This is a genomic window from Prosthecobacter sp. (assembly GCF_044222345.1).
Taxonomy (GTDB): Bacteria; Verrucomicrobiota; Verrucomicrobiia; order Verrucomicrobiales; family Verrucomicrobiaceae; genus Prosthecobacter.
The window spans coordinates 1-43484 of sequence record NZ_JBGANL010000046.1 but is presented as its reverse complement, the minus strand read 5'-3'; the positions used below and the strand labels follow the sequence as shown (position 1 = coordinate 43484).

Annotated in this window: 35 protein-coding genes; 15 read left to right on the top strand and 20 right to left on the bottom strand. The window is 59.3% G+C overall.

The window, feature by feature from the left end; translation table 11 throughout:
- Positions 1-272: 272 nt before the first annotated feature.
- Both ACILSL_RS20575 and ACILSL_RS20570 read right to left on the bottom strand, forming a co-directional pair.
- Positions 273-644: a hypothetical protein gene (locus ACILSL_RS20575; RefSeq protein WP_395733943.1), complete on the bottom strand. Its 372-nt coding sequence runs from the start codon at positions 642-644 to the stop codon at positions 273-275.
- 179 nt (positions 645-823) lie between these two features.
- The gene (locus ACILSL_RS20570; protein ID WP_395733942.1) at positions 824-1942 is read right to left on the bottom strand and encodes a response regulator; all 1119 of its coding nucleotides are present in this window, start codon (positions 1940-1942) and stop codon (positions 824-826) included.
- 160 nt (positions 1943-2102) lie between these two features.
- Between ACILSL_RS20570 and ACILSL_RS20565 the strand changes: the two genes are divergently transcribed.
- Complete coding sequence (locus ACILSL_RS20565) at positions 2103-2561, top strand: response regulator transcription factor (RefSeq protein ID WP_395733941.1); 459 nt, start codon at positions 2103-2105, stop codon at positions 2559-2561.
- 20 nt (positions 2562-2581) lie between these two features.
- Positions 2582-6736 (top strand): PAS domain-containing protein, encoded by a 4155-nt coding sequence (locus ACILSL_RS20560; RefSeq protein WP_395733940.1) that lies wholly within the window; start codon positions 2582-2584, stop codon positions 6734-6736.
- A 10-nt stretch (positions 6737-6746) separates the two neighbouring features.
- On the opposite strand, the gene ACILSL_RS20555 is transcribed toward ACILSL_RS20560, so the two are convergent.
- The 3 genes from ACILSL_RS20555 to ACILSL_RS20545 form a co-directional block, all read right to left on the bottom strand.
- Complete coding sequence (locus ACILSL_RS20555; RefSeq protein WP_395733939.1) at positions 6747-9605, bottom strand: PAS domain S-box protein; 2859 nt, start codon at positions 9603-9605, stop codon at positions 6747-6749.
- A 661-nt stretch (positions 9606-10266) separates the two neighbouring features.
- A complete protein-coding gene (locus ACILSL_RS20550) occupies positions 10267-10599 on the bottom strand; it encodes a hypothetical protein (protein WP_395733938.1) in 333 nt (110 codons plus the stop codon).
- 150 nt (positions 10600-10749) lie between these two features.
- On the bottom strand, positions 10750-11013 hold the full coding sequence (locus tag ACILSL_RS20545) for a hypothetical protein (protein ID WP_395733937.1): 264 nt from the start codon (positions 11011-11013) through the stop codon (positions 10750-10752).
- A 14-nt stretch (positions 11014-11027) separates the two neighbouring features.
- Here ACILSL_RS20545 and ACILSL_RS20540 point away from each other — a divergent pair, with 14 nt between their 5' ends.
- On the top strand, positions 11028-11249 hold the full coding sequence (locus tag ACILSL_RS20540; protein ID WP_395733936.1) for a hypothetical protein: 222 nt from the start codon (positions 11028-11030) through the stop codon (positions 11247-11249).
- A 174-nt stretch (positions 11250-11423) separates the two neighbouring features.
- Here the strand turns inward: ACILSL_RS20540 and ACILSL_RS20535 are convergent, their stop codons facing one another.
- Both ACILSL_RS20535 and ACILSL_RS20530 read right to left on the bottom strand, forming a co-directional pair.
- A complete protein-coding gene (locus tag ACILSL_RS20535; protein WP_395733935.1) occupies positions 11424-11612 on the bottom strand; it encodes a hypothetical protein in 189 nt (62 codons plus the stop codon).
- A 372-nt stretch (positions 11613-11984) separates the two neighbouring features.
- On the bottom strand, positions 11985-12749 hold the full coding sequence (locus ACILSL_RS20530; protein WP_395733944.1) for a response regulator: 765 nt from the start codon (positions 12747-12749) through the stop codon (positions 11985-11987).
- A gap of 12 nt (positions 12750-12761) precedes the next feature.
- Between ACILSL_RS20530 and ACILSL_RS20525 the strand changes: the two genes are divergently transcribed.
- The 9 genes from ACILSL_RS20525 (at position 12762) to ACILSL_RS20485 (ending at position 24846) form a co-directional block, all read left to right on the top strand.
- Positions 12762-13307, top strand: coding sequence for a hypothetical protein (locus ACILSL_RS20525; protein ID WP_395733934.1), 546 nt, complete (start codon positions 12762-12764; stop codon positions 13305-13307).
- 722 nt (positions 13308-14029) lie between these two features.
- Positions 14030-14716, top strand: coding sequence for a hypothetical protein (locus ACILSL_RS20520; protein WP_395733933.1), 687 nt, complete (start codon positions 14030-14032; stop codon positions 14714-14716).
- 26 nt (positions 14717-14742) lie between these two features.
- On the top strand, positions 14743-15390 hold the full coding sequence (locus tag ACILSL_RS20515) for a response regulator (protein WP_395733932.1): 648 nt from the start codon (positions 14743-14745) through the stop codon (positions 15388-15390).
- Between the two features lie 12 nt (positions 15391-15402).
- Complete coding sequence (locus tag ACILSL_RS20510; RefSeq protein WP_395733931.1) at positions 15403-16665, top strand: OmpP1/FadL family transporter; 1263 nt, start codon at positions 15403-15405, stop codon at positions 16663-16665.
- 142 nt (positions 16666-16807) lie between these two features.
- Positions 16808-18256 (top strand): class I SAM-dependent methyltransferase, encoded by a 1449-nt coding sequence (locus tag ACILSL_RS20505; RefSeq protein ID WP_395733930.1) that lies wholly within the window; start codon positions 16808-16810, stop codon positions 18254-18256.
- Positions 18249-20933, top strand: a complete 2685-nt coding sequence (locus ACILSL_RS20500) for an ATP-binding protein (protein WP_395733929.1) — start codon at positions 18249-18251, stop codon at positions 20931-20933. Before ACILSL_RS20505 ends, ACILSL_RS20500 begins: the two co-directional genes overlap by 8 nt.
- Positions 20934-20946: 13 nt before the next feature.
- The gene (locus ACILSL_RS20495) at positions 20947-22197 is read left to right on the top strand and encodes a response regulator (RefSeq protein WP_395733928.1); all 1251 of its coding nucleotides are present in this window, start codon (positions 20947-20949) and stop codon (positions 22195-22197) included.
- A 60-nt stretch (positions 22198-22257) separates the two neighbouring features.
- Positions 22258-23601, top strand: a complete 1344-nt coding sequence (locus tag ACILSL_RS20490; protein ID WP_395733927.1) for a sulfatase — start codon at positions 22258-22260, stop codon at positions 23599-23601.
- A 54-nt stretch (positions 23602-23655) separates the two neighbouring features.
- Positions 23656-24846, top strand: a complete 1191-nt coding sequence (locus ACILSL_RS20485) for a DUF1080 domain-containing protein (RefSeq protein WP_395733926.1) — start codon at positions 23656-23658, stop codon at positions 24844-24846.
- A 69-nt stretch (positions 24847-24915) separates the two neighbouring features.
- On the opposite strand, the gene ACILSL_RS20480 is transcribed toward ACILSL_RS20485, so the two are convergent.
- The 8 genes from ACILSL_RS20480 to ACILSL_RS20445 form a co-directional block, all read right to left on the bottom strand.
- A complete protein-coding gene (locus ACILSL_RS20480) occupies positions 24916-25854 on the bottom strand; it encodes an ROK family protein (RefSeq protein ID WP_395733925.1) in 939 nt (312 codons plus the stop codon).
- A 14-nt stretch (positions 25855-25868) separates the two neighbouring features.
- Entirely contained in the window at positions 25869-26609 is a 741-nt protein-coding gene (locus ACILSL_RS20475) for a type III pantothenate kinase (protein ID WP_395733924.1), read from the bottom strand.
- Positions 26606-27325: a hypothetical protein gene (locus ACILSL_RS20470; protein ID WP_395733923.1), complete on the bottom strand. Its 720-nt coding sequence runs from the start codon at positions 27323-27325 to the stop codon at positions 26606-26608. Before ACILSL_RS20470 ends, ACILSL_RS20475 begins: the two co-directional genes overlap by 4 nt.
- 70 nt (positions 27326-27395) lie before the next feature.
- Positions 27396-28184 (bottom strand): phosphate ABC transporter ATP-binding protein PstB, encoded by a 789-nt coding sequence (pstB, locus tag ACILSL_RS20465; RefSeq protein ID WP_395733922.1) that lies wholly within the window; start codon positions 28182-28184, stop codon positions 27396-27398.
- Positions 28185-28187: 3 nt separating this feature from the next.
- Positions 28188-28976 carry a phosphate ABC transporter ATP-binding protein PstB gene (gene pstB / locus ACILSL_RS20460; protein ID WP_395733921.1) on the bottom strand — a complete coding sequence of 263 codons (789 nt, stop codon included), beginning with the start codon at positions 28974-28976 and terminating at the stop codon, positions 28188-28190.
- A 14-nt stretch (positions 28977-28990) separates the two neighbouring features.
- The gene (pstA, locus tag ACILSL_RS20455; protein ID WP_395733920.1) at positions 28991-30172 is read right to left on the bottom strand and encodes a phosphate ABC transporter permease PstA; all 1182 of its coding nucleotides are present in this window, start codon (positions 30170-30172) and stop codon (positions 28991-28993) included.
- The gene (gene pstC / locus ACILSL_RS20450) at positions 30169-32103 is read right to left on the bottom strand and encodes a phosphate ABC transporter permease subunit PstC (protein WP_395733919.1); all 1935 of its coding nucleotides are present in this window, start codon (positions 32101-32103) and stop codon (positions 30169-30171) included. Before pstC ends, pstA begins: the two co-directional genes overlap by 4 nt.
- Positions 32104-32197: 94 nt before the next feature.
- On the bottom strand, positions 32198-33097 hold the full coding sequence (locus ACILSL_RS20445) for a PstS family phosphate ABC transporter substrate-binding protein (RefSeq protein ID WP_395733918.1): 900 nt from the start codon (positions 33095-33097) through the stop codon (positions 32198-32200).
- 255 nt (positions 33098-33352) lie between these two features.
- Here ACILSL_RS20445 and ACILSL_RS20440 point away from each other — a divergent pair, with 255 nt between their 5' ends.
- Both ACILSL_RS20440 and ACILSL_RS20435 read left to right on the top strand, forming a co-directional pair.
- Entirely contained in the window at positions 33353-34948 is a 1596-nt protein-coding gene (locus tag ACILSL_RS20440) for a porin (RefSeq protein WP_395733917.1), read from the top strand.
- A 154-nt stretch (positions 34949-35102) separates the two neighbouring features.
- Positions 35103-35927: a hypothetical protein gene (locus tag ACILSL_RS20435; protein WP_395733916.1), complete on the top strand. Its 825-nt coding sequence runs from the start codon at positions 35103-35105 to the stop codon at positions 35925-35927.
- Between the two features lies 1 nt (position 35928).
- On the opposite strand, the gene ACILSL_RS20430 is transcribed toward ACILSL_RS20435, so the two are convergent.
- From ACILSL_RS20430 to pyrH, 5 genes are all read right to left on the bottom strand, one after another.
- Entirely contained in the window at positions 35929-36840 is a 912-nt protein-coding gene (locus tag ACILSL_RS20430; protein ID WP_395733915.1) for an alpha/beta hydrolase, read from the bottom strand.
- A gap of 75 nt (positions 36841-36915) precedes the next feature.
- Positions 36916-39780, bottom strand: coding sequence for a DUF6600 domain-containing protein (locus tag ACILSL_RS20425; protein WP_395733914.1), 2865 nt, complete (start codon positions 39778-39780; stop codon positions 36916-36918).
- 54 nt (positions 39781-39834) lie between these two features.
- Positions 39835-40512 (bottom strand): UDP-N-acetylglucosamine diphosphorylase, encoded by a 678-nt coding sequence (locus ACILSL_RS20420; protein ID WP_395733913.1) that lies wholly within the window; start codon positions 40510-40512, stop codon positions 39835-39837.
- Positions 40513-40607: 95 nt separating this feature from the next.
- Positions 40608-41174, bottom strand: a complete 567-nt coding sequence (gene frr / locus ACILSL_RS20415) for a ribosome recycling factor (protein WP_395733912.1) — start codon at positions 41172-41174, stop codon at positions 40608-40610.
- 21 nt (positions 41175-41195) lie between these two features.
- Positions 41196-41933: a UMP kinase gene (gene pyrH / locus ACILSL_RS20410; protein ID WP_395733911.1), complete on the bottom strand. Its 738-nt coding sequence runs from the start codon at positions 41931-41933 to the stop codon at positions 41196-41198.
- Positions 41934-42010: 77 nt separating this feature from the next.
- On the opposite strand from pyrH, the gene ACILSL_RS20405 reads away from it, so the two are divergent.
- Positions 42011-43174 carry a trans-sulfuration enzyme family protein gene (locus ACILSL_RS20405; protein WP_395733910.1) on the top strand — a complete coding sequence of 388 codons (1164 nt, stop codon included), beginning with the start codon at positions 42011-42013 and terminating at the stop codon, positions 43172-43174.
- Positions 43175-43484: the final 310 nt, after the last annotated feature.

The window sequence follows — 43484 nt, the reverse complement described above, 5'->3', positions numbered from 1 at the left end:
CTCAGGAAAGCAGCACAGCGCTGAGGGCAAAATCGCCTGGCAGAATGCCAGAATTTAACCGGCATTCCGGGCAGGCCTTTCTAAAAAGAGTGTTTTCACACAGCCTGTGTCCTCAGCCAGCCGCCGTCGGAGCCCATGATCTTCAAGCAAGAAACAGCCTGCTAAACGGAAAGGAGTTTTGCGAACCGCTATAAGCTCTGCGCGAGATTCTCTCACAAAAAAGGCCTGCCGGAGAGCTTTCGTTCTCCGGCAGGCCGTGAAATCACCCTGGATCAGCGGTGGCTGGAATGACCGCCAAAATTGAAATGAAAGCGTGGTGTGCGGGAGAAGCTGCCGCTGCTGCCATGGCCATGGTTATGGCTGCGGCCAACCGGGCGGCAGTTATGGCTGACGATGCGGTAGCCAAAAATGGGATGATGGTGGCGGTCATGGCCGATGACGACGCGTTCGCGATACACCGCCGTGCCGCAGGAGCCGCAGTTGTTTGCAAAGCTGCGGCTGGAGTGGTGGCCGTCAAAGGCCTGCGAACTGGCAGGAGCAAGGACAGCAAGGCTGGCGGTGACGGCGAGGAGGGTGATGATCTTTTTCATAATGAGAGCGAGGTTGGCTTGTGATTTGTTGCCGCATTCTTGCAGCGTGTTCATGAGACGGGAACAAGCTGTGCGTATTCGAGATGCATCCATCTTTTTTCATCGTGCACTTGAATCCAGCGCCGCAAATCACAGCAAAGCAGCTGCTGAAAACATCGCGCGGAAAGAGCCCCTCATACGATCCTCCGCATCGCGGTTATGGATTGCGTGAGCCCATGCTGACCCTGAGCCGGTTAATTGCGATCCGGGCGGATATGCTCAGTAATGATGCGATCCAGTTCGCGGACACCGAAAGGTTTGTTCAGGTAGGCGGTGGCTCCGGCGGCCAGGCACTTTTCTTTGTCTGCGGCACTCGAATGCCCTGACAGGCCGATGATGGCTATGGCACGCGTTTTAGGATCTGTGGAGGCACGAATCTGGCGTATGGCGCTCAAGCCATCCACGACCGGCATGCGCACATCCATGAGGATGAGATCGGGCAGCAGGGTGCAGGCCTGCTGGATGGCTTCACTGCCATCCCGGGCTGTGATGACTTTGAAGCCGACGCTTTCAAGGTAGTTGCGTGTAACGTCGATGAGGGCGGGCTGATCATCGGCGATCAAAATGGTGGGCTGGCGGGAGGAGGCCGGGAGCGGAGCTTCATGGCTGACCGGGGACTCAGGCAGGTGCTCTGCCTGCACTGGCACCGCAGCCGACGACCGGCGCAGTGGCAGACGAATGGTCAGGCAGACTTGCCGCCCGGCTGTTTCAAGCACCGTAAAAGAGCCGCCGTGAAGCTGCACCAGCTGTTGCAGCAAAGCCAGGCCGATGGGTTTGACTTTTCCCAGCCGATTGAGGATAAGCGCCGGTTCAGAGGGCAGCGGGCCGGCACCACCCAAGGTCTGGAGCTGCAGACCGCCCTCGTCATGGGTGATGTGGAGCCGCAGCTGACCTCCGGTGTGCATGGATAACACAGCGACGGATAGCATCTCGGTGATGATCTGCTGCAGCCGGAGTGCATCGGCGAAAACGCCGAGGTTTGGCGGCTGCACGTCGGTGATAATCTGAATGGACCGTGACTGCGCCAGCCCCGTCAAAGCGGACACGCTGCCAGCGCATTTCTCACTCACCATGCATGCTGTCTGTGTCAGTGATGAAGCGCCTGCCTCGATCCTGCCGAGATCGACCATGTCAGCGATGAGCTGGAGCAACTGCTGAGCGCTGTCCTGAATGGCTGCGACCGCCATCTTCTGCGCTTTCTCCATGGGCCCGTAAATACCCTCCTGCAATGTTTCCGCCTGCGCGATGATGTTCGCGAGCGGATTGCGCAGCTCATGTCCCATGTTGCCAAGGAATTCATTTTTTTCCGCCATGGAACCCTCCACAAGGGAGAAATTCGGTCGCATCGAGTCATGCGGCCGATGCTTAGGCGAATCTAAATCGTTATTCATTATCATGCTTCCCCGCTACACGTGTCAGATTTGCTGTATGTTACTGCTGATTCCAGTCATAGTCAGAAATTAAAGAGCATTTATGCAGCAGGCAAATTGGCATTCCAATCGTTCAGGAAAATCCGGAGTGATCCTGCTGGTGGAGGATCACGACCTCTATCGTGAAGTGGTGCGTGCCGCCTTGGCCAGGTATCTGCCCGAGTATGAACTGCTGGAAGCGGACTGTGTGGCCGCCGCGCTCCCAGTGCTGCATTCGCGCCCTATTGACGTGATGGTCGTTGACATGACGCTGCCTGACGGCTCAGCCATTGATCTGGTGGAGCAATGCGGGGGGTTCATCCAGCAGGGAACCAAGGTCATTGTGCTCAGCAGCCATTCCAGAGCCGACATGCTGCCGGTTTTGAGCCGCAGTGATGTGCATGGCTACGTCTCGAAGGAGCAGGGACTGAAGAAACTGGCAGAGACGATCACTTCCATCAGCACAACCGAAGTCACCGAATCCAATGCATCTAAGGAAATGACACTGGAAAAAGCCCTGTGAATGATTGAAATCACTGCTGCATGATCATTCCTACCATGACGACGGACATCGCCACCGAAGAACGGGACATTGAGGTGAGGGGCGACTGGTTTCGAAGTGTTTTTGACTGCCTCAATGATGCAGTTTTCATCCACGACGTCGTCACGGGGGCAATCCTGGAAGTCAACCAACGCGCCTGTGAAATGTATGGCTGCGATGCTGATGAGATGCGCGGCCTCTCCATAGCGGCGCTTAGCGTGAATACTCCGCCTTACACTCTGGAGGAGTCGCTGTATTGGATGCGAAAGGCGGTGGAGGAAGGCCCGCAGTTGTTTGAATGGCAGGCCCGCGCACGTTCCGGACGTGTGTTCTGGGTGGAGGTGAGCATGCGCCAGGCCGAGATCCTCGGGAAAGACAGGCTGGTCGTCAACGTGCGTGACATTTCCAAGCGGAAGCAGGCTGAGAGCGAGCTGCGGCGGAGCGAGGAACGTTTCCGGACCGTGCTCGGGAACTCCAAAGACCCGGTGTACTGCCTCAGCCTGCCCACGCTGACCTACGATTACATCAGCCCGGCAGTGGAGCAGGTGCTTGGTTTCAGCATTGAGGAATGCATCGCGGGAGGCCTTCGCTTCATGTTTTCGCGGATTCATCCCGAGGATTATCAGTCGAAGCACGAGCGGCTGGAAAAACTCATGGCACGAGATCTGAACGGAGATTTTCAGCCCGTTCTGGAATATCGGTTCAAGCACAAGAATGAAGCTTATCGCTGGATCAGCGACAACCGGTCCATCGTCAGGGACAATGAGGGCAAGCCGGTGGCGATCATCGGCAACCTGCGTGATTTCACCACGCGACGCGAACAGGAGGAGGCACTGCAGCAGCAGGCGCATGCGGCGCTGCTGTACCATCTGGAAAACACCTCGCTGGCTCTGGTGGAGTGTGACACAGACAGCCGCATCTGCCGGTGGTCGCCCCAGGCTGAGAAAATTTTTGGCTGGAGTGAGGCCGCCGTCATGGGGAACAGCCAAAGTGACTGGAACTTCGTTCATCCTGAAGATTTCCCGCGAGTGAAGGCGACGCTGGACCGCCTGCTGGACCGCTCTGAATCCCGCAACACCTGCATCAACCGCAATTTCACCAGTGATGGGCGGGTGATTGTCTGTGAATGGCACAATTCCGCCTTGTTGAACGAAGAGGGAGAGCTGCAGTCGATACTCTCGCTGGCCTCGGACATCACGGTGGAGAAAAAAATGGAGGAAGCACTGCGGGCGATGGCCGAAGGTGTGGATGCCCGCAGTGGCGAGACCTTCTTTCAATCACTCTGCCTTCAAATGGCCCGCACCGTGGAAGCCAAATACGCCACCGTGGCAATGCTCCTGCCGGAACGCGACCGGATGGTGCGGACGCTGGGTTTCTGCGGGGACGGCAAGGTGCTGCCAAACAAGACCTGCTCCCTGATCGGCACGCCGTGTTACAATGTGGCCAGTGGCGAGGTTTGTTATTATGACAGCAATGTGCGGCAGCACTTTCCGGACGACCCGATTCTGCAGGAACTGGGTGCGAACAGCTACATGGGCATGCCGCTGCTTGCCACCGACGGGCGTGTGATCGGAATGATTGCGGTGTTCAGCGAAAATGCGCTGGACCACCGGGAGCGCCTGCAGGCCATGTTCCAGCTCTTTGCAGTGCGTGCGGCAGCGGAGATGGAACGCCACCAGGCAGAGCTGGCTTTGCGACAGAGTGAAGAACGCTATGCACTGGCGGCCACGGGTTCCACCGGAGGAGTCTGGGACTGGGACATCCGCACCGGCGGCGTCTATTATTCCGCGCGTTTCCGTGAACTGCTCGGCTACAACCACGAGGAATTTCCCAGCCTGTTTTTTGCCTGGGAGCAGAAAATGCACCCAGCGGACCTGCCCTTTGTGCGTGCTGCGCTGGAGAGCCATCTGGAGCAGCACAGTGAATTTTGCATCGAATACCGCATTCAGGTGAAGTCGGGCGGGTATCGCTGGTTTGAGGCCCGCGGCCAGGCCTTGTGGGACAAGCACGGAGAGCCCTACCGCATGGCGGGGTCCGCACTGGACATTCATGAACGAAAGCTGGACGAGCAACGCCTGCTGCGCCTGAACCGGCTGCATGCGATGTCCAGCAGCATCAACGAGGCGATCGTTCGCATTCGTGAGCCGCAGCTGCTGTATGAATCGGCGGTAAGCATCGCGGTGGAAAAGGGCAGCATGAAGATGGCCTGGATTGCCTTCTATGATGAAGAATCACAAAGCTTGAAACCGGCGGCCTGCGCCGGCAGTTATCAGAACTATCTTGACGGACTGGTTCTGATCACCCGCGATGATCATCCCTCGGGTCGTGGCCCGGCGGGGCGCGCTTTTAAAAGCGGCACGCATGAAATTTCCAATGATATCGAGAACGATGAAACGTACTACTATCGGGAGCGGGCCTTGGAGGTTGGCTTTCGTTCCTGCGCCGCCTTCCCATTGAAACCAGGCAATGTTCCCGTGGGAGTGCTGCTGATCTACGCTGATGAGCGCGACTGCTTTCAGGAGGAGGAAATCCGCGTGCTCAGCGCCCTGGCCAATGACCTTTCATTCGCCATGGAAACCGTGGAGAGGGAGAAGGAGCGCCAGCAGGCGATTGAAGCGTTGCGCGAAAATGAGCGCATGATTTCGACGCTGATGGGCAACCTTCCCGGCGCCGCCTACCGCTCTTTCATTGATGAACAACGAACACTGGAGTTTATCAGTGAAGGCTGTCTGGAACTCACAGGTTACGAGGCGGAAATATTCGCCGGTACCGGCGAAGTCTTTTTCGGTGATCTGATTCATCCGGAGGACCGGGCGCATGTGCGTGAGACGGTGGCAGAGGCTGTCGCGGCCGGGAAGCGCTTTGAGATGAGCTACCGCATCCGCACGGCGGAAGGTGCGGTGAAGTGGATCTGGGAACGCGGCCAGGGGATTCTCTGCGAGGACGGCGTGATCCGGCACATCGAGGGCTTCATGACCGACGTGACTGAAAAACGCCGCATGGAATCCCAGTCCCTGCGCAATCAGCGCTTGGAAAGCATCGGGACTCTCGCTGGCGGTGTGGCGCATGACTTGAACAATGTGCTCACCCCCATTTTGATGTCGCTCACGATTCTGCGCATGAAACTGCAGCAACCGCGCGACATCGAACTGCTGAACGCCATGGAGAACAGCGCGAACCGCGGCGCAGAAATGGTGAAGCAGATTCTAAGTTTTGCGCGTGGTGTGGAGGGCCGCAGCATGCGCCTGCGGCCTCAGGATGTGCTCCAGGAAATCGAGCAGCTCATCCATGAGACCTTCCCCAAGTTCATCAAATGCCGCACCTCCTGCCCAGAAGAAACGTGGAACGTGGAAGGAGACCCCACCCAGCTGCACCAAGTGCTGCTCAATCTCTGCGTCAACGCCCGGGATGCCATGCCCGGGGGCGGCGAGCTGGACATCACCATAAGCAATATGGTCGTGGATGAACAGTTTGCCAGCATGCATCCCGACGCAGCCACGGGACCGTATGTGGTGTTTGAAGTGAAGGACACCGGCACCGGCATTCCGGTCGAAGTGCGGGACCGCATTTTTGATCCTTTCTTCACCACCAAGGAAATGGGCAAGGGCACCGGACTTGGACTTGCCACCACGCTGGGCATCGTCAAATCGCACCACGGATTCATCGATCTCACGAGCCGCATGGGCAAGGGGACGGTTTTCCGCATCTATATACCGGCCAAAACGGACGTGGAGCACAGGGAAATCCAAGTGGTCGAATCCAAACGCTGCCTTGGGCAGGGCGAACTGATCCTCGTCGTGGATGATGAATCAGCCATTCTCACCGCCACCCAGCACACCTTGGAAACCTTTGGTTACCGGGTGGTCGCCGCCTGCGATGGCACTGACGCCATCGCGACCTTCCTGAAAAGTTCCGAAAAGCCGGCCGCGCTCATCACTGACATGATGATGCCCAACATGGACGGACCGACGCTCATTCAGGCGCTGCTCAAAATTCATCCTGACCTGCCAATCATCGGTGCCAGCGGGCTCAGCCACCAAATGCAGGCGCAGGTCAACAGCCTGGGGGTGAAGCATTTCCTGCGCAAACCTTACAATGCCGACTCCTTGCTGGAAGCACTCCACGACGTGTTGCAGACGGGACGAAAGGCGGCCTGACCCAGGGTGCTCAATGCTCTTTCAAAACGTGGTGCAGAGCCCGTAAAATGGTTTCGGCAGTGTAGGGTTTTGGCAAAAACTGCCGCACCCCGGTGCCCGCGGCCTTTGCAATGGCGCTGTTGGTATTGATGCCGCTGGCGGCAATGATGCAAACCTCGGGGTTCATCTTCATCAAAACCTGAATCGTGGAGGAGCCGTCCATGACCGGCATCCGCATGTCGGTCAAAACCAGAGCGATGTCGTGCTGATGCTTGGAGTAGAGAGTCACCGCTTCCACTCCATCCGCAGCCAGCAGCACGCGGTAGCCGTACGCCTCCAGTGTCTGCCGCGTGATTTCCCTCACGGCCGCCTCGTCATCGACGAGGAGGACAAGCTCCTGATTCCCACGCGGCAGCACCTGATCTTCGACAACCGGCTGCTCCATGACCTGAGTCAGTTGTGCCGGAAGATACACATGGAAGCATGAGCCATGCCCCAGCTCGCTGTAAACACGGAGAAAACCGCCATGACTTTTCATGATGGCCAGCGAAGTGGACAGCCCGAGCCCGGTGCCCTTGCCCATTCCCTTGGTGGTGAAGAAAGGATCAAAAACCTTTGGAAGAATCTCCGGCGCAATGCCCGCTCCGTTGTCTTCGACGCTGATCATGATGTGCGGCCCTTCACGTGCCTCGATGTTCATGGCGGCATATGGCGCATCGATCAAAATGTGTGCCGCCTTGATCGTGAGCGTCCCCCCCGCAGGCATGGCATCCCGCGCATTGACGCAGAGATTGAGCAGCACCTGGTGGATCTGCGTCGCGTCACCTGACACGGCATCGGTTTCCAGCAACTCATCCTGCAGCCGGAGATGGATGTTTTTTGGAAAGGTGTCTCCGACAATGCGAGCCAGATCCTGCAGCAGACGGCGGATCTTCAAAGGGGCCTTCTGTCCTTCCATACCCCTGGCAAAAGACAGGACCTGGTTGAGCATGTCGGCTCCACGACGTGCACTGGAGGCGATGGTCTCCAGTGTTTCCCTGCAAATCTCATCCTTGATGCGCAGGTTCAGCAGATCCACCGACATCATGATTGGGGTGAGTACATTGTTGAGATCATGCGCGATGCCACCCGCCAGGGTGCCGATGCTTTCCATGCGCTGGGAACGCAGAATCTGATCCTCCAGCCTTTTTTGCTCGGTGATGTTCGTGTTGATGGCCAGCACGCATTTGGGCTGGCCTTCGGCATCGCGCACCAAGGTCCAGCGCCCCTCCACGGTCACCTCTCTGCCATCCTTGGTCACCTGCCGGATTTCACCTGCCCACTCTCCATCGGTCAGTACTTTGTTGTTTTTTTCCTCGAACTGCGAGTCATCGTTGTAGAGCAGTTCGGACACTTTGCGCCCTTTGGCCTCTTCAGCGGTCCATCCATAGAGCGTTTCGGCGCTTTTATTCCAGTAAGTGATGTTGTGGTCGAGATCACGCACCAGAATGGCATCGTTTGCCTTGTCAAGGAGCGACGCCTGCTGACGCAGCATGTCCTCAACCCGCCTGCGCTCCCATTGAGCGAGCACGAGGGAGATGAAGTTCGCCATCGAAGTCGCAAAGCTTTTCTCCTCTGGCAACCATGTCCGCAGCGGACCGACATGCTCCTGACAGAGCACTCCGGCCAGCACCCCGCCCACATGCAGCGGGGCGTCCAGCATGGAGGTGATGCCTAGCGGCGCGAGGTAACTTTCTGTGAACTCACTGGTGCGCGGGTCGCGCTGCGCATCATCTGCCGCAATGGTGTCATTCTGCGCCATGGCACGGAAATAGGCCGGGTAATCACTCCCATTTAGTTCAAGTCCGGAGGAATGCCGCCTCGCACCCGCCTCAAACAGCATCTGACAGACAAGGCTGCTGCGGTTTTGATCATACCGCCAGATGCTGACACGCTCCACTTCCATGGCGTGGGCGATTTCTTCCGTGATCAGACGAAAAGCCGACTCCAAATGGACTGCCTGCATCACGCCGCCACGTATCATCCGGGCCAGAGCGACATGCTGCCTTTCATACCGCAGATTGCTCTTCCACAGCCGGTCTGCGGCCTCTTTGCGTGCGGTGATGTCACGCTGGACGGCCACAAAGTGACTCGTCAGGCCATTGGAGTCGGTGATCGGCAAGATGTCAATTTCGACACAAAAGGCCGAACCGTCCTTCTTGTAATTGATCAGCTCCTCCTTGCTTGGCAGCCCTTGGGCCAGGGCTGCCTGCATCCGGCCGAGTGCAAACCGGTCGGTTGCAGGTCCTTGGAGAAAGCGTAGGCTTCGCCCCAGTGCCTCTTCCCGGGTGTAGCCGGTCTGCTGGGTGAACGCATCGTTCACAAAAACAATGCGAGGACCGGGTTCCCCCCGGGGCGCGGGCTCGGTGATGAGCACGATGTCATTGAGATGGGCCACACAGGCTTCAAGCAGCCGCAGCTGTTCCTGGTTGCGGCGTAACTTCGTGATGTCTTTGCAGAGCACCACCATGTTCAGAGCCACCCCGGATTCATCCCGGATGGCGGAAACGCTGTTTTCCACCCAGGCCACATCGCCATTTTTGCAGAGATAGCGTTTCTCCACGATGAAATCATTGATCTCTCCATCGATCAACCTCTGGTACAACTCCTGCTCACGAGTCACATCGTCCGGATGCGTGGCGGCGGCAAGGGAGCCGCCGATCATTTCGTTTTCCGCATACCCGGTGATGTGGCAGTAATGCTTGTTGATATGGAGGATGCCCCCCCGCATGTCCGTGATCGCAAAGCCTACGCTGGCATTCGTGAAGGCATGGCGGAATCGCAGCTCTGGTCTGCATTCGAGAGGCTGCTCCTGTACATTCAGCACAAATTTTGGTGCGTCAGACCTCATGGATGCAGAGCTTGCAAAGCTGCCACCTCCACAGGGCGCGATTTCATTCTCAACTCTGGCCAGACAATGCGTGGGCATTTCTGACGCAGGAGAGGTCTATGCGCAAAGCGACACATGATGCGAATACAATGTCAATGAGGTATACGACCTTGGCATGGATTTGCCTCTGCAAGCAACAGAAAGACAATAAAATATGGAGGGAGGCATGCTCTTCCTTCGGTCATTGCCGGGTGCGGTCAAGATTCCGTGCGCACCAAATAATTCGGTGCAGATCATTTGAGAAAATCCATGCCCACTATGCAGGCCGGAGGAGCATCCAGCTTCTTTATAGCGGTTCGCAAAACTCATTTCCGTTTAGCAGGCTGTTTCTTGGTCGATGATCATGGGCTTCGACGGCGGCTGGCTGAGGACACAGGCTGTGTGAAAACACTCTTTTTAGAAAGGCCTGCCCGGAATGCCGGTTAAATTCTGGCATTCTGCCAGGCGATTTTGCCCTCAGCGCTGTGCTGCTTTCCTGAGCGCTTGTAATGCGCTTATCAGAGGGACGGCATTTGAGGCCCGTTGACTCCCCGCTGCGCCGTTTAAAAGCGCTCGAGCAGTTCGCTCATCGGTTTGAGATTGAGCACGCGTCAGAGCAGGCCAGTGCGTGCTGAGGCTGAACTCAGGCTTTCACCCGCTTCCAGTCCGCGGTCAAAAGTCGCCGTGCCCCGCCACGGAGCGTGCCAAACACATGCTCGATAACCTCGGTGCCTGCGGGGCGCTGATCGCTGATTTTCTGCCAGTGCCGCCGTCCTGCCCAGCACGGCTTCATTGCGCAGACGGTGGATCTTCCTGTAGCTGCCGCCGGTGCACCGCCTTTGCGAGGGCAGGCGTGGCAGCCGCTGCATTGGCATAGCAGGACGGTCTTGCCGTGGCTGCGGCATTTGCCCCAGCTTGAGATGGTCTCCGGGCATTGATACTCGTCTGCCACCGCGTCGTAGAAGCGCCTTGCCAAACACTCTCCTGCCATCCCTGCCGCTGCGTCCGCTGGTGCCGCCCCTGCGCAGGCACATAGTGATGATGTCGGTGGCTTGCCAGGGTTTCCGAGCCGTCGGCCGAGTGGTAGCCTTTGTCAGCGACCACCTCCAGGCTCGGCACCTGGAGTTCAGCTCCTCGCGGCCTGGGCGACAGCACCGAGCTGGCCTCGATCACAGTCGGATTGCGCACCACCCTTCGGCGACGATGAGGTCATGTTTGCATCCACGGCGACCCGTACGTTGTAGCCGATGAAGAACCCGCCGCGCTGCGTGTCGCACATCTTGCGCATCGGCGTCGGTGGAGCCGAGACTGGTCCGGGCGCCCTTCTGCATCTCAGCAGCGCGGCATGCTCCTGGCGGCTGGCGCGCAGTCCGGCGATCTTTTCGGCCATGGTTCAGGCTTTCCTTGCCGCCACGGGTGGCGAAGAGGAAGGCGGCGGCGGCCCTGCTCTGCATCCTGCGTGTCGAGCTCGCGCAGGTAGTCATCAATGCGCTGGTCGATGTGTTTGATCACCGCAGCCGCTCGGCGTTGAAGTGGCGGCGCCTGCCGTTGCTGGCCTTGAACTTGCTGTGCGTCGATGGCCACGAGCCCGCGCCAAAGAGCCCGAGCTTGCGGTACGCAGGTTGAACTCGCGCAGCACGCCTTTGAACGCCCAGGTTGTCACGCGGAAGTCGGCGATGGCCTTGAAGTCTGGCGCAGGGTGCGCAGCATCCAGATGACTTCGAGGCCAGCGCAGCCCCCGCCTCCAGGCGGCGGTTGAGCGGATGCGGTTGAGGAAGCCGTAGAGGAGCTTGAGCAGGCCTACGGGGTGATAAGGCGATCGTCCGGGTGCCCTTGGTTGCGCAGCGCCCAAAGCTCCAGGGCCTTGAAGTCGAGCGACCTGGCATACGCATCAATGCAGCGCACGGCGGCTTCCGCTGCGACGTAATCATCCAGGCATGGCGGCAGCATCTGCACTTCGCTGCGATCAGTTCCTCGAAGGTGGCTCATGCTCATCTTGTTGCTCATGAACATGCCACCGGTCAAACCGGTGAAATAGTTTTCACACAGCCTGGACAGCCAGCCCTACCAGCACCGGGCATGCGAGTGCCCAGCGCGAGGTAGGGAGGCTTGTCCTCAAGCCGCCGTCGAGCGTCTCCACGCTCGCTTTCCGGAAATCAGTTTTGGAAAATGCTATATTCGCACGCCCGGATGCCATGATTGATGTCACAACCAGATCCATTCCGTTGTGACAGGACACTTGATCATGGCCAATGGCGCCGCCCCCGCGTTGCCAGGGCGGAAAAATTCGCCCGATGGATGATCAAATGTAGCGGTGGCCGCCTCAAAACCTACAGCGAGCATTCATGAGCCCCCGCCTTCTTACAGCCTTGCAGGCTGCAGGAGGGCCTGTCCTACGATGTTGAGCAGCTCCACCATGCCGAAGGGTTTTGGCAGAAAATTTTCTCCCGCCTTCAGCTCTTTGGCGTTGCTCAGAGTCGTCGGAGAGTAGCCACAAGTGAAGATGACCGGGAGCGTGGGGTCTTCCGCTGCCAGAGCTTTTTCCAAATCGAAACCGCTGACGCCCCCGGGCAGCTTGACGTCGATAAGCGCGAGTTTGATGACAGCCGCCTTCTCACGCCAGATGGCCCAGGCCTCATTGGCATCTGCGGCAGTCAGCACCTTGTGCCCCTGACTGGTGAGCACATATTCCATCACCTGCCGTACGGAGTCCTCATCATCAACGATCAGAATGGTGGACGACTCGTCAGCTCCGTTGGTTCTCAGGAGTTTTTTCTCCGGCATGGGAGGTGGTGTTGGCACCGTTCCGCTGGCGACTGGCAGGCAGATCGAGAACTCCGTGCCGACCTCCAAAACACTCCTGCCGTCGATCCAGCCGCCTTGCATACGCACAAGCCCCTGCACCAAGATCAAAGCGATGTCCGCACCGCCTTCTTGATCCGATGAGAGTTTGGATGCGTCAAACAGCCCTGCCAAGTCGGCAGGGCTCAGCCCCTTGCCAGTGTCAGAGATCGTCATGACCACATATTCCCCAGGTTTTGCCTCTGCATGCATCTGGCAGGCGGTTGCAGCGTCTGGAATGAACAGCGGCCTGGTTTGAATCATTAATCTGCCTCCCATCGGCATGGAATCACGTGCATGGATGATGAGATTGAAAATGATCTGCTCCATGGCGGCCTGGTCTGCCATGACACTGGGCAGATCGGGGCTGTGGCTGATCTGGATGGTAATCTGCTCCCCCATGGCTTTCTGCAGCATGGTGGCCTGGCCATCAATAATCTGACCGAGATGCAGAGGAGCCGGCTGCATGTATTCGCGCCTGTTGAAGGACACAAACTGCGAGGTAACGCCCGCAGCACGCTGCGTCGCGAGGATGAGCTCTTGAAGAGTGGAAGTCGGCAGCGTGCTCGAGCCAGTGCCACTCTGATTGAGCTGAGCTACTTCCAGATGGCCCTGAATCACAGTCAGGTAATTGTTAAAAAAGTGAGCCATCGCATCCGCGAAACGCCCCACGGTTTCCAGCCGCTGGTTCCGGCACAGCTGGTCCTCCAACTGTTTGCGGTGGTCCTGCTCAAGCCGGAGCCGGTTGCTGACGTCTTCGAAACGCGAGGTCACTTCCAGCAGCTGGGCGTTCAGGCTCAGATTGCGGTGTGCGGTTTGATTCTCAGCAATGTGCCTGGCTAAGAGTGTACGGATGAGCTGGGTGATCTCGAAGGGAACGAGCCTGAATTTGAAGACTAACAGATGGGGATTGGACCCCAGGTCGATCGGGATTTGTTCGAATGACTCGAGCTGGGAGACTGCATGCAGCACCACATGCAAATCGCGCTGTGACTGCCATAAGCTATTGATGATATATCGGTAGTCTTTTCCATAGAAAAGCCGTCCATCTATAATGACCAGGGAGAATGGTTTATGCCCTTGGGCCGCCGCCTCGACCAAAGCTAATGCCTCTTTTTCGTTCGCAGTGCAGACCACTTCAGGAGCGGGTGCGGCAGATCTAGCTTTGTTGCCAGCCTGCTCAGAACCCAGCGAAGCAGAGGAACTGCCGCTCTGGCTCATGTTCTGCAATGTATGGGAAATATGCAGGTCTTCCAGCAGGGAACGCTCTTCGGTCACAATCAGAATCCGACTGCAGGTGCTAAGGTTGTGCTGAATGGTATTTAGATACATGTGATGAACAATAGCTTTAGAATTTTATAAAATTAATAAAATAAAATTTATTTTGGCTAAATTCCAGACTCTCAATAATTTTTTTCAAAAAGGACAATGCGATGTCGATTTAGACGCAGCCTAAATATTGAATCTACATTTAGGTGCTGAGTGCGCTGGAATGTGGTTCTCCTAAATATAGCGACAGAATGATTTAAATTATTTAGGCCCTCATGCATCCAACCGACCTTGAAATGGAAAAAAACTCTGCCGCAATGCTGCTGCAAGCGCTGAGCTGTCTGTTAAAAGAAGAAGATGCTCAGCGCGTCGATCTAGCCCATTTGTTGCACAAAGACATGGCCGGAGGCTTGGTGGCCTGCGCTTCGCTGGGCGAAATGATGCGCCACGAACTGGCGAACGGTGCAAACACGGCGAGCGTCAGCAAATTGCTGGGCAGCCTGGATGCCACGCTGAGGCAGACGTTGCAACTGGTTCGGGACATGACGGAAAAGCAGTTTCCGCCTGTTCTCAAAGCCTTCGGGCTGCATGTGGCGCTGCAGCAGCTGGTGCGCAATGTGGGCGAAAATTTTGCAGGCTCTCTGGTCCTCCACATCAGCGGTGATGAGCCGTCGTTCGATCTCGCGAGCCGGCTCAATCTGTTTCGCATCATGCAGGCGCTGTTGAAACACTGTGTGCGATTTGCCAACACCTCGTGGGTGGAGGTGACCTGCCGGGCGTCTGCTGAGAAACTTGAAATCACCATCGATCATGATGGCGGTGACAGCATCTGGAAGGAGACCATGACCGGATCAGAACTGGCAGTCATCGAAGCCCGTTGTGCCCTGCTGGGATCCCGCATGCAGGTCATGGTCGCCGGGCCGGGAGGCAGTTCACGGGTCTCCCTCATGGCGCTGCCAGCACCGCAGCAGTCAGCAGCGTAAACCTCTTCACCCCATTAAACATTCTCATGCAATCCCCCCCGCCTTTTCGCATTCTGGTTGTCGATGATCATGCGCTGGTACGTGAAGCTTTCACGAGCATGCTCAAGGGGGAGTTTCCCCAGGCCACCGTGGTCTCCACCGGCACTTGTGCGGAGGCGATGGTGGAAGCCCGCCTGCACAATTATGAAATCGCCCTTGTCGACATCGAGCTGGGGGACCGTTCAGGAATGGAACTGACCACGGAGCTGCGGACACTGCCCATCCCGCCCAGAATCATCGCTGTTTCGATGCATCAGGAAGAAACTTTTGTCTCGCGCACCATGCAGCTTGGAGCGCGCTCCTATGTCACCAAGGACGCCCCTCCGCATGAGCTGTTTGATGCGATTCGCTGCACTCTGGAGGGGCGCAGCTACATTTCCAGAGAACTGGCGCAAAAGTTTGCAGACCGCTCCATCCGCAAAGGCTCCTCCGGGCAGGTGCACGAGAAGCTTTCCAACCGTGAACTCGAAGTCCTCATGCAGCTGGCCCGCGGCAAAAGCCTCAAGCAAGTGGCGCTGGATCTGTCCCTGAGTCCGCGAACCGTTGCCGTGCACAAACACAACCTGTGCCGCAAGACAGGGCTCAAAGGAACCGTCGAAATTCTCAGATACTGCCAGTCCAACGGCCTCGCTTAACCCAATCCAACCATGAATAATCGCGTCGTTTCTTTCATTTTTGCCCTGGGTTTGACCTCAGCGGTGGTGCAGGCATCGGAGACGTTCTCTGTCGTGCCCGATTCCGCTCAGGCACTGAGCATCGTTGGCGGCAGATATGCCAATCTGAGCGATGCCTCCGCCGTGAGGGTCGCACCGGCCAACATCTTGAAGATGGAAAAAAGCGAGCTGCTGATCAACGCGGCGCTTTGGCATGGTGACATTTACTTAACACAAAATGGCGGGCAAGGGGTGCCAATGAACCGACCGTGGGTGTTTCCCGCCAGCATGTACTTTGTGCAGCCCGTCATTCCTGGCAGATTGTCTTTCGGCCTCGGGGTCAGCACCCCCTATGGAATGGCCGCCTCGTATCCCAAAGGCATGGGCGGCGCCCTGCGCTATGCGCTGCCTTATCAGGCGAATTTGCTCACGGTGGACATCACACCTGCGGTGGCGGTGAAAATAACGGATGACCTCAGCTTCGCCGTCGGGCTCGACATCTTGTATGCCGACCTGACGATGAAGCAGTTCTACCCCTGGGGCGCGCTGATTCCTGGTGCGGGCGAAGGAGACATCAAGATACACGGCCAAGGCTGGGGCATGGGCGCTTATGCAGGCATCAACTGGACTTTTGCCAAAAGACATCGCTTCGCAGTGATTGGGCGGCTGCCGGTGAAGGTCAATCTCAGTGGTGATTTCAAAGCTTCCAACATGCCGCCAGCACTGATGGGCGCCGGCTTCAGCGAGTCCAGCAGCTTTAAATCCGACACCACCTTTCCAGGCTCCATTTCCGTCGGCTATGGCTTCGATGTGACGGACCGCTTCACCGTGGGTTTGGACTTTAAGTGGGCCCAGAACTCATCCCATGATGATCTTCCCATTCTGATCGGCAACAATCAGGCTCTTCTGGGGGGCTCGACCGGCAGCGTCTTTGGCTGGAGAAACTCCCTCGATTTCGGCACGGGCATGTCGTATCGGCTGAATGAAAACTGGGCGCTGCGCGGCGGTTACCTCTTTTCTGAAAACTCCCAGCCGCAGAACAGCTACACACCGCTGGTCCCTGGCAATGACCGCCACGTGTTCAGCCTTGGCGTGGGCTGGCGCGGCAAAACACGCGGAGTGGACCTCACCTATGCCTACGTTTACTATCCCACGCGCGTGATCAGCGGGGCCGCCTCCAACCCGGCCAACCAGTACGACGGCAGCTACAATCATCAATGGCATGTGCTGTCACTGAGCATCACGCAGAGGTTTTAATTCAAATATAATGACACCATGTTTATTCCCCTCGTACGTTTCCGGCACCCTCGCTGGGCCATGCCAGAACACGCGGAGAATTTTTTCCAAAAGGCTTGTGTTGTCATCAGCGAGCAAACCGCTTTAGCAGAGGATACGTAACATGGAGAACAACGACAACGCACTTCCCAATCTCGCTTCCTCAGGGGAGCGGCTCAGTTTCATCATCTGCCGCAACAGCCAGGGCGCTGAAGTGCGCGGCACGCTTCACCGGCTCACACGCTACCTGGGCGTCTTCGAGGTTTACAATCCCTACAGCATTGTTCAGCTCTCGGAAGTCCTGAATGACTTCCGGATCATGATGAACGACCGCGTGGTTTACACCGGCAGGGCCACCATTGCCAATTTGGTGAACACCGGCATCATGCTCATCTGCGAGGCTTCGCTTTCCGATGAAGGCTGGATTGACATCGACATCCTCTCCCCTTCGCAGAACAAGGGACGCCTGCTGACCGAGTTTGCCGAGTTCCTGCGGGAGACGGAAAAAAGCTACCGGGTCATGCCCGATTTCAAAATCGTGGTGGCGGACATGCACACCATGCTTTCCGACCTGCGCCGCTGGATGGAGCAGGTGGAGCTCGGCGTGCGCTCCCTGCCCACGGGAGACCGCATCCAGGCGGAGCGCGAGGTGCTTCTGCAGATGGAGGAGCCCATCGTTCCCACGGTGTACCCCCTGATGAAACGCTTTGAGGAATCCGCCGCCATCATTCCTCTGGATCAGCAGCCCGTGCACCGCAGCTACATCAAGCGCCAGCTTCACCCGCTGGTTTTGTGTGCACCGTTTGTTTACCGCACCTATCACAAGCCTCTCGGCTATGCCGGCGACTATGAGATGGTCAGCATGATGCTGCGTGATCCGTATGAAGGCAGCTCGATCTTTGCGAAGCTGCTCAACAAGCTCTACCTCGACATCCCACCGGTGCTCGCGCACCGCAACCGCATTGTCTACCTCGTACAGCAGCTGAAGGCGGAGACTGAGCGCATGGCCGCCCAGGGCAAAGTGGCGCGCATCTACAACCTGGGTTGCGGTCCGGCCCAGGAGATTCAAAACTTCCTCACCCATGAGCCCATCTCTGACTCGGCGGACCTGCTGCTGCTGGACTTCAATGATGAGACCATCATGCACACAACACGGTCGCTGGAAGATCTGCGCAACCGGCACCGTCGTCGCACCGGTCTGCGCTTTGAGAAAAAATCCGTGCATCAAGTTTTGAAAGAGTCCGGACGTGCGGCGGCCCAGTCAGGCACGTATGACATGGTCTATTGTGCGGGTTTGTTCGACTATCTTTCCGACCGCATCTGCCGGCGTCTCCTGGAAATCTTCTATGATCTGCTCGCACCCGGCGGATTGTTGATCGCCACGAATGTGCACCCCAGCAATCCCTGGCGAAACTGGATGGAGTATCTGGCCGAATGGCATCTCGTGTACCGTGACGAGGAGCAGTTTCTCAAGCTGGCGCCTGATCGTGCGCCCCCCGGGTCTTTTGTGGTGAAACCAGACGCCACGGGCGTGAACATCTTCCTCGAAGTACGCAAACCTCTCGATGCCTGATGCCTCTCCAGTTTTAGCTGGTGGCCTGAAAGGAAACTTTCAGGCTTACGAGCAGGACATCCGAGTCCGCAACTATCAGCTCTGCGGCATCCTCGCCGTCGTGTTCATGCTGGCCGGGAGTTCATTGGACTGGGTGGTGTTTCAGGAGGAAGGCGTGAAACGCTTCTTTCCCGCACGTGTTCTTTCCGCCGTTGTCAGCGTCCTCGTCTGGCTGGCTTTGACCACCGCCTGGGGCAAGCGCATGCACCGCCTGCTCGGCCTGCTCATGGCCATGCCTCTCATTGTCGGCATTGCATGGATGATCTATGCCAAGGGCGGGGCTGATTCCCCCTACTATGCCGGGCTGAATCTGGTGATGCTGGGAGCCGCTATTCTCATGCGCTGGACGCTGCAGGACAGCATCCTGGTGGTGGTCCTCACGGTGACGTCCTATCTGCTGGCGTGCTATTTTCATGGCCCGATCGTCAATCGCAGCATCTTCTTCAACAACTTGTACTTCCTGTTCGTCACGGGGGTCTTCACCACCGCCGGCACCTGGTTCTACAACACCATCCGCTTCTCCGAGTTTAAACTGCGTCACGATCTGGACCTCAACCGCGCCGAACTCGAAGCCAGCAACCAGAAACTGCGTGAGCTCGACGAAGCCAAAAGCCGCTTCTTTGCCAACATCAGCCATGAACTTCGCACGCCGCTGACCCTGCTCATTGCTCCGCTGGAAAGCCTGATCCAGAGGGCTGAATCCACCCGCCCCCAGGAAGAGCGTGACCTGATGGACACGATGCATGGCAACTCCATGCGCCTGCTGAAGCTCATCAATGATCTGCTGGATCTGGTGCGCCTCGAATCCGGCCGCGCGCAGGTCAACACCAAGCGCGTCAATATGAACGATTTCATCGGCGGTCTCGCCAACGCCGTCGGCAGCGTCGCGAAAGACAAGCGCATCCATCTGCATTCTCATGTGGACGAAGATCTCGGCACCGTGCTCGCCGATCCGGAGAAGCTGGAGCGCATCTGCCTCAACCTGCTCTTCAATGCTCTGAAATTCACTGCCGCCAATGGCCACGTCAACTTCAGCGCCCTCAAGACAAACGGCTGGCTGACCATTGAAGTGCGTGACTCCGGCATGGGCATTCCAGCGGATCAACTGCCGCATATTTTCAATCGTTTCTGGCAGGCGGACACCTCGTCCCAGCGCAAATTCCAGGGCATGGGCATCGGCCTCGCCCTCGTCAAAGAGCTTGCGGAAGCGCAGGGCGGCAACGTCGTGGCCACCAGTGAAGTCGGCAAAGGCACCACCATGACGGTGACCATTCCTCTCCTCCAAGGAGAACCGACAGCCACTGAGGATGAGCCGGGTGAGAGGACCGAGGAATCAGACGCCGACAGCCCCAAGAACAAAGACTGGATCGCCGAACTCTACCGCCGCGCCGAGCTCTTCCCGGCCATGACTTCGCTGCAGGCCACCCTGCGTCCGGTGGAAACCGGCGTGGGCCGCAGCCGCAAACCCAAGCTGCTCATTGCTGACGACGAGCCCGACATGCTGCGCTTCCTCAAAAGCCAGCTCAGCGACACTTTTGAAGTTCTCGAGGCCGTGGACGGCCAGCAGGCCGTGGAAAAGGCCGCGCAGTTCCTCCCGGACATCATTCTCTCCGACATGATGATGCCTGAAAAAGACGGCCTGCAGGTCTGCCGTGAGCTGCGTGAGCGCAGCATCACACGCTCCATCCCCGTCGTGCTCCTCACCGCCCGCGCTGACGAAAAAACCAAGATCGACTGCCTCGCCGCCGGAGCCAGCGACTTCCTCGCCAAGCCCTTCTCCCTCACGGAGATCATGGTACGCTTGAAAAACCTCGTCGATTCGCGCCTCTTCCAGAAGGAGCTCGTGGTGCAGAAACAACAGCTCGAAAACGCGCTGGAGCAGATCAAGGAAACAGAATCCTTGCTGGTGCAGAACGAGAAGCTCGCATCGCTCGGTCGCCTCAGCGCCGGCTTGATCCACGAAATCAACAACCCCCTCAACTACGCCCGCCAGGGCCTGGGCATCATCAGCCGCTCCACCAAACTCCTGCCCGAGGAGGAGCGCGCTGACTTTGCCGACACCGTCAAGGACGTGGAGGAGGGCGTGAACCGCGTCATTCAGATCATCTCCGACCTGCGCGGCTTCACCCGCACCACCAACCAGCTCAATCACGCCTTTGACTTGAAGACCGTCGTGGGCACCTGCATGCGCTTCTTTGCTCATGTCTGGAAGGACGGCGTCCAGCGTGAAGTGGACATTCCCGACGAACTTGAAATCCGCGGCGACAGCAACCAGTTCGTGCAGGTGCTCATCAATTTCATCCAGAACGCCCTGGATGCCATGGCGACCAAGGAATACCCGGAGGGAGAGTCAGCCTGCATCAAGCTTTCCGCATTCGCACGCGGCAACAGAGCCATCCTCTCCATCAAGGACAATGGGCCCGGTATTCCGCAGGAAATCCGGGACAAGATCTTCGACCCCTTCTTCACCACCAAAGACGTGGGACAGGGCATGGGGCTTGGACTTTCCATTTGCAACCGCATCATTGCCGACCATGGCGGACGCATTGAAGTACGCAGCCAGCCCGGTCAGTTTACCGAGTTCATTCTCGAGCTGCCCTCTACCGACAGCACCCACAACAACCACGCCGATACCTAGAAGGACTCCCCATATGCAAAACCAATACGACCTCAAACGCTATGCCGTTCTCTATGTCGATGATGAAGAGAAGGCATTGAAGTACTTCGAAAAAACATTCGGAGACGAATTCCGCATCTTTACAGCCATCAGCGCGGCAGAAGGGCTCAAGCTCATCGAGCAGCATGGTGAAGACATCGGCGTGCTGCTGTCTGACCAGCGCATGCCCGGAGAAAAAGGAGTGCAGTTGCTTGAGCGCGCCCGCCAGCTCCGCCCCCGCCTCGTGCGCATGATGGTCACGGCCTATGCCGACTACGATGTCACGGTCGATGCAGTCAATCTCGGCAGCATCTTCCGCTACATCTCCAAGCCCATCCAGATGGACGATGTGCGCAACACCCTGCACCGTGCCATGGAGTTCTACATCCTCCAGCAGGAGCGCGACGGCCTGCTGCAGGAAAAACTCTCCGTGCTGCAAAACCTCCTCATCACCGACCGCGTCATGGGGCTGGGTGTTGTGGCCGCCGGGCTGAACCAGAAGCTCAACCAGCCTCTGCGCGCCGTGCATGCCTTCCTGGACATCACGCCAGGAAGACTCGGCCAGCAGAATTTTGACCTCGATCGCCTGCGTCAGGCCACCTTCTGGCGCGACTTCCACGCCCACGTCGTGCGCCAGGCTGCCCGTATCGCCGATCTCCTGGGCGAACTGCATTCCGCCTCCGGTGCCGAACACAAGATGGATGCGGCCAACGTGCTCACGGCTCTGATCGACCAGCAGCGCACGGCTTTCACCGCCAAGGGTATCGAACTGAAATTCGAAGCCGCAGGCGCACTCCCTGCCCTTCAGGCCAGCCGCCCTGCGTTTGAAAAAATGGTGCATCTGCTGCTTCAGACCGAACTGGCGCTGCTCTCCTCCGGCACGCAGGTCACTCTCTCAGCCAAAACAGCGACCGAGGCTGCCGACGCCGGAGCCCTGCACCTCACCCTCACTGACAACGGTCCTGGGCTCGCAGGCGATGTGCTGCGCTCCGTGTTTGATCCCTTCTTCACTCGCGATGACGTCACCACGGATGGCCCCGGCCTCACCCTCATGGGGGCGTTTTTCCTCGCCTACCATCTCGGTGGCAGGATCACATCCCAGCGCACGGCCAAGGGCCTCATCCTCGACATTGTCGTGCCGGCCGTGGCTCCGACCCCGGTGGCCGCCGTTGACAGCAGCCGCGAGTTCATCACGAACGTCCTCATGAACGACATCCTCTGGGAGCGCCTGCTGCCAAACGGCTGATCATTCGAAAGACCCCCTCTGCATGGAAGGTGCGCATGAAGCCGTCGTTTAATGACGGCCATGCGCACCTTCCTATTTTACCTCTTTCTCTGCCCGGCTCTCTTTGCCGCCCAGCCCAACATCGTCTTCATCCTCGCGGATGACTTCGGCTACGGAGATCTCGGCTGCATGGGCTGCAAGGACATCGCCACGCCAAACATTGACCGCCTCGCCGCAGAGGGGGTGAAGTTCACCGACTTTTACGCCAACGCCCCCGTCTGCACACCCACCCGCGCCGGATTCATCACCGGTCGCTGGCAGCAGCGCTGCGGCATTGAGTTCGCCTTCGGTTATCAGGTGGAGCAGTTCCGCCGCGTCAAAGGCGCATGGGTGCCCGAGCCAGACATCCACGGCCTCGGCCTTCCCCTTGGCGAAACCACCATCGCTCAGCGCCTCAAATCCGCGAACTACGCCACAGGCGCCTTTGGCAAATGGCACCTCGGCTACAAGGATGAATACAACCCCACCAAACGTGGCTTCGACGAATACTTCGGCGAACTCCTCGGCCATGCCGACTACTACAAGCACACCTACTACGATGGCACCTACGCTCTGCGTGATGGCATGAAGCCCGTGAAACGCGACGGCTACCTCACCGATCTCATCAACGAACGCGCCGTAAAGTTCATTCGCGACCACAAGTCGGCTCCATTCTTCCTGTATGTCCCGCACCTTGCCGTCCACTCGCCGTTTGAAGCACCGGATGCTCCAGACACGCCCATGGTCACCAAGGAAAGCATGCTCAAAGGCAGCCGTGCCATTTACAAAGCCATGGTGGAACGCATCGACCTCGGCGTAGGCAAGATTCTTGCCGAATTAGACACATTGAAACTGGCCGACAACACGCTCGTCGTTTTCTCCAGCGACAATGGTGGGGAGCGCTTCAGCCGCAACGCTCCGCTCTTCCATCACAAAGCCACCGTGTGGGAGGGTGGCATCCGCGTGCCCTGCCTGATGCGCTGGCCGGGGAAAATGCCAAAGGGAAAAGTAACTTCTCAAATGGCCATCACCATGGACCTCCACGCCACCTTCCTCGCTGCCGCCGGCGTCACTGAAATGCCCCCCAAAGCACTCGATGGCATCAATCTGCTACCATTGATCACCGGCGATGCCAAACCCGTGGAACGCACCTTTTACTGGCGCATCGACCGCTCCAACCGCAAGCAGCACGCCATCCGCCAGGGCCCGTGGAAATACATCAACGACGGCAATAGCATGGACCTGCTCTTCAACCTCGATGACGACATCAGCGAACGCACCGACCTCGGCTACCAACACCCCGAAATCCTCGCTGACCTCAAAGCAAAGCTCAAAACTTGGGAAAGCGAGATCGACGCCACCGAGCGCGAGATTTGGGTGAAGTGAGGGTGCGAATCCCCGTTGCTCACAGCTCCTTCCCATCTACCTCTCTCCACCACCATGAACCGACCCACGCTTCACACTCTCGCACTGTCTCTGCTCACCACCGCTGCGCTCGCTGACGGCGCGTTCTACGGCGATCCGCCGGACGCGACTCATCCATGGGCCATTCATGACATGAACCGGCCGCAGCCCGTGCGCGTGGAGCCGGGCACGTTCAGCTCGCAGGAAAAACCGGGCACCCCGCCATCAGATGCGGTCATCCTTTTCGGCGGAAAGCCGGAGGAGATTGAAAAATGGCAGGCAGATAAAACACCTGCCGAGCCCACCAAATGGGAAGTCAAAGACGGCGTGCTGCAATGCGTGCCGGGCAGCGGCTACGTCCGCACCAAAGAAGAATTCTCCGACTGCCAGCTCCACATTGAATGGAGCGCCCCTTCCAAGGTCGAGGGCAACAGCCAGGGCCGTGGCAACAGCGGCGTGTTTCTCATGGGCCAGGTCGAAGTGCAGGTGCTGGACAATTACAACAACCCCAGCTACCCCGATGGCATGGCTTCATCCATCTACGGCATCAATCCGCCGATGGCGAATCCGCTGCGTGCGCCGGGTGAATGGCAGGTTTATGACATCGTGTTCCGCCGCCCCATCTTCAAAGACGGCAAGGAGCTCGATCCCGGCTACATCACCGTTTTCGTGAATGGCGTGCTCACTCAGGACCACACGCCGCTCGAAGGTGGTGGCGGGCACATGCGCCGCTCCTCCCCGAAAGCCTTCCCTGATCAAGGCCCGCTCAAGCTGCAGGACCACGGCAACCCCGTCCGCTATCGCAACATCTGGTACCGACCGCTGCCGAAGCGCGCCATTGAAGGCGGTCAGGCCAGCCACATGAGCGAAGCCGCCACCACGGCCAAGCGTGCGGAGATCGCCAAAGGCATCCGTGAATCGGCCGCCAAGCTCAAAGGCATCGAGAAGATGCTGCACTACTTTGAGTCCCTCTGCTATGCGGACAATGCCGAGGCGCGTGAATTTGCCACCGCAGCCGTGCGCGATTTCGCCAGCGCCATGAAAGAGGTGCCACCCGGCAAGATCGAATCCAAGAAGAACGAAATCCTTCAGGTGACCAAGGCGCTGCGTTACCTGACCAAGTTCAAAATCCTGCCAGAAGACATCGACGCCAAGAAGGATCTGGAAGCCATCATCAAAGTGGAGGACTGGGAGCCCAAACCGCAGCCCAAAGGGAAGAAGAAGTAACCAGCAAAGGTCACAAAAAAGCCCGGTTCCTATGGAGCCGGGCTTTTTTTCGCTCAGGTGCTGCGGTGTTCAGACCGCATCTGCCGCCAGGGCGGCGTTGCCGATGATGCCGGCTTCGTTGCTGAAGCGGGCGGGCAGGATCTGCAGGCGCTCCCAGACCACGGTGCTGAGCATGCTCTGCACCTTGTTTTTGAGCGGCGTAAAGATCAAATCTCCCGCCTGGGCCACACCGCCGCCGATCACGAAGGCATCGGGATTGAGCAGCCACGCGATGCTGGAGATCGCAGTACCAAGCCAGTCGGCCACTTCGCCCCAGATCTGGCGGGCGATGTCATCGCCAGCCTGCGCCGCATCAGCGATCTTTTTGGGTGTGCATTCGGCGATGTCCTTCTCGATCCCCGCCTCGGAATAGCGCAGCACGGCGTGCTCGGCGATCTGCTGGTTGCCGGTGTACTTTTCCAGCGCCCCCAGATTGCCGTAGTGGCCGGCCTTGCCGTTGTAATCAATGCTCATCTGGCCGATCTCTCCCGCCACGAAGCCGCTGCCGCGGAACATCTTGCCATCCAGCACCAGCCCACCGCCGATGCCGGTGCCCATCGTGAGACCGATGACGTTTTTCAGTCCGCGTGCCGCACCATGTCGGAACTCCGCATACGTCATCGCATTCGCATCATTTTCCACGAGCACGGGCAGCCCCGTCTTCTCGCTGAGGATGGCCTTGAGCGGCACATGCTTCCAGCCGGGGACGTTTGTCAGCTCATGCACAAAACCGTGATCAAAATCCACAAGCCCGGGAACACCGACACCAATCGCGCAGATGGCGGGATAGGTCTGCCGCAGTTTGGCGACGCGGGCGGCCATCTCGCCAATGAGTGCGGCAGGTCCGTGGAACTGCATCGTGGGGATGGGCTCGTCCGTGACGAGAAGTTCATCGCCACGGCACACACCGAGTTTCACGGAGGTGCCGCCAAAGTCGATGCCGATGGAAGTTTTGTCAGTTTCAGCCATAACGCGTCCCGCCGTCAGAGCGGGGCGCGGAGATTGCCCACCAAACGCAGTCCGTGCAAGGTCAAATCGGGGTCCGTGGTGATCTCTTCGTCCATGCCGGAAATGATCCATTCCGCATCGCCCCCGGTGGCGACGATGCTGACTTTCTGCCCCCCGAGTTCTTTCTTCAGCGCCTCCAGGATGCCTTTCACCATGCCCCGATACCCGATGGCGGCTCCGGCCAGGATGGCCCCCTCGGTGGACTGGCCGATGGCCGTGATGGGCTCACGAAGATCCACACGGGGCAGCAGGGCGGTGCGTTCGTGCAGGTAATCGGTCATCAGCCGCAGGCCCGGCGCGATCACGCCGCCAATGTAAAACTTGTCGGCGGAGAGAATGTCAAAGGTCACCGCCGTGCCGAAATCGATGACAATGCCCGGAGCGCCGTGCATGTGCGCCAGCGCGACGGCGTTTGCCAGACGGTCGGCGCCGATGCTCTCGGGCTTCGGGTAGCGAATGCCGATGCCCATGGGCGTGTCATACCGCAGTTCGATGAGCTGGTCGCCCAACACTTCACGAAACGCAGGCACCGCCTTGGGCACCACGCTGCAAATCACGGCGCTTTCAAATTGCCAGCCTCGGGTGACCTCACGCACGGCATCGGGCGAAAGCTCGCGCGTGGCATGCTCGCGGCGTTCGAGAATCGTCTCGCTTGTCGCGAGGCCGAACTTGGTGCGACCATTGCCGACGTCGATGAGCAGCTGCTGCCGGCTCATGGCTTGGCCGTGTCGCCTTCCTTCTTGGGCTCTTCTTTTTTCTCTTCCTTCGGAGCCTCTCCAAAAGTGCGCAGGTCGAACATGTTCTCAGGCGCGCCTTGGGGCTCGGGAGGCTTGGGGCGGATGGGGTCACCTTCCACGACGAGGGCCTTGGGCGGGTCCTTGACGAATTTCACGCATTGATAAAGGAGATTGTAGTTGTGGCGGAGTGCAGCCGGGTAGGCGATGCGGCCTGGCTCGGTGACGTTTTCCCGCAGCAGCTTGCCAGCGAGATTGGCGAACACGTTGCTGCTGAGCTTGGCCGCTTTTTCGGCAGTGCCGCCGACGAATTCACCTGCGGCCTTCGCAGCGGAACTGCCACCGCTGCGAAACATGTCGCTGCTGATTCGGCGTGACTGAATGGAGATGGCCGCCTGGGAGGAAAGCAGAGTGCCATCCGGCGCAAAGCTCATCTCAAGGCTGGCGTGATCGTCGGAGGAAAACATGCCGCGGAGATGATCCACCCGCACGGAAATGAAGACGCCGCCATCAGGCGCAGCGGTGACTTCCGGTTTGTAGGTGCGGTAGTACACCTCGGAGAATTTGTACTCGGCGGCCTTCTTTTTTTCCTTGTTCCAGCCACCGAGGCTGGAACCAAATTTTTCGATGTCCACCTCCACACCAGCGCTGGCGACGCTGACAGTGAGAAAGAGCAAGGCAAGGGGGCGGAGATTCATGCAGCATCCACAGTGCGGCATGAAACGATTTTTTCAACTTCGAGGTGAGGCGGCCTGCCCATTCGCCCCCTCAGGTCAGCCGTCCGGTAATATACGCCTCCGTCTGAGGATCGCGCGGGTGATTGAAGATGTTCATCGTTTCATCTTCCTCAATCAGCCGCCCTTTGTAAAAGAACGCGGTGCGGTCGGCGATGCGCTTGGCCTGCTCCATGTTGTGCGTGACGATGACAAACGTGAACTGGCCGCGCAGTTGATGGATCAGCTCCTCGATGCGCGCGGTGGCGATGGGATCGAGCGCGGCGCAGGGCTCGTCCATCAGCAGAATGCGCGGCTGCAGGGCGATGGCGCGGGCGATGCACAATCGCTGCTGCTGACCGCCGGAAAGCCCGGTGGCCACTTCATGGAGGCGGTCCTTCACCTCATCCCACAAGGCGGCGGAGCGCAGGCTGCGTTCGGCGGCTTCCTCAAGATCATGACGGTCCTTGATGCCAGCCACACGCAGTCCGTAAACAGCGTTTTCAAAAATGGAACGCGGGAAGGGATTGTACTTCTGGAACACCATGCCCACATTGCGGCGCAGGTTGATCACATCGACATCCGGCGCATAGAGATCAACGCCATCGATCTTGATCTTGCCACTGACAACGCGGGCGGAGTCCACGAGGTCGTTGATGCGGTTGATGGAACGCAGCAGGGTGCTCTTGCCACAGCCAGACGGGCCGATGAGAGCCGTCACATCCTCGCTGCGCATGTTCAGATCGACGTCAAAGAGCACTTGGTTGTCACCATAGGCGTAGTTGAACTTCTCCACCTGAATGAGCGGCTCTGCGGCGGTGGGTGCTGGAGTGTCGGCGGCCATTGTTTAACTGAAAGTGCCGCGCAAATAAGACTCGGTGAGCTTTTCGCGCGGATTGGTGAAGAGCTCCTCCGTGGGCGCAAACTCAATCAGCTTGCCGAGGTGGAGGAAGGCCGTGTAGTCCGAGACGCGCACGGCCTGCTGCATGTTGTGAGTGACGATGACCACCGTGAACTCTTTGGCGAGCTGGTGCATGAGCTCTTCGATCTTAAGCGTGGAGATGGGGTCGAGTGCCGAGCAGGGCTCGTCCATCAGCAGCACGTCCGGCACCGTGGCGATGGCACGGGCGATGCACAACCGCTGCTGCTGGCCACCGGAGAGGGCGAGGGCGTTCGCATGAAGCCGGTCCTTGAGCTCCTCCCACAGCGCGGCATGCGTCAGCGAACGTTCGACCGCTTCATCGAGCACGCTTTTGTTTTTCTCGCCGTGGATGCGCAGGCCGTAAGCCACGTTTTCGTAGATGCTCTTGGGAAAGGGATTCGACTTCTGGAACACCATCCCGACCTGCTTGCGCAGCTGAGTGAGATCCACATCGTCATCATGGATGTTCTTCCCTTTGACAAGCACCGCCCCCTTCGTGACGCGGGCGCTGGGCACGCGGTCATTCATGCGGTTGATGCAGCGCAGGAGCGTGCTCTTGCCACAGCCCGAAGGCCCGATGAGCGCAGTCACGCGGTGGTATTCGACCTTCAGATTGATGTCGAACAGCGCCTTGCTGGTACCGTAGCAAAAATCCATGTCACGCACCTGAACAACAGGCGGCGGTGTGGACTGGGCGGTGGAATCGGCGGACATGAAAGGAAAAGCAATTACCAGCGATACTTGGCGCGCAGACGTTTGCGCAGCATCACGGAGCTGGCGGCCAGCGAGGCGACCAGAACGAGGAAAACGAAAACAGACCCGTACTGCGCACGCTCGGCGTACTCGTTCTGCGGGATCTTGGCGGCCAGCGTGTAGATGTGATATGGCAGGGCCTGCACCGACTCAGTGAAGATGCCGAAAAAGCGCGCCACACTCTGCTCCCAATGCGCAAAGATGGACGCGTCCGCCGGTAGCGGTGGCAGGTCCTTCTGCCAGGGCAGCTTGTCTTTGAAGGCCAGCGCAGCGGTGAACATGATCGGAGCTGTTTCACCTGCCGCACGGGCGATGCCAAGGATGCTGGAAGTCAGAATGCCGGGCGTGGCGAAGGGCAGCACGCTGTAGCGGATGGTCTGCCAGCGCGTGGCACCGAGCGCCATGCTCGTTTCACGGAACCCCTGCGGCACCGCCTGCAGGCACTGCTCGCTAGCGGTGATGATGACGGGCAGGATGACGAAGGCCAGCGTGAAACCGCCGGAAAGCACGCAGGTGTCCCAGCCTTCAAAGCTCAACGTGGTGAAGCCGAGCGGGATGGAGAACACGGAGCGCTCCGCCGGCACATCGACAAAGGTCGGTGCGGTCAAAACGAACGCCCCCAGGCCAAACAAACCAAACACCACCGAGGGCACGCCCGCGAGATTCAAGATCGCCAGCCGCACCATTTCGAGGAACTTGCCGTGCTTGGCATACTCACTCAGGTAGATTGCACAAGCGACGCCGAGGAAAAGCGCAACTCCCACGCTGACAATCACCAGCAAGGCCGTGCCGACGATCGGCCCCAAGATGCCGCCACCAGAGTAGGAGATGGTTTTTTCCGCACGGAAGTTGTCGCCCAGCTTCTTCTTGATCGCGTCGGCACCGTTCACATCGGTTTCGATGTGGTTGCCCTGCTGGTCTTCGATGACGTGCAGCGTGGCAGGCAGCTCGGTGAGGAACTTGGTGTTCACAAACGGCCACTTCGACTGGAAGGCCACGGGCGCACCTTTGACGAAGATGTGCAGCATGATCGCCAGCGTGATGATGACCACGATGTAGCTGCCGATGCGCAAGGCCCAGCGCGCCGCGGTCTCGCGCTGCTGGATGCCGGAGTTGTCGCCGGCGAAAGGGTTGTCGTTGGTGGGGGCGGAATTCATGCCTTGTGGGGTTCAAAGCGGCGGGCCACGGCACGGGCGCACCAGTTGACCAGCAGCGAGATGGCAAACAGCACGATGCCGACCATGAACAGCGCCTGCCAGTGCGAGCTGCCGCGCGACACCTCGCCAAGTTCCTGCGCGATGATGCCAGTCAGCGTGTGGGCCGGATGGAAAATGACGCCGGGCCCTGCGCTGAAATCAGGAATGGCGATGCGGTTCCCCGCGACGAGCAGCACGACCATCGTCTCGCCCACCACACGACCAAGCCCCAGCAGGATGGCTGAGAGAATGCCGGAGATGCCCGCCGGCACGATGACGCGGAAAACGGTTTGCAGCTTGGTGGCGCCAAGCGCGTCGGAGGCATCAATGTAAGCACGCGGCACGTTGTTCAGCGCATCCTCCGAGAGACTGAACATGGTGGGCACGGCCATGAAAGCGAGCAGGCAGCCTGCATTGAACATGTTCAGACGCTCCTGAATCGGAAAACCGGGCACCCATTGCAGCCAGCTCCATTCACTGACGTCTTTGATCAAATTTCCCACCAGTGAAATGCCGATGAAACCCAGCACGACCGAAGGAATCGCCTGAATAAACTCGATGATCGGCTTGATGATTTCCTTCTCCCGCTCACTGGCAAACTGGTTCGTGTAAATGGCGGCCACCACACTGACGGGCGTGGCGATCAAAATGGCAATGGCGGCAATGACCAGCGATCCCGTCAGCAACGGCACAAAGCCAAAGAAGTCCTGCCAGGAGCTGTTCGTGATCCATTGGGTGCCGAAAAAGAAAGCGCCGATGACGCTGAAAATAGAAACAGGTTTGTCCCAGCGCCAGCCTTCCAGCTTTCCAGCCGCGGCCCGCATTTCCCGGGCATGCACCGGAATCCCTTCACGCACTTCGTTGACCAGCTTGCGGGCGGCTCCGGTGCCCGCGTCTTTGGGCAGATCAGCAGCGGCCTTTTCAATGACCACGGCATATTTTTCCACCTGCTCACGCAGTTCAGCCGTGCGTCCGGTGATTTCCTTGATGCTCTCCGCCAGATTCACTGTTTCAGCGACGGATTCCTCCGCCTCCTTGGTCAGGCTGGCTTTTTCTTTCGGATCAGTCTCGGTGGCGGCGGCTTCGAGAAGGCGCAGACGGTTGGTTTCCAGCACCTCAAACTCCACGGCTTTCTCCTTCGTCTCCAAAGCCTTCGCCTTGAGTTCGTCCACCACTTCCTGGAGGGGCTCTGTGGCTTCCTCAAATTCTTCCTGCGCCGTCACAAGCGCGGCAAATTTCGTGCGTGCTTCGCGGTCTTTCGCACTGAAATCCGCCACAAGTGTCTGCACCAGCGGTGGCAGGTCAGTGACTTCGGGCGTAAGCGCAGAAAATTCGCGCTGCAGCTGCTCACGCTCTGCAGCACTGAAAACGGCTGGATATTCCAGCGCTTTCGCAGCAGCCGCAGACGCCTCAGCCAGTTCACGGCGAAAAACCTCGGTCTGCTCCGGTGCAGGGGGCGTCTTCTCTAGGGCCTGTGTGAGCGATTCGCGCGGCCGCGCGGTCTTGTCCTCCACCTGCCGCTTGAGCAAAAAGGCCGCATCACGGCGGTCACGTGCTGTCTTGCTGATCGTTTCCAAGGAAGCACTCACCGCCTGGCGCAGACTGCTGGAAAGCGCCTGATTCCGCTGCAGCGGCTGGTCGATGATGTCACAAAATTCCAGCCCTGCCCGGCGGTAGGTCTGCAGCTCGCGCTGGTAGGTCGGCAGAAAATCAATGCCCTCACGCAGCAGGAACACCATGATCAGCACCAGCACGATGATGGCCACGCTCGCATTGCTGCCGAAGAAGTATTTGATCAGCTTCTGGGGATCCACCCCAAGAATGGTGTGCTTGCGACTCCTGAGCAGCACGCTGCGCAGCGGCGGTCTGCTGGGCGGCGGGAGGCTGTTCATGCGGCTATGAGGGAAGAATGCACCAGAGTTGAAAACAAATCCGGCGGTCGAGACATGTCTCTTCCGCCGGACTGGTGAATCGGTCAATCAACAGTTATTTCGCAATGCTAAGTGGGACAAAACCTGCCTTGCTGACAATGGCGTCCCCCGCAGGGCTGAGGCAGAAATCAATGAAGGCCTTGGTGGTGCCGGTTGGCTCGCCGCTGGTGTAGAGGAAGGTTGGACGGGACAGCGGGTAGGACTTCACCGCCGCTGGGCTGGGGAAAGCGCCTGCGATGGATACCACCTTGATGCCCTTCGCACCGGAATAAGCGTAGCCGACATAACCGATGCCGTTCGGATTGGAGCCCACCTCAGCGGCAATCTGCTCATTCCCAGCCATCTTCTGGCTGTTTTTGCCATACTCACGGCCTTTCATGGCCAGACCAATGAAGTCTTTGTACGTGCCCGAGGATGTGTTGCGGGTGTAAACCGAGATTGGGCCGGGGGTGCCGCCGACTTCGCTCCAGTCCTTGATGTCACCGGCAAAAATCTGCAGCAACTGCTTTTTGGAGAGATCGGACACGGGATTGTTCTTGTTCACCACGACGGAGATCATGTCCCAGGCGACTTCGTATTCCGTGAGGGTCACTCCCTTGCTGCGGCAAAGCGTGCGCTCATCCGCCTTCACCTTGCGGCTGGACATGCCCACTTCGGCGGTGCCGGAGGCCAGATTCGTGAACGCGGTGGAGGAACCTTCCGCTGCGATGTCAAAGCTGACTTTGCCGCCCTGCTTCTTGAAGGATTCGGCCAGCTGCGGGACGAGCTTGGCTCCGAGGGTGTCGGATCCACGAATGCGCAGGGTGGTTTGAGCCTGAAGCGAAAGCGCAGCAGTCAGGGTGGTGACAAGGGTAAGGAAGGCGATCTTCATGAGGGTTGTAGGATAGAGTAAGGCGATAAGCTTGTCCGCCGGCAGTTCGCGGGTGACGAGGCGGATATTGGCGGAAGGGGGCAAGTGGTCAAAATGCGCTCTGTGACGAAAGCGTCACAATCAAAATACGGAGCTTGTCGCATCCTCTCAAGGGGCAATCTGCATGTGAATAACTCACTTTCGTGACGAAAGCGTCACATTAAGAACCTCGCAGGGGAAACCGGTTACAGCCATGTGACATTCCTTTCCTAGGCGATACCACATCGCCTGGGGGAGTTCATTCAACTCACCTGATTCACCTCACACATGCGCCTCAAACATTCCCGCATATCCCGTGTCATGGCTGCCCTTGCAGCCGTCGCCATCGCCCTGCCCCCGTCCTTGCCAGTTGCCGCCGGTCCGGCCATGGAAAAGCTCTTCTCCATCATGAAGGCCAAGGGCACCCTGAGCCAGGAGGAGTATGACTTGCTGGTCGCCGCCTCCCGTGAAGAGGACAAAGAGCGGGATAAAGCCGCAGTGGCAGCCGCTCCGGTGCCAGCAGTTCCTGCTCCTGCAGCCGGTTCGACGGCAAACACCTCCGCTCTGGAAAAGCGCCTGGCTCAGACCGAAAGCAAGCTGGGCAATCTTGAGAATGCCCTGAGCAAGGCTGGCGGTACGACGCTGGAAAAACGCCTCACCCAGACCGAGAGCAAGGTGGGCGATCTCGAAAACGTCATTTCCACGACTCGTGGACAGATCGAGGACATCTCCAAGATCACCGACAACACCTCCCCCTCCACCATGTCTTCAGCAGAGCTCGACACCCTGCTGGCCGACAAATGGTACGAGCGCCTGAAAATGAAGGGCTACCTCCAGGTGCGTGCGGATTCCGTCATGCACGAAGATGGCGGCCAGTTGCATGTGCAAAATGACTCGTTCGCCAATGACCAGTCGAGCATCGGCATCCGCCGCGGCCGTCTGGCCTTCAGCGGCGACCTCACCAACCACGTCTATCTCTATTTCCAGGCAGACTTGTTTGGCGGCGTCAATGGCAATGGCGGTATGCAGGCGCGCGACTATTACGCCGATGTTTCCCTCGACCCTGCTCGTGAACATCGCGTCCGCATGGGTCTGTCCAAAGTCCCCTATGGCCATGCCATCTTGCAATCCTCCCAGAATCGGCTCGCCTTGGAGCGCCCTGAAGCCATCAGCACCGCTGTCGAAGGCGAGCGTGACTTCGGCGTCTACTACATGTATGCCCCTTACGAGATCCGCGAACGTTTCAAAAACCTCGTCAAGATGGGTCTGCGCGGTTCGGGTGACTATGGCATGATCGCCTTTGGTGCTTTTTCCGGCCAGGGCATCAACAAGCCGGATACGAACGGACAGCCGCATTGGGCGGCCCGTGCCACCTATCCCTTCGAGTTCGACAACGGTCAGTTCCTCGAGCTCGGCATTCAGGGCTACGCTGGCAAATTCAACACCACCACGGCAGCCATCCCCGGCGTGGGAACGCCTGCCAATGGCAACGGCGGCAACCGCGGCTTCACCGATGCACGCGTCGGCATTTCCGCCATCCTGTACCCACAGCCCTTCGGCATCGAAACCGAATGGAACTGGGGCAAAGGCCCGCAGCTCTCGAGCGACATGCGCACCATCACCTCCTCCAGTCTGAGCGGCGGCTATGTGCAGGCGAATTACCGCCACGTGTTTGCCAACCAGAAGGAACTCATCCCCTTCGCCCGCTGGCAGACCTACAACGGTGGTCGTAAATTTGCGACCAACGCTCCCAAGGACAAGGTCAATGAAGTGGGCTTTGGTGTCCGCTTCATCCCCTACCCGGAGCTGGAACTCACGGCCATGTTCATGCACGGCATGCGCACCAACACAAACGTGGCTCCCTACAGCAGTGTGAACTACGACTACCTCGGCTTGCAGGCCCAGGTCAATTTCTAAGCGCTATCTTTTGGTTAAGGTTGAGTGGGAGGCCGGATGCATCGGGAATGCGTCCGGCCTCTTCGTTTTCACGCGGTTGGGACGAACGGATGCAGGGTTGCTTTGTCTCATGTCATCCTTTAGTTTCCTCCTTCACTCCAAATCCAGCGGCCTCATGGAAACCACACTCCAGCAGATTCTGTATGTTGCGGCAGTCATCGTTTTTGCCATCGCCTGCCGCTCCTTCAACAACCGCTTCATCCAGAAGCTGGGCTGGCTGGCGTTGCTGGGCGCCTCCTACCTCAGCGGCTACTACCTGACCTACTCGCACATCGGCGGCGCCATCTTTGTCGGTGCCTGGTTCATGCTGCCATGGATGGAAATCGTCTTCCGTGTCCGGCGGCTGCGCTTCCCCATCAAAAGCGAGGTCAAGCACCGCTTCCCCCCTTCCCGTGAGGTCTTCCCGGAACTCTCCGAGCTCAGCAGCGAGGCGGATGATGACGGATTCACCGAAGTCGGCGACACCGGCTGGAAGTTCAGCCAGACCGACTACTTCATGCGGCTCTTCTACCATGCGGAAAAACGCATGCAGGCCGCCATTGCACTGGCGCAGCAGGGAGAATTTGGCTTTTCCTACGTCAGCCTCACTTCACGCACCACCAGCGGAGTCACCTTCACCACGACGAACTACCCCTTCGCCGCCACGATGAAGCACTCCCCCAAGCAGCGCCTGAACCGCTTCACCCATGCGGGCTCGTTCTCAGACCTGCTGGAGCGCCATGAAGACTTTCTCCACACCGAAGGCATCCGCTCCGAAGACCTGGCGCTGCAGGACACCGAGTACCTCCACGCCTACATCGAGCGCGACATGAGCGTGCTCATTGACCACAACATCACCGCCGGCGTCATCGAACCCACCGGCAACGGCGAATTCCGCTACTCATGGCGCGGCTGCATCTTCCTCTACTGGCAGGTCGTGAAGGACATGTTGAGGGTGTGAATTAGGGGCGTGGCAGCCACTCGCGCAGCTTGGCCATCGTCTGCGTCGTGTGGCTGAGGAGGAAAAAATGATCCGCCTGCGGTACGGTGAATTCCTGCGTGGCGGGTGCGAGCTGCCTCACTTGCGCCATGCGCCGGGCGAAGTCTCCCGACTTCACAAAGTACTCGCTGCCTCCAGCGATGAACGCAGCCCGCGCATCACGCGGAAATTTCAGCAGCAGGTCCTCTGGCGGGTAGGCCGCCATGCAGATCAGGCGGTCAAAGCGTTCCGGGTGCTTCGTGTACACATCACATGCGCCAAAGCCACCTGCGGACAGCCCCATTAAAACAGGCTTCACCACCGGCCGGCCCAGCCGCAGGCCCACGGCCTGCGCGCACTCCTGCACATACTCGCTGGAAAGGGTTGAGGTGTTGATGCCATGCGCCGGACAGATGATGATGTGATTGCCGAAATGCTCGGCCAGCAAATGCTGATACCAAAGAAAACTGCCGCCATACCCGTGCAGAAACAGCAGCACCGGCGTGCGCGCATCCGCCCCCGTGGGCACATGCACCAGCGCCAGCCCTTCCTGCGGTCGTTTTTCCGCAAAACAGTACGGCAGTGCCGAAGCAACATCGGAGTATGCCGGTGTTTTGGCGATCAATACATAGCGCTCTGCCACCAGCGGGCGCATCATGCCTGCCTGCGCAGGCGTCAGTCCGAGCAGCGCGGGTTGTGACAGGGCCAGGGCGACGATCGCAGACTCTGGCAGCGTGGTCAGCGCCAGCCGAAACATCGGCAGAAAATCAGCCGCCGGACGGCTGAACTGAGGTGGTGCTGCCGCGTGCGTGGTTTTCCAAGTGACCCGGATGACCTCATCCGCATGCACTGTCCATGAACCGCAGATCAGGAAAAGGGGAAGCAGCCAGCGCATCCCAAAATTCTACCGCGCCAGCCTGCCTCACGACAATCAGGAACTGCGAGGGGCTGGGCGAATCTTCGCATCAGATCACGATCCAGGCGCTGGCTGCGGCTGATTGCGGGCGGCTTCGGCAGCGGCCCTCTGTGCGGCTTCGACAGCGGCCCGTTGCGCGGCCTCTGCAGCAGCACGCTGGGCTTCTTCCTGAGCACGACGCGCCTGCTCCTCAGCCTGGCGCTGCGCCATCTCCTGGGCACGGCGGGCCTGTTCTTCCGCCTGACGCTGGGCCATTTCTTGCGCACGCTGGGCCGCCTCCTGCTGCCTGCGTGCCTGCTCTTCGGCCTGGCGCTGCGCCATCTCTTGCGCCCGTTGTGCCGCCTCCTGCTGGGCGCGCATTTGCTGTTCTTCAGCGGCACGGCGTGCCTGCTCCTGCGCACGCTGCATCTCAGCCTCCTGCTGCCTGCGTACCTGCTCTTCAGCCCGGCGCTGCTCCATTTCCTGCTCCCGTTGTGCAGCCTCCTGCTGGGCGCGCATCTGCTGTTCTTCGGCAGCACGGCGTGCCTGCTCCTGCGCGCGCTGCATTTCAGCCTCCTGCTGGCGGCGGGCCTGCTCTTCGGCCTGACGCTGCGCCATCTCCTGCGTGCGGCGTTCGGTTTCTTGCTGCGTCTTCATCTGCTGCTCTTCAGCGGTACGGCGGGCGGCTTCCTCCTGCTGGCGCTGCTGCATGGCTGCGGCTTCCGTTTGCTGGCGGACGCGCTCGGCCTCCGCTGCGGCGGCCTGTTCGGAAGCCATGCGCTCAGCCGTGGCACGCTGCTGCTGCGCTGCCATCTCCTGTTGCTGCTGGGCCGCCGTCGCAGCGGCCTGCTGGCGTGCTTTTTCAGCCTCGGCGGCAGCTTGGTCGGCCGCCATGCGCTGCTGCTGGGCCGCCACCGCCTCCTGCTGCGCAGCGGCGGCCTGCATGCGGCTCTTTTCCGCTTCGGCATTCATCACGGCCTGTTCAGCGGCTTTTTTCTCTGCCAGCCCACGTTCTTGCATCTCCTGCTGCTGGCGCTGCTCCATGGCGGCCGCATGGCCCCGTTCCCGGCCAGCGTGCATGCGAGCTTTTTCAGCTTCGGCAGCCATTTTCTCTGCGGCCACCGGTGGCGGTGAAACCACGGGTTCAGTCGGCTGCGGCATGGCGGCGGGTGGAGCATTCACCGCAGCGGGCGGGGTGCTTTCAGACGCGCTGACAGGCACCCCCGGGGTGGCCGAAGGCTCAGGAGCCTTGTTCTCCACCACGGCAGGCATCACGGCTGGGACTGACGGTGCTGCGGCGGGAGCGCTAGTCTCCACCACCTTGCTGTCAGGCGGCACGTTCGGTGCCTGGGGGTCCCTCACCCCGGACTGGCCATGGCGCCTGGGTTCTCTGGCTGAGCCAGGCTCCGCAGCGACGGCGGGACGCACGGTTTCCTGCGCCGGAGCATTCGGTAACGCAGGCATGTTGGCAGTCACCTCAGCTTCCGCTGAACGCCGGGGAAATGGATGCGGCATGTTCCCCTGCCCCGGCTGCTGCTGGACTCCCGTCGGCACCACGGGCGCGGCGCTTTGAGCTGGCACCGGCGTTTCAGCAGCAACGGCGGGACGCACGGTTTCCTGGGGCGGAGTGCTTGGCACCGCAGGAGCACCATTGACGACCACCGGAGCTGCGGTCGGATGACGGCCAGATTGATGTGGCGTGCGTCCATGGGTCGGCTGCTGCTGCACCGCTGCGGTCTCTTTCTCTCGGTCAATGTTCTCACGGATCTGCCGGGCAGCCTGCTGAGGCACGCCTTCAAATCCACCCATCAAAACCGGTTTTTGAATGTGCTCTTTGATTTCGGGACGCCTCATGTGGCCCCCCGGGGACACGGCCGGAAGTTCCACCATGGCGACGGGCGCGGTGGCGTCTCTGCGCCCATGCGGCTGCTGGCGCACCGGCATCTGGTCGGCGTGCATGGATTGCACCTGCCGCTGAGGCACCGGCTGCCCGCAGGCCTGCTCCATCTGGCTGCGGGGTGGTCCCCCTTGGTGAACAAACGCATGGCCCCGGCTGTGGCTGGGCACGATCTGCGTCACATTCACGCTGTGCTGGAAGATCGTGGTCTGCCGCGTCACGGGCGCATAGACATTGATGTAACTCGAACTCACAAACTGGTTCGTGTTGATGAACGTGTAGCTGCTGGGGCCGAGGCCGTAGCGTGAGTCACAGTCGCGATACACCCCGCTGCACACCCCCTGCTCAGGCGGCAGAGGAGCCCAGCCCACGCAATCCCGGCTTTGACGCCAGGCGACCCACGCCGGAGCCCAATCGCTGCCCGGCACCCAGACCCACCCGTAGCGCGCCAGATTCACCCAGCGGCCATAGTGGTAGGTGGCCCAGCCAAAGGGCTCGTTCGACTGCCAGGCCCAGCCAAGCGATGACCACACCCAGCAGCCATCCACATAGGGCCGCCAGCCCGCCACGGTGATGGTAGGCCGCCAGCAGTAGCCGTAGCCATTCACCTCAAACCAGCGGCCAAAAGGCGTCAGACGGTCATAGAACAACGAGTAATCAGGCAGCGCCATGGGCTGCGGCACCACATTTGGCTGGGGCGTGACGACGATGCGCTGGGTGATGGCATTGCTCTGCTGCCGCGCAGCATCCGCCTGCACACGCAGTTCCTCATTCTGCCGCTTTAAGGCATCCAGAGAACTGCGCAGTTCCGCATTATCACGATCCTTCAGGGACTGCGCCATCTCCGCGAGCTGCTTGTCCATCAAGGCCGTCTTCGTTTCGATCTCCAAGGCCTGGCGCTGCAAGGCGTCGCGTGCCTCCGCAAGCTGGCTGTCTGCTTCTTCTGTCACTGGTGCCGCAGCCGCAGGCGGCATGGGTTTGTCACAGTTCGCCAGCGACAGGATGGCCGAAACAACAAGGAGCAGGCGGAAAGGAGATTTCATAAACATGGGATGCTGCTCTGACTCCCACGACCCAAATTGTATTCATTCTCTCAGCTAACGCCGACGCTTCACCACCTGCTGCGTCTGCCGCGTCTTCAGCATGAGATCGGCCTCCAGCACCCCGCTGAAGTGGGTCAGCGGATAAATAATGCTGCGCCGGCCAATGATGCTGCCGGGGCTGATCACGCTGTTGCAGCCGATCTCAGCGTAGTCGCCCACCACCGCACCAAATTTTCGCAGGCTGGTGGGGATGACATCGGTATCGGTTTTGACCGTGACCTCCAAGCGATCCAGCCGCACGTTGGAAAGGATCACACCGGCAGCCAGATGCGCCTTGTGGCCGAGAATCGAGTCGCCCACGTAGTTGTAATGCGGCACCTCGCAGCCGTCGAACACCACGCAGTTCTTGAATTCACAGGAGTTCCCCAGCACGCAGCCGTCGCCGATGATCACGTTCTCGCGGATGTAGCAGCCTGCGCGGATCTGGCAGTTGCGACCGATCCACGCCGGACCTTTAATCACCGCGCCGGGCTCAATGGTGGTGCCTTCGTCAATGAAGACATCCTCGCCAATGAACGCCCCCGGTGGCACCTGCACGCGGATTTCGCGCTGCAAACGGAAGTCCAGATACGATTCGATCCGCGCCAGCGCCGTCCATACGGGCGAGTCATCCGGAAACAGGATGCCATGCTTCGTATGGGTCAGGTCGAGGTAGTCGCGGGCGGGAAACATCAACAAAAGTTCAAAGTTTCAGGTTCAAAGTTTCAAGTTTTCAGAGGCATCATTTCAGACTGAACTTGAACCCTTAAACTTGAAACTGGATCGGCCTAGACCGTCATGATCTCTTTCTCTTTCGAAGCCACATGCTGGTCGATTTCAGCGATCTTCTTGTCGGTCATGGCCTGAATCTCTTTTTCCATGCGGTGGAGGTCATCTTCCGTGATGTGACCATCCTTCTCGCCTTTCTTGATGGTTTCGAGGCTGTCACGACGGGCGGAGCGCACCCGCACGCGGGCGTCTTCGCCCAGGGTCTTGCACATCTTCACCATCTGCTCACGGCGTTCGGTGGAGAGGGAGGGAATCGGCAGGCGGATCACCTTGCCTTCAATGCTGCCGTTCAGGCCCAGGCGCGATTCGCGGATCGCGCGGTCAATGTCCTGCAGAGTAGAGGAATCAAAGGGCTCGATGCGAATGAGGCGGGCATCCGGCGTGGTGATCATTGCCAGCTGCTTCAGCTTCATGTGGCTGCCGTAGCTCATCACATGCACGTCCATGTTTTCCACCAGCGTCGGCGAGGCCTTGCCTGTGCGCACGGTGGCAAATTCGTGGATGGCGTGCTCCACCGCCTTCGTCATGGCCTCTTCGGCCTCCATCATCGTCAGTTCAGGGTCCATATCAGTGTCGTGTTAAATTGTTCAGCCTTTCGCATCCACCATCGTCCCGATGTATTCGCCGATGAGCGCCCGGCGGATGTTGTCAGGTTCGTTCATGCTGAAAACGCCGATAGGCATGTTGTTTTCCATGCACAGGGAGAAAGCGGTCGAGTCCATCACCTTGAGCTGGCGTGTCAGGCACTCGTGAAAGCTGACGCGGTCAAATTTGACGGCGTTCGGGTTCTTGTTGGGATCGGAATCGTAGATGCCATCCACCTTCGTGGCCTTGAGCACGATCTCCGCATTGATCTCGCTGGCACGCAGCGCCGCAGTGGTGTCCGTGGAGAAAAACGGATTGCCCGTGCCGGCGGCGAAGATGACCACGCGGCCCAGCTCCAGGTGGCGCATCGCTTTGCGGCGGATGAAGGGCTCGGCCACATTGTCCATCTTGATGGCGCTTTGCACCCGCGTCGGCACGTCCATCGCCTCCAGCATGCTCTGCACCGCGAGCGAATTCATCACCGTGGCCAGCATGCCCATGTAATCGGCCGTGGCGCGCTCCATGCCCTTGTTGCTGGCGGTCACGCCGCGCCAGAAGTTGCCTCCGCCCACGACGAGGGCGATTTCGAGCCCGGTCTGGTGGGCTGCCTTGATCTGCGCCGCCATGTCTTCAACGATGGGCGGGGAAATATTGTCATGGCTGCCCGGCTCTCTCAGCGCTTCACCGCTGAGTTTGAGCAGAACGCGACGGAATTTTCGAGGGGCGGTGGAGTCGGACATGAAAGATCAGAGTATAACTCATAAAGCATGCACGCAGGGGCCTTGCAAAGCTAAATCTGCATGTCACTCATCCCGTTATGAAAGACGACCCTTCCATCCCCGCCGACGCACGCTTTGAAACGCGAGCCATTCATGTGGGCCAGGACTACCGCAGTGAGACCGGCGCCGTGATTCCGCCGATCTACATGACCTCCACGTTTGAGACCGGGAATCCCAACGGCTTTGACTACACGCGCTCCGGCAATCCGAACTTCCGCAACCTCCAGAGCACGCTCGCCAGCCTGGAAAACGCGAAGCACAGCACCGTCTTCGCCAGCGGCCTCAGCGCCATCTCCGCCATCCTCTTCTCCCTCAAGACCGGCGACACCATTCTCTCCGAGCAGCAGATCTACGGCTGCACCTACCGCATCTTCGAAAAGGTGCTGAAGCGCTTCGGCGTCAAAATCAAATACGCCAACCTCACCAACCCGGAGAACTACGACCTCATCACGCGCCTGAAGCCCGCGCTGGTCTGGCTGGAATCCCCCACCAACCCGCTGCTCAAGATCCTGGATATCAAGGCCATCAGCGAGGTCGCGCACAAGGTCGGCAGCATTGTGGCCATGGACAACACCTTTGCCTCCAGCCTGCTGCAGCAGCCGCTGGATCTGGGTGCCGATCTCTCCCTGCTCAGCACCACCAAGTACACCAACGGCCACAGCGACGCCCTCGGCGGTGCCGTTTGCACCAATCTGGACGAATGGCAGGAGAAAATGATCTTCGCCCAGAAGGCCATCGGCCTGCAGCCCAGCCCCTTCGACACCTGGCTCATCTCCCGCGGTGCCAAAACCGAAGCCGTGCGCATGGAGCGCCACTGCTCCAACGCCCTCGAACTCGCCCAGCGCCTGGAAGGGCGCAAAGGCGTGAAGAGCGTGAAGTACCCCTTCCTGAAGAGCCATCCGCAGTTCAAGCTCGCCAAAAAGCAGATGTCTGCCGGTGGCGGCATGCTCCTGGCCGATTTCGGCCTCAGCTACGGCGACACCCTCGCCTTCATCCGCCGCCTGCGTCTCTTCACCCAGGCCGAAAGCCTCGGCGGCATCGAAAGCCTCGTCGCCCATCCCGCCAGCATGACCCACGCCTCCATCCCCAAAGACGCCCGCGAAGCCGCCGGCGTCACCGACGGGCTGGTGCGCTTCTCCGTGGGCATCGAACACGTGGAAGACCTGTGGAAGGACATTGATGCCGCGCTGAAGAAGAAGTGATCGCAGCTACCCTTCAGCGTGAAGGGTCGCGCGAGCGTTTTGGAGTGCTCCAGTCCTCTGGAGCTTTCCGCATGACAAGAATACGACGAAAGCGCCCCGCGCTGCCGCATTCCCGTTGCCTCCCGCCCCCGTATGAAGAAAAGTGTCCTCCCTCTCAAATGTCCGACCTTTTCACCCACCCTCTCTGCAACGCCGAAGACCTCGGCAAGGCGATCCCTGACCACGACCTCGGCGTGTCCGTGTGCCTGCCGCTGTGGGAGCATGTGATCGGCTATGAAGAGGGCGACCAGCGGATCGTTTCCCAGTTCAA

Excerpts from the sequence above, each read along its gene's own strand:
- ACILSL_RS20545 (WP_395733937.1), bottom strand. The coding sequence starts at position 11,013 with ATGGCCGAAAAGATCGCCGGACTGCGCGCCAGCCGCCAGGAGCATGCC.
- ACILSL_RS20425 (WP_395733914.1), bottom strand. The coding sequence starts at position 39,780 with ATGAAATCTCCTTTCCGCCTGCTCCTTGTTGTTTCGGCCATCCTGTCG.
- ACILSL_RS20490 (WP_395733927.1), top strand. The coding sequence starts at position 22,258 with ATGCGCACCTTCCTATTTTACCTCTTTCTCTGCCCGGCTCTCTTTGCC.
- ACILSL_RS20470 (WP_395733923.1), bottom strand. The coding sequence starts at position 27,325 with ATGAATCTCCGCCCCCTTGCCTTGCTCTTTCTCACTGTCAGCGTCGCC.
- ACILSL_RS20555 (WP_395733939.1), bottom strand. The coding sequence starts at position 9,605 with ATGAGGTCTGACGCACCAAAATTTGTGCTGAATGTACAGGAGCAGCCT.
- ACILSL_RS20560 (WP_395733940.1), top strand. The coding sequence starts at position 2,582 with ATGATCATTCCTACCATGACGACGGACATCGCCACCGAAGAACGGGAC.
- ACILSL_RS20535 (WP_395733935.1), bottom strand. The coding sequence starts at position 11,612 with ATGAGCCACCTTCGAGGAACTGATCGCAGCGAAGTGCAGATGCTGCCG.
- ACILSL_RS20500 (WP_395733929.1), top strand. The coding sequence starts at position 18,249 with ATGCCTGATGCCTCTCCAGTTTTAGCTGGTGGCCTGAAAGGAAACTTT.
- pstB (WP_395733921.1), bottom strand. The coding sequence starts at position 28,976 with ATGTCCGCCGATTCCACCGCCCAGTCCACACCGCCGCCTGTTGTTCAG.
- ACILSL_RS20420 (WP_395733913.1), bottom strand. The coding sequence starts at position 40,512 with ATGTTTCCCGCCCGCGACTACCTCGACCTGACCCATACGAAGCATGGC.
- ACILSL_RS20510 (WP_395733931.1), top strand. The coding sequence starts at position 15,403 with ATGAATAATCGCGTCGTTTCTTTCATTTTTGCCCTGGGTTTGACCTCA.
- ACILSL_RS20505 (WP_395733930.1), top strand. The coding sequence starts at position 16,808 with ATGGAGAACAACGACAACGCACTTCCCAATCTCGCTTCCTCAGGGGAG.
- pstC (WP_395733919.1), bottom strand. The coding sequence starts at position 32,103 with ATGAACAGCCTCCCGCCGCCCAGCAGACCGCCGCTGCGCAGCGTGCTG.
- ACILSL_RS20405 (WP_395733910.1), top strand. The coding sequence starts at position 42,011 with ATGAAAGACGACCCTTCCATCCCCGCCGACGCACGCTTTGAAACGCGA.
- frr (WP_395733912.1), bottom strand. The coding sequence starts at position 41,174 with ATGGACCCTGAACTGACGATGATGGAGGCCGAAGAGGCCATGACGAAG.
- ACILSL_RS20575 (WP_395733943.1), bottom strand. The coding sequence starts at position 644 with ATGAACACGCTGCAAGAATGCGGCAACAAATCACAAGCCAACCTCGCT.
- ACILSL_RS20430 (WP_395733915.1), bottom strand. The coding sequence starts at position 36,840 with ATGCGCTGGCTGCTTCCCCTTTTCCTGATCTGCGGTTCATGGACAGTG.
- ACILSL_RS20520 (WP_395733933.1), top strand. The coding sequence starts at position 14,030 with ATGGAAAAAAACTCTGCCGCAATGCTGCTGCAAGCGCTGAGCTGTCTG.
- ACILSL_RS20570 (WP_395733942.1), bottom strand. The coding sequence starts at position 1,942 with ATGGCGGAAAAAAATGAATTCCTTGGCAACATGGGACATGAGCTGCGC.
- ACILSL_RS20525 (WP_395733934.1), top strand. The coding sequence starts at position 12,762 with ATGGATGATGAGATTGAAAATGATCTGCTCCATGGCGGCCTGGTCTGC.
- pstB (WP_395733922.1), bottom strand. The coding sequence starts at position 28,184 with ATGGCCGCCGACACTCCAGCACCCACCGCCGCAGAGCCGCTCATTCAG.
- ACILSL_RS20495 (WP_395733928.1), top strand. The coding sequence starts at position 20,947 with ATGCAAAACCAATACGACCTCAAACGCTATGCCGTTCTCTATGTCGAT.
- ACILSL_RS20475 (WP_395733924.1), bottom strand. The coding sequence starts at position 26,609 with ATGAGCCGGCAGCAGCTGCTCATCGACGTCGGCAATGGTCGCACCAAG.
- ACILSL_RS20485 (WP_395733926.1), top strand. The coding sequence starts at position 23,656 with ATGAACCGACCCACGCTTCACACTCTCGCACTGTCTCTGCTCACCACC.
- pyrH (WP_395733911.1), bottom strand. The coding sequence starts at position 41,933 with ATGTCCGACTCCACCGCCCCTCGAAAATTCCGTCGCGTTCTGCTCAAA.
- ACILSL_RS20440 (WP_395733917.1), top strand. The coding sequence starts at position 33,353 with ATGGCTGCCCTTGCAGCCGTCGCCATCGCCCTGCCCCCGTCCTTGCCA.
- pstA (WP_395733920.1), bottom strand. The coding sequence starts at position 30,172 with ATGAATTCCGCCCCCACCAACGACAACCCTTTCGCCGGCGACAACTCC.
- ACILSL_RS20515 (WP_395733932.1), top strand. The coding sequence starts at position 14,743 with ATGCAATCCCCCCCGCCTTTTCGCATTCTGGTTGTCGATGATCATGCG.
- ACILSL_RS20480 (WP_395733925.1), bottom strand. The coding sequence starts at position 25,854 with ATGGCTGAAACTGACAAAACTTCCATCGGCATCGACTTTGGCGGCACC.
- ACILSL_RS20435 (WP_395733916.1), top strand. The coding sequence starts at position 35,103 with ATGGAAACCACACTCCAGCAGATTCTGTATGTTGCGGCAGTCATCGTT.
- ACILSL_RS20530 (WP_395733944.1), bottom strand. The coding sequence starts at position 12,749 with ATGCCGATGGGAGGCAGATTAATGATTCAAACCAGGCCGCTGTTCATT.
- ACILSL_RS20565 (WP_395733941.1), top strand. The coding sequence starts at position 2,103 with ATGCAGCAGGCAAATTGGCATTCCAATCGTTCAGGAAAATCCGGAGTG.